Source organism: Streptomyces sp. NPDC018833, assembly GCF_044390825.1.
GTDB lineage: Bacteria > Actinomycetota > Actinomycetes > Streptomycetales > Streptomycetaceae > Streptomyces.
Genome location: NZ_JBIRZM010000015.1, coordinates 1 through 57671, shown reverse-complemented (window position 1 = coordinate 57671; position 57671 = coordinate 1). Strand labels below are relative to the sequence as shown.

Sequence of the window (57671 nt, the reverse complement as noted above, 5' to 3'; positions counted from 1 at the left end):
CCAAGAAGGACGGCATCGGCGGCCTCGCCCACCAGGGCAAGCACCCGTACTACATCAACGTCATGATCATGGACCTGATCGCCAAGACCGGCGGTCTGGACGCCATGAAGGCGATCGACAACCTCGACCCCAAGGCCTTCGTCGGCAGCGACGTCGCCAAGCAGTCCATCGAGGCCATCTACGAGATCGTCGACAAGGGCCTGCTCATGCCGGGCACCAACTCCCTGGACCACATCGAGTCCCAGACCGCGTGGAACGAGGGCAAGGCCGTCTTCATCCCCTCCGGTTCCTGGCTGGAGAACGAGCAGTTGAAGCAGACGCCGGCGGACTTCGACATGAAGTTCCTGCCGATGCCGCTGCTGCCGGACAGCAAGCTGCCCTTCGAGGCGATCCGGGCCGGCGCGGGTGAGCCGTACATCGTCCCGGAGAAGGCCAGGAACAAGGCGGGCGGCCTGGAGTTCCTTCGGATGATGCTGTCCAAGGAGTGGTCGACGAAGTTCGCCCAGGTGGCCAACTCACTGACCATCCTCCAGGACGGCGTCGACAAGGGCGTATCCCTGCGCCCCGGCACCAAGTCGGCCGTCGAGGCCGTCGACGCCTGCCCGGTCGAGCAGCGCTTCGACTACTTCTACACCACCTGGTACAGCGAGATGGACGAGTCCATCCGCACCGCGTCCGCCGAGCTGATGGCCAAGCGCATCCAGCCGAACGAATGGCTCAAGCGGGCGCAGGCCGCGGTCGACAAGGCGGCCAAGGACCCGGCGAGCAAGAACAACAAGCGTCAGTAGCCGAGGGCCGGAAACCAGGGACAGGGTGCCATGCAACAGGGAAAGTACCGGTTCGTCACCGGATTTCTGATCGCTCCGGTCGTGCTGTACGCGGTCTTCATGATCTGGCCGTATCTGCAGACCTTCGGATACTCCTTCACGAACTGGCAGGGCCAGTCGCAGGAGATGAGCTTCGTCGGACTCGACAACTACACCGCGCTGTTCTCCGACGAGGTGTTCCTGAAGGCCCTGTGGCACAACATCCTGCTCCTGATCTTCCTCCCCGTCGCGACCATCCTGCTCGCCCTCTTCTTCGCCTTCATGGTGAACGTGGGCGGGCGGGGTGGCTCCGGCGGCATCCGCGGGGTGAAGGGATCGGGCCTCTACAAGATCCTGTTCTTCGTCCCGCACGTACTCTCGATCGCCATCCTCGCCGTGCTCTGGCGGGCGATCTACCGCGGTGACGTCGCCGGCCTGATCAACGGCGTCTTCATCGAGCTGGGTCTCTCCGATCCCGCGCACCCGATCGAATGGCTCAACGAGCCCGATCTGGTGCTGTGGTGCGTGGCCTTCGTACTGCTGTGGTGGGGCGTCGGCTTCTATCTCGTGCTGTTCTCCGCCGCGATGCAGTCGGTGCCGAAGGAAATCTACGAGGCCGCTCTGCTGGACGGCGCCAGCAGGACCCAGTCCTTCTTCCGGGTCACGCTTCCGCTGCTGTGGGACACCGTGCAGACCGCCTGGGTCTATCTCGCGATCCTCGCCATGGACTGCTTCGCCCTCATCTCCGTCATGACGCCGGGCAACAGCTACGGCGGCGGTCCCGACCACAACAGCGAGGTCATGGCGACCTACCTCATGCGCAACTTCCTCTCCTTCGGAAAGAGCGGTTACGCCTGTGCCATGGGCGTCGTGATCCTGGTCCTCACGTTGATCCTGTCCCTCGTCACGCTGCGGGCCAGCCGCCGCGAGCGCATCGAATACTGAGCGGGGAACACGCCATGTCGAACACCCGGTTGATCACCGGCGTCGAGAAGGACGCCGTACCAGCCCCGCGCATCTCGAAGATCGGAACGGGCGGCCGCCCCGGCGCCGGTGGCGGCGACGGGGAGGGCAGGGTCCTCAACGTCTTCTCGCACGGCTTCCTCATCCTGTGGGCCGTGATGATCGTGCTGCCGCTCTGCTGGCTGCTGATCGGCTCCTTCAAGACCGACACGGAGATCGGTGCCAGCGCCTGGTCGTGGCCCTCGAACTGGAACTTCGACGCCTTCGGCCGCGCCTGGGAGAAGGGGATCGGCGACTACTTCGCCAACACCCTGATCGTGCTCGCCTTCTCCATCCCGCTGACGATGCTGCTCGGCGCGATGGCGGCGTACGTGCTGGCCCGCTACGAGTTCCCGGGCAACCGCTTCTTCTACTACTTCTTCGTCGCCGGCGCGATGTTCCCGGTCTATCTGGGCCTGGTGCCGTTGTACTTCCTCGTCGACATGCTCGGCATGCTCAACACGTACCAGGGACTGATCCTGGTCTACATCGCCTACTCGCTGCCGTTCACCGTCTTCTTCATGCACGCGTTCTTCCGGACGCTGCCGACGGCCATCCACGAGGCCGCGGTCATCGACGGCGCCTCCCACACCCGGATCTTCTTCCAGGTCATGGTCCCGATGGCCAAGCCGGGTCTGCTCAGCGTCGGCATCTTCAACGTGCTGGGCCAGTGGAACCAGTACATCCTTCCCATGACCCTGATGCAGCAGCAGAGCGGCTTCGACAAGGACCGCTCGGTGCTGACCCAGGGGCTCGTCCTGCTGAACCAGCAGCAGGGCTACGAGGGCGACCTGCCGGTGATCTTCGCCGGTATGACGATCGCCATGCTGCCGGTGATCGTCGTCTACCTGTCCTTCCAGCGGCAGGTCCAGTCCGGTCTCACCGCGGGCACGCTCAAGTAACGAATAAGGACATGCCGCCCATGGCGGCACCCCGCCCGGGCCCCGTACGACACCGCGTCGAACGGGGCCCGGGCCCTTTGTTCTCGCTCACGGCCGCCTTGCCGCCCTTGCTCAAGGTCTTGACGCGAAAGGCCCCCGAGAGTTGAGCTTAGGGTTCACAAGTTGGAGAGACGTCGGGGTTGCCGTTCGCGATGGCCCCGGCCGGGGGCGGTCGTCGTGCCGCCCGCCGGGGGCAGGAGTGGATGAGTCGATGGAGACTCCGGGATCGCAGACATCTCTGCACCGGGCCAACCTCGAGCGGGTCGTGCGCGCGGTGCGCATGGCCGGCTCGCTCACGCAGGCGGAGATCGCCAGGAGTACCGGCCTCTCCGCGGCCACGGTCTCCAACATCGTCCGTGAGCTGAAGGACGGCGGCACGGTCGAGGTGACGCCCACCTCCGCGGGCGGCAGGCGCGCCCGCAGCGTCTCTCTCAGCGGCGACGCGGGCATCGTGATCGGCGTGGACTTCGGCCACACCCACCTGCGCGTCGCCGTCGGCAACCTCGCCCACCAGGTGCTCGCCGAAGAGGCCGAGCCGCTGGACGTGGACGCCTCGTCGGCCGAGGGGTTCGACCGGGCGGAGACCCTGGTCAACCGCCTGGTCGCGGCCACCGGGATCGGTCCCGGAAAGATCATCGGCGTCGGGCTCGGCGTGCCCGGACCCATCGACGTGGAGTCGGGCACGCTCGGGTCCACCGCCATCCTGCCGGGCTGGACCGGCATCAACCCCAGCGACGAGCTCTCGGGGCGGCTGGGCGTCCCGGTGTACGTCGACAACGACGCCAACCTCGGCGCGCTCGGTGAGCTGGTGTGGGGCAGCGGCCGTGGGGTGAAGGACCTCGCGTACATCAAGGTCGCCAGCGGTGTGGGCGCCGGGCTCGTCATAGACGGCCAGATCTATCGCGGGCCCGGCGGCACCGCGGGCGAGATCGGGCACATCACGCTGGACGAGTCGGGCCCGGTGTGCCGCTGCGGCAACCGCGGCTGCCTGGAGACCTTCGCCGCCGCGCGGTACGTGCTGCCGCTGCTCCGGCCCAGCCACGGCGACGGGCTGACCATGGAGAAGGTCGTCCGGCTCGCCCGTGAGGGCGACCCGGGCTGCCGGCGGGTGGTGGCGGACGTCGGCCGTCACATCGGCAGCGGCGTGGCCAACCTCTGCAACCTGCTCAATCCCAGTCGGGTGGTGCTCGGCGGCGATCTGGCGGAGGCTGGAGAGTTGGTACTCGGACCCATCCGGGAGTCCGTCTCCCGCTATGCCATCCCCAGTGCGGCGAGGCAGCTCTCGGTGGCGCCCGGAGCCCTCGGCGGGCGCGCCGAGGTGCTGGGTGCCCTCGCGCTCGTGCTCAGCGAAATGGGTGATTCGACCATTCTTGGGAGCACGTCCCCCACCGGGGCGCCCGCCTTCACTTAGATAACGGATGGCACCGTTGTCATCTCGTTAAGGATTTACTCCTTGACGCTGGCGGCGGGGCCGAGTTGACTTCCAGCCACCTCGGCCGCAGCGACGCGGCCTCGTCAGGGAGGTTTACATCGTGAACGCACATCTGCGTCGTGCCGCTGTTGCTGTCGCCGCCACCACCATGGCCGTCTCGCTCGCGGCCTGTGGCCAGGCGGGGCAGTCGGGCGACGCCGCCGACGAGACGGCCGGCAAGAAGGGCGACGACATCACCATCGGTCTTCTCCTGCCGGAGAACCAGACGGCTCGTTACGAGAAGTTCGACAAGCCGCTCATCGAGAAGAAGATCAGCGAGCTCACGGGCGGCAAGGGCAAGGTCGTCTACGCCAACGCCAAGCAGGACGCCACGCTGCAGACGCAGCAGGTCGACACGATGATCACCAACAAGGTCGACGCCCTGATCGTGGACGCGGTCGACTCCAAGGCCATCGCCGGCGGCGTCAAGAAGGCGAAGGACGCCGGTATCCCCGTCGTCGCCTTCGACCGCCTCGCCGAGGGTCCGATCGACGCCTACACCTCCTTCGACAACGAAGAGGTCGGCCACGTCCAGGGCAAGGCCCTGCTCGAGGCTCTCGGCGACAAGGCCAAGGACGGCCAGATCGTCATGATGAACGGCGCCATCACGGACCCCAACGCCGCGCTGTTCAAGAAGGGCGCCCACGCCGAGCTCGACGGCAAGGTGAACATCGGCAAGGAGTACGACACCAAGGAGTGGAAGCCGGAGAACGCCAACGCCAACATGGAGGCCGCGATCTCGTCCCTCGGCAAGGACAAGATCATCGGCGTCTACTCCGCGAACGACGGCATGGCGGGCGGCATCATCACCGCCCTCAAGGCCGGCGGCTTCACCAAGCTTCCCCCGGTCACCGGCCAGGACGCCGAGCTCGCCGGTGTGCAGCGCATCGTCGCGGGTGAGCAGTTCATGAGCGTTTACAAGCCGTACGCGCCGGAGGCCGCTGCCGCCGCGGAGATGGCCGTGGCGCTCGCCAAGGGCGAGAAGCTCGACGCGATCGCCAAGGAGAAGGTCGACAGCCCCACCAACAAGGGCATCCCGTCGGTCCTGGTCCCGGTCGTCTCGCTGACCAAGGACAACATCAACGACACGGTGATCAAGGATGGTGTCTACACCGTCCAGGAGATCTGCACCCCGAAGTTCAAGGCCGCGTGTGATGAGCTGGGTCTGAAGTAAGGCCGCTCGCCGGAGCCCCGTGTCCCACGCGGCTCCGGTCCAGCCGGGACGGACCGTCCCGCAGAAACCTTCCGGTGCCCCCTCCCGCCAACCAGCCCCCGCTGCGGGAGGGGCACCGGTCGGAACACTCGCGCATTCCACTTTGCTCAGCCTCCGCGCCGCCTCCCCCGGCGCGGCATCCCCGCCGGTCAGGCGGCGAAGGAGATGGTTCACGTGTCCGCTACGCCCGTGTTGGCGTTGCGAGGGGTCTCCAAGCGGTTCGGTGCCGTCCAGGCGCTCACCGACGTAGAGCTTGAGGTCCACGCCGGTGAGGTGGTCGCCCTGGTCGGCGACAACGGCGCCGGAAAGTCCACGCTGGTCAAGACGATCGCCGGCGTGCATCCCATCGATGAAGGCGCCATCGAATGGGAGGGCAGGGGCGTGTCGATCAACCGACCGCACGACGCCCAGAGCCTCGGCATCGCGACGGTCTACCAGGACCTCGCGCTGTGCGACAACATCGACGTCGTCGGCAACCTCTACCTCGGCCGCGAGCTCCGCAAGCGCGGTGTGCTCGACGAGGTCGAGATGGAGCGACGCGCGCTCGAACTGCTGAAGACGCTGTCGATCCGCATCCCCAGCGTCCGCATCCCGATCGCCTCGCTCTCCGGCGGTCAGCGCCAGACCGTGGCCATCGCCCGTTCGATGCTCGGCGAGCCCCAGCTCGTCATCCTCGACGAGCCCACCGCCGCCCTCGGTGTCGAGCAGACCGCACAGGTGCTCGACCTCGTGGAGCGGCTGCGGGAGCGCGGCCACGCCGTGATCCTGATCAGCCACAACATGGCCGACGTCAAGGCCGTCGCCGACAAGGTCGCCGTGCTGCGGCTGGGCCGGAACAACGGCGTCTTCGAGGTCAAGTCGACCTCGCAGGAAGAGATCATCTCCGCCATCACCGGCGCCACGGACAACGCCGTGACCCGCCGTGCGGCGCGCAACGCGGAGGTTCAGAAGTGAGCACCGAGAAAACCTCCACCCACGTCGAGGCGCCCGTCGTCAACCCGGACGCCGCGCATGACGCGGTCACCGCGGTCGACCCCCGGCTGCTGGTTCGCGAGCAGGGTTTGAAGGGATACGTCTCCGAGTTCCGGCGCAAGATGCACGCCGGTGACCTCGGCTCGATCCCGGTCGTCCTCGGCCTGGTGATCATCGCGATCATCTTCCAGAGCCTGAACTCCGCCTTCCTCTCCGCGGAGAACCTCAACAACATCGCCGTCACGATGGTCGGCACGGGCATGATGGCCGTCGGCATCATCTTCGTGCTGCTGCTCGGCGAGATCGACCTGTCGGTCGGCTCGGTCAGCGGTGTCGCGGGTGCCATCGTCGCCGTCATGAGCGTCACCCACGGGATGAACGAGTGGGTCGCCGTCCTCGTCGCCCTCGTCGGCGGTGCCGCCATCGGCGCGCTGCACGGCTTCTTCTTCGCCCGGATCGGTGCCCCCGCGTTCGCCGTCACGCTGGCGGGCCTGCTCTTCTGGCTCGGCTTCATGCTCCAGCTCCTCGGCGACGCCGGAACGATCAACCTGGACTCCGACGGCGTCGTCGGCAAGATGACCACGTACTACTTCTCGGACGTCGCCGCCGCCTACGGCCTCGCCGCCGTCGCCGTGGCCGTGTTCTTCGTGACGACGTTCTTCGACAACCGCCGCCGGGAGGCCGCGGGCGTCCCGTCCAGGCCGCTGTCCGACATCGTGCTGCGCACGGGGCTCCTCGCGGTCGTCGCCTTCGCGGCGGCGATCATGTTCAACCAGTACAAGGGCCTGCCTCTCGCGCTGGTGCTGTTCCTCGCGGTCCTCGTGATCACGGACTTCGTGCTCCGCCGCACCGCGTACGGCCGCAAGATCTTCGCGCTGGGCGGCAGCGTCGAGGCATCCCGCCGTGCCGGCATCAACGTCACCGCGGTCCGGATCTCCGTCTTCGCCCTCGCCGGGTTCTTCGCGGCGGTCGGTGGACTGTTCTGGGCCTCCAAGATCGCCGCGGCCAACCAGAGTGCCGGTACCGGTGACCTGCTGATGAACGTCATTGCGGCGGCCGTCATCGGCGGCACCAGCCTGTTCGGTGGCCGCGGCCGCACCTGGAACGCCCTGCTGGGCGTCATGGTGATCGTCTCGATCCAGTACGGCCTCGCCCTGGAGGGCATCGCGACACCCGTGGTCTACATGATCACCGGCGGTGTGCTGCTCGCCACTGTCGTGATCGACTCCATCACCCGCAAGACGCAGAAGACCGCTGGTCGCGCCTGACACAGCCCCCAGTGCCCGGCACCGCGCGGCGGTGCCGGGCACTGCTGTGTGCGGCTGCCGGTCCAACGAGAAGGCATGGCCGCGCATCAAAGATCGGGACCGGAACATTAGACTCGGGCAATCGGCAAGGCTCGATCAGCTCGAACGCAGCTCGAAGCAAGGAGGCAGAGTGACGCAGCCGCGCGAAGCGCGCCCTACACGGGTGGTGGTGGGCGACGGGTGGGGTCTGCTTTCCCGTATCAAGGGACCGCGCGACCTGGACCGGCTCGGCCCGGAGCAGCTGGAGCAGTTGGCGGCAGAGATCCGGACCTTCCTGGTGGACGCCGTCTCCAAGACCGGCGGCCATCTCGGTCCCAACCTGGGCGTCGTCGAGCTCACCATCGCGCTCCACCGGGTTTTTGACTCCCCGAAGGACAAGGTCCTCTGGGACACCGGCCACCAGAGCTATGTGCACAAGCTGCTGACCGGCCGCCAGGACTTCTCGAAGCTGAAGATGAAGGGCGGCCTGTCCGGCTACCCTTCGCAGGCCGAGTCCGAGCACGACGTCATCGAGAACTCCCACGCCTCCACCGTCCTCGGCTGGGCGGACGGCCTCGCCAAGGCGAACGAGGTGCTGGGGAAGGACGACCACGTCGTCGCCGTCATCGGCGACGGAGCGCTGACCGGCGGCATGGCCTGGGAGGCGCTCAACAACATCGCCGCGGCCAAGGACCGCCCGCTCGTCATCGTCGTCAACGACAACGAGCGCTCCTACGCCCCCACGATCGGCGGGCTCGCCAACCACCTGGCCACCCTGCGCACCACCGACGGCTACGAGCGCTTCCTCGCCCGCGGCAAGGACATCCTGGAGCGCACCCCGGTCGTCGGGAAGCCGCTCTACGAAACCCTGCACGGCGCCAAGAAGGGCCTCAAGGACTTCATCGCCCCCCAGGGCATGTTCGAGGACCTCGGCCTGAAGTACGTCGGCCCCATCGACGGCCACGACATCGAAGCCCTGGAGTCCGCCCTCGCCCGCGCCAAGCGCTTCGGCGGGCCAGTGATCGTGCACTGCCTCACCGAGAAGGGGCGCGGCTACCAGCCCGCCCTGGCGGACGAGGCCGACCGCTTCCACGCCGTCGGCAAGATCCACCCCGACACCGGTCTGCCCATCTCCAGCTCCGGCCTCGACTGGACCTCCGTCTTCGGCGAGGAGATGGTCAAGCTCGGCAAGGAGCGTGAGGACATCGTCGCCATCACCGCGGCGATGCTCCAGCCCGTCGGCCTCGACAGGTTCGCCAAGGCCTTCCCCGACCGCGTCTACGACGTCGGCATCGCCGAGCAGCACGGCGCCGTGTCCGCGGCGGGCCTCGCCACCGGCGGTCTGCACCCCGTCTTCGCCGTCTACGCCACCTTCCTCAACCGCGCCTTCGACCAGGTCCTCATGGACGTCGCCCTGCACAGGTGCGGCGTGACCTTCGTGCTCGACCGGGCCGGCGTCACCGGCACCGACGGCGCCTCGCACAACGGCATGTGGGACATGTCGATCCTTCAGGTCGTCCCCGGCCTGCGGATCGCCGCCCCGCGCGACGCCGACCAGGTCCGCGCCCAGCTGCGCGAGGCCGTCGAGGTCGACGACGCGCCGACTGTGGTCCGTTTCTCCAAGGGTGCCGTGGGCCCGGCGGTGCAGGCCGTCGGCACCGCGGGCGGCATGGACGTCCTGCGGTACGCCGACAGCGCCCGGCCCGACGTGCTGCTCGTCTCCGTCGGCGCGCTGGCCCCGATGTGTCTGGAGATCGCCGACCTGCTCGACGCCCAGGGCATCTCCACCACGGTCGTCGATCCGCGGTGGGTCAAGCCCGTCGACGAGGCGCTCGCCCCGCTCGCCGAGCGGCATCGGGTCGTGGTCACCGTCGAGGACAACAGCCGCGTCGGCGGTGTCGGTTCCGCCGTCTCCCAGGCCCTGCGCGACGCCGGCGTGGACATGCCGCTGCGCGACTTCGGCATCCCGCCGCGCTTCCTGGACCACGCCTCCCGCAAGGAGGTCCTCGTGGAGATCGGGCTGACCGCGCCCGACATTGCCCGTCAGGTCACCGGCCTCGTCTCCAGGCTGGACGGCCGCATCGTCGACAGTGAGGCGGTCGAGCCCGCCCGCGACTGACGCGCGGTCGGCACGCCCTCGCGACCGACGTGGTCCCACGCGCGCGGTCGGCACGCCGCCCCTCGCCTGACGCGCCGCCACACACCCGGCCGGTGTGTGGACATATCGGACCGACCGTGTGCAGAACCTGCTGACCATGGGCCGGAAGGTCGCCCTGTAAGGGTGGTCCCTCCGGCCCATTCGGTTGAACCGGACCGTTGCGGCTGCCCGTGGACCACCCACTGTCCCGATCATGACGGAGACGACAAGCGTGGAGGTGCAGCGGTGAGCACAGAGACAGACCCCGCCGGCGGTGCCAGGGGCGTCTTCCGTACCAAGACGGTCGAGCAGTCGATCCGGGACACGGAGGAGCCGGAACACGCACTCAAGAAGTCCCTCTCCGCCATGGACCTCACGGTCTTCGGCGTGGGTGTCATCATCGGCACCGGCATCTTCGTGCTCACGGGCAAGGTGGCGAAGGAGTCGGCGGGCCCCGCGACAGCGCTGGCCTTCGTCGCCGCCGGCATCGTCTGCGCGCTGGCGGCCCTCTGTTACGCCGAGTTCGCCTCCACGGTCCCGGTGGCCGGCTCGGCCTACACCTTCTCCTACGCCTCGCTCGGCGAACTGCCCGCGTGGATCATCGGCTGGGACCTGGTGCTGGAGTTCGCCCTCGGTACCGCCGTCGTCGCGGTCGGCTGGTCGGGCTATGTCCGCTCCCTGATGGACAACGTGGGATGGAATCTGCCCGCCGCGCTGCAAGGGCCAGATGTGCCGGGCGGCGCCTTCGACCTCCTGGCCTTCCTACTGATCCTCGTGCTGACCGCGATCCTGGTGCTCGGTATGAAGCTGTCCGCCCGGATCACCGCGATCGTCGTCGCCATCAAGGTCACCGTCGTTCTCATCGTCATCTTCGCGGGCCTGTTCTTCGTCAAGGCCGCCAACTACGAGCCGTTCATCCCCGATGCGCGGGGCCAGATCGAAGGGTCCGGCTGGGACGCGCCGCTGGTGCAGCTCCTGTTCGGCTACGAGCCCACCAACTTCGGCGTCATGGGCATCTTCACGGCCGCCTCCATCGTCTTCTTCGCCTTCATCGGCTTCGACGTGGTGGCCACCGCCGCCGAGGAGACCAAGGTCCCGCAGCGCGACATGCCCCGAGGCATCCTCGGCTCGCTGTTCATCTGCACCGTGCTCTACGTCGCCGTTTCGCTCGTGGTCACCGGTATGCAGCACTACAGCCGACTGTCGGTCAGCGCCCCGCTCGCCGACGCCTTCAAGTCCGTCGGGCATCCCTTCTACGGCGGTGTCATCAGCTTCGGCGCGGCCGTCGGCCTGACCACCGTGTGCATGATCCTGCTGCTCGGTCAGACCCGGGTGTTCTTCGCCATGAGCCGCGACGGGCTGCTGCCCCGGTTCTTCTCCGTGACCCACCCGCGCTTCCGCACCCCGTACCGGCCGACGATCCTGCTGGGGGTGCTCATCGCCGTCATCGCCGGCTTCACCAGCATCAACGAGCTGGCGACGCTGGTGAACATCGGCACGCTCTTCGCGTTCGTCGTCGTCGCGATCGGCGTCATCGTCCTGCGCCGCACCCGGCCGGACCTGCCGCGCTCCTTCCGCACCCCGTGGGTCCCTCTCGTCCCGATCCTCTCCGTGGCCGCCTCGGTCTGGCTGATGCTCAACCTGCCGGCCGAGACGTGGTTCCGCTTCGCGGTGTGGATGGCGTTCGGCCTTGTCGTGTACGCCCTGTACGGCCGCAGGAACAGCCGCCTCGGGCGCGTCGGCCCGGACGCCGTCTACTAGTTCTTCCTGTGGCTCAGGCCGGATCAGTGAGTGGTGGGCCCCACCTCAAGGGGTTCAACACCACTGATCCGGCCTTGGAGTTCGGCCTTCCCGCCGCCCAGGCCTTCACCGGCTGGCGCGAGGGTCTGCCCGGCCGCGGGGCGTGCCTCGGGGAAGCGGTCCGGTCGCCCGTCACCGACGTGACAACCTCCGTTCGACTCGTCCGACCGGTCAGGCGGGCGCGCCGGCCAGGACTTCCACCTTGCCGGTGTCGAGCGAGTAGTAGGCGCCGACCACGGCAAGGGCGCCCTTTCCCACGAGTGGGGCCAGGTCCTGGTTGGAACGCAGATCGGCCGCGGTCAACTCGACCTGGGCGCGGGCCATGGTCTCGACCGGTTCGGCGCCACCCTCCCGGACTGCCTGCTCGTACGCCGGCCGCAGGGCCTTGACGATCGCCTGCAGGTTGCCGGGCAGCGGCTTGTCGTCACGAAGGGACTTGTACGCCGACTCGACGGCGCCGCAGCGCTGATGCCCGAGGACCACGATGAGGGGGGTGTCACTCGTCATGGGCCCGTACTCGACAGAACCAGTGACCACCGGGCCGACCGCCTCCCCACCCGTGCGCATCACGTAAAGGTCACCCAGGCCGGTGTCGAAGAGGAGTTCAGGCGGCACTCGGGAGTCGATACACGAGAGGATCGCCCCGAAAGGCTCCTGCTCCTGGGCCACGAGCTGACGCCGGTTCGGGTCCCGGTCGGGGTGCTGAAGGTCTCCGCTCACCCAGCGCTTGTTGCCTTCCATCAGCCTCGCGAATGCCGAGGCGGGGGTGGTGGGCCGGGCTTTTGGCGAAGGGCTGCCCGCCGAGGAGGCGGCCCTCGTCGATGAGCACCCGGCGAGCGCGAACATGGCGCCCACAAGTCCGCCGGCAAGCAGCGTTCTGCGATCCGGGAGCCCCGCTCTGTCCATCGGTCGTTCCCCTCGATTCCGCTCAGGCATGTCCCTGCGGTTGACCAGACCAATTGTTCAGCCTGGAGTGGGTCCCCCGGCAGCAGGCGCAAGCGGGCACGGGCTACATTGCCGCAGACGGCCCACAGAACCGGCTGGCGAAGCGCTGCTGCGCCAGCGTGAGGTGTTCTTCGCCTGGGCGGCCCGGCACGAAGAGCGCCTCGGTCTCGGTGCCGGCGTCGCCGAGGTACGAGATGCCTACGCGCGCACGCGCGGCCGGCTGGCCTCCCGCCCTCAAGACGGCTTCGGCGCGGCCGAGTTCGACCGTGCCGTCTACCGGGCCCTCGGCCGCACCGAGCGCTGGACGGGACTCGCGGACGGCATCCGCGCCTACCTGCGCGACGGCAGCACCGAGCTGCTTCGTCCCAAAGAGTCCTTCGACAGCCGGGGTTCCCGTACGTACGAGTCCGCCAACCGCACCGTGAAGTGCGCGGACGGGCCCGCTCCTTCGCCCGCCCGCGTGGTGACCGACCTACGGCGTGCTCGACGATCGGACCCGCGGCCCGTCCTCACCGGGATGGAAGCATCCGTCTGCGCCTACTGGCACCACCAGCCCGCCCTCCGCACCCGGCTGGGCAGCCCGAAAGCCCCACGCGTCCTGCTGGTCGCATCCGAGCACGACCCCGTCACACCGATCGAGGGTGCGCGGCAACTGACCCGTCGACTGCCGGGATCACGTCTCGTGACCCTGCACGACGACTACTCGCACGGCGTCTTCGCCAGTCGTGGCAACGCGTGCGTGGACGATGCGGCGTCCGCGTACCTGATCCACGGAACCGTTCCGGCGGCGGATGTGAACTGCGCCGGGCCCGGCCTGCCGACACCCTGACCGCTCTTCACTACAGGAGACCTCCTATGAGCCACCCCCCGCACCAGCGCTACAGCCTGCGCCCTGCCACCAGGGCCGACGTGGAAGGCACACGCCGACTCATGCTCGACACCTTCTACCGCGACTTCGGGTACGGCTACGTGCCGGCATGGCACCGCGACGTCATCGATATCGGGGCCACCTATCTCGACGACCCCCGCCACCTGCTGCTGGTCGCCGTGCACGACGGTGAAGTGGTGGCCACGACAGGCGTACGGTCGGCGGGACCGGCCCATCCGCCGCACCCCCGCTGGCTCGCCGAGCGCTACCCGTCGGGTACCACTGCCCAGCTCGTGCGGGTCTACGTACGGCCGGAGCACCGACGGCACGGTCTGGCGCGGACGCGGAGCGGCTGACGCGGAGTTCTGCGGCGACTTGCTGAGGGATCGCGCCGTCCTTGATCCGCTGTGCGGCTCCGGCGCGGGTGGACGCGTTGACTCGTTGGACGCCCGGTCGGTAGCCCGTGGGCTTGCTGGGCTGCGCGGGCGCCGACTCCGCGCTACAGCATGGAGGTCCGTTGCTTATGAACACCGTCGGGTCATGACCGCCCCGACCTCCCACCGTCATGTTCAGCGAGGACATAGCCGAGTTGACACCGACCGGCCCCGTCTGCGGACGGTCGGCGCCCAGGACCCGCTCGGTGTCGGTGAGGGTCTGCTCCAGCGGGAGGGACCGCCCGCCTCAGCTCCCCCGCCGACCGGTAGGCACCAGCGATCACGGCCTGAGGGGAGACCTTCACCGCTGAGAGTACGTCAACGCTCCCTTGTCCATTTTCGCGCCGGTCAGGTCCGCACCCCGCAAATCCGAGCGGGCCAGGTGCGCGCCCTGCAGGTAAGCGTGAGCCAGGTGCGCGCCCTGGAGGTCGGCGCCTGTCAGGTCGGCGCCTGTCAGATCGGCGCCGGTCAGGTCGGCGCGGGCCAAGTGCGCGCCCCGCAGGTCGGCGTGGGCCAGATAGGCCTTGGTCAAATCGGCGGATGTCTTGCTCTGTTCAGTGGACAGGACAGACAGAGCTGCGGCTATATCGGTTCCCAGGCGTGGCTTCGTGGAGGTGGGGGACCACCATGTGGCAAGTGTGGTGGAGCGGGTGCGTATGAATGCGGAGAGGGCACGAACCACCGTGCGTTCGTCTCGTGGGGAGTCCTCCAAGATGCGCTGGAGGCCGTAGATACTGCCGAGGCGTGTCTCGAGCGAGTCGGAGCCCAGGTTCTGCATGGCTGTGTTGTACCGGTCGGTGATCTGTCCGTCGCGGGTGATCTCTTGGTCGCTGTTGACCTGCTGGATGGATATCCATGCGAAGGTGGCAACGGCCAGTGTGGCCGTGCTCGCCAGCAGTCCCACAGCGCGTTCAATCCGCGCCCACCACGTAGCCTCGTCCACGGCCGACCCGCCGGCCTGCGGAGCGAGCGGCAGCATCGCGGCGAGCTCCCTGACGAGCTCCGGGTTCTGCGCCAGGATCCTGCGGACCTGTAGGCGCAGCGCCGCCACCGCGTCCGGGTCTTCCCCGCCTACGGCGAGGTCGGCCACCGCCGATTCCAGCCGCCCGCGCTCAGGGGCATGGTGTAAGAGCCGGGCCAGGATCCGCGGGCCCAGGTGCATCGTGGCGTCCGCAGGCGCGTCCTGCGCCCGGGTGAGCACCTCCGCCCCGTACGCCCCCACCGCCGCGCTGATCACCGGCACAACCTGGCCCACGATCACCTCCACCTCGGACACGACAACCCCCATACAGCAGCTGGCACAATGTCAGATACGCCTCAGCGTATCTACTCGCGCGTCGGCGGCGGCCCTGTCGTATCGACGGCTTACCGCCCTGGGAGAGGCGGCTCGACTACGGTGCCACGTGACGCGGGGTCAGCTCGTCGGTTCGTCAGGAGTTGCCTGTTCCGCCCAGATGATCTTGCCGGTCTTCGTGTAGCGAGTGCCCCATCGCCGGGCGAGCTGCGCGACAATCAGCAGTCCCCGGCCTCCCTCGTCCGTGGTCCGGGCGTGGCGCAGGCGGGGTGAGGTGCTGCTGGCGTCGGAGACCTCGCAGATCAGGGCGCGGTCCCGGATCAGGCGCAGCGAGATCGGTCCGGTCGCATGGCGGATGGCGTTGGTGACCAGTTCGCTGACGATCAGTTCCGTGGTGAACAGCAGATCGTCCATGCCCCACTCCGACAGCGTCCGACCGGCGAGGCTGCGGGCATTCGCGACGGCGGCGGGGTCGGAGGGCAGGTCCCAGGAGGCGACCCGGTCCGAGCCCAGGAGGTGCGTCCGGGCGAGGAGCAGGGCGACGTCGTCGGACGGCGGACCGGTCAGCAGGGCGTTGACGACGTTGTCCCCGATCTCCTCCAGCGTCGGCCGCGTCACCGCGAGGGCGTTGCTGAGCCGGGAGAGCCCGACGTCGATGTCGCGATCGCAGGTCTCGATGAGGCCGTCGGTGAAGAGCCCGATCAGGCTGCCTTCGGCCAGCTCCAGCGTGACGGATTCAAAGGGCAGGGAGCCGAGACCGAGCGGCGGTCCGGCGGGCAGGTCCAGGAAGTCGACAGAGCCCTCGGGGCCGACGACCACCGGCGGGAGGTGGCCGGCCCGAGCCAGCGTGCACTGTCTGCTGACCGGGTCGTACACGGCGTACAGGCAGGTGGCGCCCATCATCGCGGCGCCGACGCCCTGGTTCTCGGCCGCCGCCGACCCATCGCTGCCGCGCGCCTCCATGAGGCCGATGACCAGGTCGTCCAGGTGGGCCAGCAGTTCGTCGGGGGGCAGGTCCAGATTGGCGAGGGTGCGCACTGCCGTGCGGAGCCGCCCCATGGTTGCCGCGGAATTGATTCCATGTCCGACCACGTCCCCGACGACCAGTGCGACCCGGGTCCCGGAGAGGGGAATCACATCGAACCAGTCACCACCCACACCGCTCGGCGCATCCGCCGGGTAGTACCACGACGCCACGTCCAGGGCAGATCCGCCTGTCAGCTCCTGCGGCAGCAGATAGCGCTGCATCGAACGGGCCGCGGTGCGCTCCCGGGTGAAACGGCGTGCGTTGTCGACACACAGAGCCGCACGGGAGACCAGCTCCTCGGCGAGACGTACATCGTCTTCCTCGAAGGGGCCCAGACGCCCGGACCGGACAAACGTCGCCACGCCCAGGGTGACGCCGCGGGCCCGCAGCGGCACCACCATCACCGAGCGGAAATGGAACTCGCGGATGACGGCGCCAAGCGACGGGTCCATGGCCACCCACGAACCGGAGGAGGAATCCAGGTCCTCCACCAAGGTCCTGCTCTCCAGAAGGCAGCGGGCGACGGGCGAGGACGGGTCACGCTGGACCGCTTCCCCCACGGCCAGTCTCGCCTCCGGGCTGCCCTCACGCACCGACTTCTGCCCCGCGCGACGAATGACGGGGCCGGTGTCGACCGGCCCGGGGTCCGGTTCCTCGCCTCTGATGACAGAGTCCAGCAGATCGACGGCGACGAAGTCGGCGACCGACGGCACGGCGTTGTCGGCCAGTTCCTGCGCGGTCAGCGGCACATCCAGCGCGCTGCCGATACGGGCACTGGCGTCGTTGAGCAGGGCCAGGCGCTCCTGGGCCCGCCAGCGCTCGGTGACGCTGATGATCATGTACCAGACACCCACGGTCCGGCCGTGGCGGTCCTTCATCCCGAAGAAGGAGGCCGAGTACGCACGCTCCCGGTGGGGATCTGCGTAAGTGGGGCCGCGGAACTCGTAGTCCATCACCGGAGCCCCGGTCCGAAGGACCGACTGCATGTTCTTCTCGAACGCCTCCGCCTCCAGCCTGGGCAGCACCTCCTCCACCCGCCGCCCCAGGCGCTTTTCGAGTGGGATCAGGCGCGCCAGGATGTCGTTGACCCAGACGTAGCGCAGATCCGTGTCCAGGACGGCGACACCGACCGGTGCGTGTGCGAGAAACGGTTCGAGCCTCAGCTGGCTGACCCCGCCGCCCGGCATCCGCCAGAAGGCACGTTCCGGTGGCCGGCCGACGAACCTGCCGAAGGCCAGCGCGGCGACCGTGGCGACCAGCACGCCCGGAACCATTTCGTAGATGCCCGACTCGAACGGCCCGAGCAGCGGATTGATCTTCTTCCAGAGAAGCACCGTGGCCGCGCCCGACACGATTCCGGCCATGGCCCCCGCCCATGTCATACGCGGCCAGTACAGCGACAGGAGGACGACCGGCCCGAACGCCGCTCCGAAACCGGCCCAGGCATAGGCGACGATGTTCAGCACTCCGCCACCGTTGAGCGCGATCAGGCAGGCGACCAGAATCACCACCACCACGGTGCCGCGACCGACCCACACCAGCGACCTGTCCGAGGCCCGGCGACGGAGGAACGCCCGGTAGAAGTCCTCGGTGAGCGCGACCGACGACACGAGAAGCTGGCTGTCCGCGGTCGACATGATCGCGGCCAGTACGGCGACCAGCATGGCCCCGGCGACCCAGGGATTGAGCAGTGCCTGGCTCAGGGCGATGTAAACGGTCTCCGGGTTGTCCAGCGGTGTGCCGACTTGCCCGGCTCCCACCAGGCCGACGAGGATGGCGCCGGCGAGCACGACGAGCACCCAGCCCGTTCCGATACGCCGGGCCGCCGGGACGGCATGGGTGCTGCGGATGCCCATGAAGCGGGCCAGGATGTGCGGCTGACCGAAGTAGCCGAGGCCCCAGGCGAGCAGCGAAACGATGGCCACAGCGCCGAGGGAGCCGCCTGCCGTCCACTGACCATCGGCGAAGCGTGCCTCGGCCCCTACGTCCAGCAGGGCCGGCGTCTTGCTGTCGAGGGCGTCCTTCAGCGCCCCGAAGCCACCGAGCGTCCCGATACTGATCGCCGGGAGCACGATGAGGGCGAGGAACATCAGAATGCCCTGCATCACGTGGGTCAGGCTCACCGCGAGGAAGCCGCCGAGGCAGGAGTAGACCACGATCACCAGGGCGGTCAGGGACACCGCGAGTTCGAAGTCGACGTCGAAGACCTGCTCGAACAGCAGCCCACCGGCCACCAGACCACTGGCGACGTAGACGGTGAAGAACACGACGGTGACCGCCGCCGAGACCAGCCGGAGCATCCGGGTACGGTCTTCGAATCGCTCCTCCAGATAGGCCGACAGACTTACGGCGTTTCCGGCGCGCTCGGTGTAGGTGCGCAGTCTCGGCGCGACGAACAGCCAGTTGAGGTAGGTGCCCATCGCCAGGCCGACGGCGATCCAGCCGGCGCCGATGCCCGCCGCGTACACGGCCCCGGGGAGTGCCAGGAACAGCCACCCGGACATGTCGCTGGCACCTGCGGACAGGGCGGCGGCCAGCGGGCTGAGTCTGCGGCCGCCGAGGGCGAAGTCGGCGAACGTACGGGTGCGGGGGTATGCCCAGACGCCCACTGCGATCATGACAAGCACATAAACGATAAATGTGGCCAGGATCGGCGCGCTCAGGTCGGACATGTCTTCCTCGCCTGCGAGGCTGATGAGCACAAGCACGGCCAGTGGCAGGTCTGCACTTGCCCTGTCATACAAATCTACAGATTCTGCGCCGACAGGGACGGCCGACGTCCTCCTCGCGGGTGCCTTGACCACAGCTCCGGCCGGCCTCGCAGTGCGGCCGGCCGTGGAGGAGCCCGCCGGGCCGGCGGGCAAGACGTGGGTGAGCTCGTCCTACCGGGCCGCCCGGAGCCGGTCGGCACGTCGAGTTCGTTCTCGATCGCCGGTTCCGAGCGGTCCCCGGGCCGGGGCCTGGGAAGCATCCCTCCGCATGGCCACGGGACGGGCGCCGCCCGCCCACGCCCGTCGTCCGTACGTGGCGCACGGACAGCCCCAGCGACGCCGGGCACCCCACCGGGCCCGGCGTCCGCAAGCCGCACGGACAGCCCCAAGGCCCCCACCGAACCCGGCCTCCCCACGTGCTCACCGGCAGCCCCCAGCTCAGCGCAACCTCCCCCGTGGCTTCAGGGCCACCGGCGGCAATCCGGAAGCGGGCTTCCGGCCCCGTACGCACCGCCCGGGTGCGTACCGGGCGGACCTCGTCCGCGTCAGGCGGTGTCCATGCGCCGGCGCACCGAGCGCGGACCGGCGCACTGCGCTCCGTACCGCGTCACCCGCTCCCGCAACTCCCGGTCGGCGGTGACCACGACACAGGGCCGCCCGGCGCCCGTTGCCGCAGCGGCCAGCTCGGTGATCAGGTCGTCGCCGCTGCCGTACGCCGCCTCCACCCGCACCCCGGGCACCGAGGCGACGCCCCGCGCGGCCCCTTCGACGACAAGAACGATCTCCGCGGGACCTGTCGCCGCCGACTGCCCGCCGGGAGCCGCCAGCGAGTCCCGCAGCCGTGCGGCGGCGCCGTGGCGGTCCTGCCACCACCGGTCCGGCACCGAGCCGACCACATTGGCGCTGTCCACGATCACGACTGTGTCCACGGGACCAGCATCCCAGGGCCGCGGCGCAGCGGCCGGAGCCGGGCTGAGACAATGACCACGGTATGAACGACCCCGCACCCGATCTGTTTGGACGCACTGGACCTGCCATGACTGCTGTGCGTGCGACGACGCTCCGAGAGCCGGAGGGGACCGGCTCCGAACGACTCTCGGGCGACTGGCTGACCCGGGGCAGGGACGGACTGCTCACCGCCTGCGCGCCCGCAGAAGGCGCGGTACTGCGCTGGACACAGCAGGGAGCGGGCTGGATCGGCCCCGACCGGCTGCCCGCACCCGGCCTGCTGCCCCGGCTGACCGTCGCCCAGGGGGCGGACGGTTACATCCACCTGGTGGGCATGCGCCGGGTCGGCTCCGGCGACGGAGTCGAGCTGGTGCACGCAGTGCAGTTCCAGACCGGGCGGCCGCTGCTGGGCTGGGATGCGATCGGGCACCCCAACAAGGATCCGCGGTGGACGGGCGACCCGGCGGCCGTCGTCGACGGTGAAGGCCGCCTTTGCGTCGCTCTGCGCAACGGCGGTTCCGGCGTCAGCTGCCGGAGCCAGGCGACCCGCGGTGGCTGGGGGCGCTGGCAGGACCTCGGCGGCTTCGGAGTCCAGGAGTCCTTGGCCGCGGCCGTCGACGGTGCAGGGCTCGTCGAGCTCTTCGTGCCCGACCAGAAGACGATCGCGCGGTACACGCAGGAGAAGCCGGGCGCCCCCTTCGCCCTGGCGGACCGGCTGGGCGTGCATGCCGTGCCCGGCACGCTCTCGGCGCTGGCCACAGTGTCCGGCTCGGTCTCTCTGTTCTTCGTCGACGACGACGGAGTCGTCCAGGTCTGGGCCCCGCAGCGGGACCCGCAGCCCCGGCCGCTGATGAAGGCGGCCGGTACCGGTCCGCTCCACCTCGCGCCGGCGATGATCGAGGGCTACCCCTGCACCGTCCTCGCCCAGGAGACGGGCGAGGGGTCCGAGGTCGCGTTCGCGGCGTACCCGGCGGAGAACGAGGAAGCGGGCGCTTGGTGGACCCCTACCTCCACCGGCACCGCCACCGGCACGGAGGGCCCGATGCCGATCGCCCTGCAGGAGCACGGTGACGGCGGGCTGATCGCCGTGGCCCTCACCGGCGACGGCGTACCGATGGCCACGCGTCAGAAGACGGCGGCCGGCGGATTCGCGCTGGGCCGCTGGAAGCCGCTGGTGTGAACGGGCGGCAGCGACGGGCCGGATGACGCGTACGCAGTCTGCGGTGGACCGTCACTCCGCACCGCGGTGCGCCGACCGGGCGTCCGTCACGGTGACCAGTACGCCGGCCGCCTCCGCCGACGCCTCGGAACTCATCCGCACCCTATGGCTGAACTCGACGGGGTCGAACGGGACTTCGGCCTCGGCCGCGCTGCGAACGTGCCCGCGCGGTCGACTGCTCCGGCTTCATGCGGCTGGTGTGGGGCTGTCGCGCCCGCTACCCGCTCGCCGCTTCCGACCGGGTGGGGCGACGGCCTGCGGCGCACCGCCGACGCCATGGCCCGCTCCGACATCGGCGCCGAGGTCCCCGCCCAAGGGCCTGGACGCCTCCGACCGGCTCACCGCACCGGGCGTGCTACAGCCGGGCGACCTGGTCTTCTTCGACCTGGACGCGCGTACCAAGAAGCGCCTCGACCACGTCGGCATCCACCTCGGCCACGACACCGACGGCCACATGATGCTCGTCTCCTGCCGCGAGGAAGCGAACGGTCCGACGATCGGCGACAAGAGCGGCACGTCCCGCCTCGACGGCAACGGCTACTACGCGACGACCTTGGGCAGCGCCAAGCGCCTCTGACCGGCGCCGGACACGCGGAACGGGCCGTACGGGATCTCTCCCGTACGGCCCGCTCGCCGTTCCGACGGGTCTTACGCGGGGACGCTGGCCACGCCCGGCGCCAGGAACCGCTTGCCGTTCACACGCTCCGAGACACCCTCACGGTCCAGGTACGGCGTGATGCCGCCCAGGTGGAAGGGCCAGCCGGCGCCCGTGATCAGGCACAGGTCGATGTCCTGGGCCTCGGCCACGACACCCTCGTCCAGCATCAGGCCGATCTCCTGCGCGACCGCGTCCAGGACGCGGTCGCGCACCTGCTGCTCCGTCAGGACGGTGTCGCCCTGCTTCAGAAGGGCGGCGACCTCCGGGTCCAGCTCCGGCTTGCCGGAGTCGTACACGTAGAAGCCGCGCTTGCCCGCCTCGACGACCGCCTTCAGGTTCGGGGAGACCGTGAAGCGGTCCGGGAACGCCTTGTTCAGGGTCTCCGAGACGTGCAGACCGATGGCCGGACCGACCAGCTCCAGCAGCACCAGCGGCGACATCGGCAGACCGAGCGGCTCGATGGCCTTCTCGGCGGTGGCGACCGGGGTGCCCTCGTCGATGACGTTCTGGATCTCGCCCATGAAGCGGGTCAGGATGCGGTTCACGACGAACGCCGGGGCGTCCTTGGTGAGGACCGCGGTCTTCTTCAGCTTCTTGGCGACACCGAACGCGGTGGCGAGCGAGGCGTCGTCCGTCTTCTCACCACGCACGATCTCCAGCAGCGGGAGGACGGCGACCGGGTTGAAGAAGTGGAAGCCGACCACGCGCTCCGGGTGCTTGAGCTTGGCGGCCATCTCCGAGACCGACAGCGAGGAGGTGTTGGTGGCGAGGATCGCGTGCGCCGGGGCGACCGCCTCGACCTCCGCGAACACCGTCTGCTTGACACCCATCTCCTCGAACACGGCCTCGATGATGAAGTCCGCGTCCGCGAAGCCCTCGGCCTTGTCCAGCACACCGGTCACCAGGGCCTTGAGGCGGTTGGCCTTGTCCTGGTTGATCCGGCCCTTGCCGAGCAGCTTTTCGATCTCGGCGTGGACGTAGCCCACACCCTTGTCGACGCGCTCCTGGTCGATGTCGGTCAGCACGACCGGCACCTCCAGGCGGCGCAGGAACAGCAGCGCCAGCTGAGAGGCCATCAGACCGGCGCCGACGACGCCCACCTTGGTGACCGGGCGGGCCAGGCTCTTGTCGGGCGCGCCGGCGGGGCGCTTGCCGCGCTTCTGCACCAGGTTGAAGGCGTAGATCCCCGAGCGCAGTTCGCCGCCCATGATGAGGTCCGCGAGGGCGGCGTCCTCGGCGTCGAAGCCCTTCTGCAGGTCGCCGTCCTTGGCGGCCTCGATGATGTCGAGGGCGCGGTAGGCGGCGGGGGCGGCACCGTGCACCTTGGAGTCCGCGATGAAGCGGCCACGGGCGACGGCCTGGTCCCAGGCCTCGCCGCGGTCGACGTCGGGGCGCTCGACGGCGATCTCACCGGTGAGGACCTTGGCGGTCCACAGCAGGGACTGCTCCAGGAAGTCGGCGCCCTCGAAGAGGGCGTCGGCGATGCCGAGCTCGAAGACCTGCTTGCCCTTGAGCTGCTTGTTCTGGTTGAGCGAGTTCTCGATGACGACCGAGACCGCGCGGTCGGCGCCGATCAGGTTCGGCAGGATGGTGCAGCCGCCCCAGCCCGGGACGAGACCGAGGAAGACCTCGGGCAGCGAGAAGGCCGGGATCGCCCGGGAGACGGTGCGGTACGAGCAGTGCAGACCGACCTCGACACCGCCGCCCATGGCAGCGCCGTTGTAGTACGCGAAGGTCGGGACCGCGAGGCCCGCGAGGCGCTTGAAGACGTCGTGCCCGCCCTTGCCGATGGCGAGCGCGTCCTCCTGGCGCTTCAGCAGCTCGACGCCCTTGAGGTCGGCGCCGACGGCGAAGATGAACGGCTTGCCGGTGACACCGGCACCGACGATCGTGCCCTCGGCGGCCTCCTTCTCCACCTGGTCGATCGCGGTGCTCAGGTTCGCGAGCGACTGCGGTCCGAAGGTCGTCGGCTTGGTGTGGTCCAGGCCGTTGTCCAGCGTGATGAGCGCGAAGCGCCCGGCGCCGGCGGGGAGGTCGAGGTGGCGCACGTGCGCCTGCGTGACGACCTCGTCGGGGAAGAGCTCCGCGGCGCCCTTCAACAGCTCAGCGGTGGTGCTCACTTGCCCTCCCAGTGGGGGTTTTCCCAGATGACCGTGGCGCCCATGCCGAAGCCGACGCACATGGTGGTGAGGCCGTAACGGACCTCGGGCTGCTCCTCGAACTGCCGCGCGAGCTGCGTCATCAGACGCACGCCGGAAGAGGCCAGCGGGTGGCCGAACGCGATGGCGCCACCGTACTGGTTGACGCGCGCGTCGTCGTCGGCGATGCCGTAGTGGTCCAGGAAGGCCAGGACCTGGACGGCGAACGCCTCGTTGATCTCGAAGAGGTTGATGTCCTCGATGGACAGGCCGGCCTTGGCGAGGGCCTTCTCGGTCGCCGGGATCGGTCCGTAGCCCATGACCTCCGGCTCGACGCCGGCGAAGGCGTACGAGACGAGGCGCATCTTGACCGGGAGGTTGTTCTCGCGGGCGAAGTCCTCGGAGGCGATGATCGAGGCGGTGGCACCGTCGTTGAGCCCCGCGGCGTTACCGGCGGTGACGCGGCCGTGGACGCGGAACGGCGTCTTCAGACCAGCCAGGCTGTCCAGGGTCGTTCCCGGGCGCATGGGCTCGTCGGCGGTGACCAGACCCCAGCCGGTCTCGCCGACTTCGGGATTGGTGCGGCGCACGGAGACCGGCACCAGGTCCTGCTGGATCTTGCCGTCGGCGTACGCCTTGGCGGCCTTCTCCTGCGAACGCACGGCGTACTCGTCGGCGCGCTGCTTGGTGATGTGCGGGTACCGGTCGTGCAGGTTCTCCGCGGTCATGCCCATGAACAGGGCCGACTCGTCGACGAGCTTCTCGCTGACGAAGCGCGGGTTTGGGTCGACGCCCTCGCCCATGGGGTGGCGGCCCATGTGCTCGACACCGCCGGCGATGACGGCGTCGTACGCGCCGAAGGCGATGGAGCCGGCGACGCTCGTGACGGCGGTGAGGGCACCGGCGCACATGCGGTCGATGGAGTAGCCCGGTACGGACTGCGGCAGCCCGGCGAGGATGCCGGCGGTACGGCCGAGGGTGAGGCCCTGGTCGCCGATCTGCGTGGTCGCGGCGATGGCGACCTCGTCGATCTTCTTCGGGTCGAGAGCCGGGTTGCGCCGCAGCAGCTCCCGGATGGCCTTCACGACGAGATCGTCGGCGCGGGTCTCGTGGTAGATGCCCTTCGGGCCCGCCTTGCCGAACGGGGTGCGGACGCCGTCGACGAAGACGACATCCCTGACGGTACGAGGCACGATGGCTCTCCTCCAGGGTGCGGGGTTGCACTGCTGCGGCGCGCAACGCCTGAGCGTGCGCTTGCTTCCCCCATGCTACTTACGGGTAACCATGCTGCCCAGCCCCCTGGAGGCGGGGCGGTGAAGGTCACACGTTCGGGGTGCCGGCGCGGGTGCTCCGCAGGGCCTCTCCGGGCCGGGGCGAGGCCGGGGCCCGGGCATGCGCGGACGGCTCGGGAGGCGGAACGCCGGCACAGCCGGGGATGGCGGAGCAGGCAACGCTTCGGCGCGGTACGACGTCCTGGGCGGAGGACCCGGAGGACAGGGGCCTGGTCGGGCCGGTCAACGGTCCCCATCGCCGTGGCCGGCCCCGCGCGAGGGGCGCTGTGGTTGTGCCGGTCAGCAGTGTCAGCGGGTGCTCTTCCGGAGCGGCGCAACACCACCGAGCGTCGTGCCCGGCGGCGGCGCCTGGTTGGGGTCACCTGCCGAGGACAGGTTTCATGCCGCGGGCGCGGCGTCGGCAGGGCTCCCGATCGCCGTGGCCCCGCGCGGACGGCGCCTGGTGGTGCCGGTCAGCTGTGCCGGCGTGCTCGGCCGGGGCGGGCACAGCGGCATCGAGCGTCGTGCGCCCGCGGGCGGCGCCTGGTTGGGGTCATCTGCCCGAGGGCCGCGACAGCCCCCGCCGGGACGGCACCCGGCAGGGGCCGCGTTCGGGTGAGCCACCGGTCGACCGTCGCCGGGAAGGGCACACGGGCCGAAGGCCTGCGAGGCGCGTCAGCGGAGCACCTGGCGCCCGGCGGGGGGGCCTACGCCGAGGCCGCCACCAGTGCGCCCACCAGCAGCGGAGCGACCAGCAGGATCTGCCACTTCCTCGCGCCCAGCGAGGTCAGCAGATGTGTCACCGACTCCGGCGTCACCGGTGACGGCGGCTCCCAGCAGATCCGGCGCACCGTGTCGGGCGTGATCAGGTTCTCCTGGGGCACGTTCAGTTCCTCGGCCAGCGCCGACACCGCCGTACGCGCAGCCGACAGACGCGCGGCCGCCGCCGGATCCTTGTCGGCCCAGGCGCGGGGCGGCGGCGGACCGGCCACCTGCTGGCCCGGCTGCGGGAGTTCGGCGTCCGGCAGGGCCTTGGCCCGGTCGATGGCGGCCTGCCACTGCTCCAGCTGACGCCTTCCCATCCGGTGCCCGAAACCGGGCAGGGCCGTCAGGGCGTGAACGTTCGCCGGCAGCGCGAGCGCCGCTTCGATGATCGCGGTGTCGCCGAGCACCTTGCCAGGCGACACGTCGCGCCGCTGCGCGACCCTGTCGCGGGCCGTCCACAGCTCCCGTACGGCCGCCATCTGACGGCGCCGGCGCACCTTGTGCATGCCCGACGTACGCCGCCAGGGGTCCTTCCGCGGGGGCGCCGGCGGGGCCGAGGCGATCGCGGCGAACTCCTGGACCGCCCAGTCCAGCTTCCCCTGCCGCTCCAACTCCTTCTCCAGCGCGTCCCGCAGGTCGACCAGGAGCTCGACGTCGAGGGCGGCGTACCGCAGCCATGGCTCGGGCAGCGGACGGGTGGACCAGTCGACTGCGGAGTGGCCCTTCTCCAGGGCGTAGCCGAGAACGCCCTCGACCATCGCGCCGAGCCCGACGCGCGGGAAGCCCGCGAGGCGGCCGGCCAGCTCGGTGTCGAACAGCCGTGTCGGCACCATGCCTATTTCGCGCAGGCAGGGCAGGTCCTGGGTGGCGGCGTGCAGGATCCACTCGGTGTCGGCGAGGGCCTCGCCGAGTCCGGACAGATCGGGGCAGCCCACCGGGTCGACGAGCGCGGTGCCCGCGCCTTCGCGGCGCAGCTGCACCAGGTAGGCGCGCTGGCCGTAACGGTAGCCGGAGGCACGTTCGGCGTCGACGGCGACGGGGCCGGTGCCCGCGGCGAAGGCCGCGATCACCTCGGCGAGCGAGTCCTGGTCGGCGACCACCGGCGGGATGCCGTCACGGGGCTCCAGCAGGGGGATCGGCAGCCCGTCGGAGGGTACGCCGTCGTCCGGAGGAGCGCCCCCGGTGGTTCGCAGTGATGTCTGCGCTGCGGTCTCTTGGGCGTCGGTCACGAGTCAAGGGTATCCGCCCGCCCGGCCGTCTGACCTGCACCTTCGGTCAGGGGCCACGCTGACCTGCGAAAACGCGTCTCAGTGGTTCTCATCGTTTCACTGCGATTGCTGCTACCGAGTGCCCCGGACGTGCGCTCGGCGGTCACTCGCACGCCGGTTCCTGCACTTCGAAGGCCGTGATCTGCATGCCGGGAGCGTTGTGTGCCGGCGGGCACGATCAGTCCCGGGCGCGAGGCTCCTGGAGTTTCGGACGTCCTGCCCGCCCGGCCGTCTCACCGGCACGCAACCGGCGTCCGCCTCGGCTGATGGGGCCACCGCCCGGTGCGGGACGCTACGCGGATGTCGAACAACTCAAGGGTGCGAACGGAATGCGCCCGTCGACGGAACGTTCCGTCGACGGGCACCGAGATGTGTCGGGCGTTTCAGTGGATGATGCCGGTACGCAGAGCCACCGCCACCATTCCGGCCCGGTCACCCGTGCCCAGCTTGCGCGCGATACGGGCGAGGTGACTCTTGACCGTCAGTGCGGACAGGCCCATCGAGACGCCGATCGCCTTGTTCGACTGGCCCTCCGCCACCAGACGAAGCACCTCGACCTCACGGCCGGACAGCTCGCGGTAGCCGCCCGGGTGGCTCGGGACACCCGGGGGGCGGCGGTGCATGCGGCCTGCCGCGGAGCCGAGGGGAGCGACGCCGGGGCGGGTGGGGTGGCCGATGTTGGTACGGGTGCCGGTGACGACGTAGCCCTTGACCCCGCCGGCGAGGGCGTTGCGCACGGCGCCGATGTCGTCGGCGGCGGACAGCGCGAGCCCGTTGGGCCAGCCCGCGGCGCGCGTCTCGGACAGGAGGGTCAGCCCGGAACCGTCGGGCAGGTGGACGTCGGCCACGCAGATGTCGCGCGGGTTGCCGACGCGGGGACGGGCCTCCGCGATGGACGATGCCTCGATCACGTCGCGGACCCCGAGTGCCCACAGGTGGCGGGTGACGGTGGAACGGACGCGCGGGTCGGCCACGACGACCATGGCCGTCGGCTTGTTCGGGCGGTAGGCGACCAGGCTTGCGGGCTGCTCGAGAAGAACGGACACCAGGCCTCCTGGAAAGGTGCGGGACGGGGCCGGCTCGGGGGTGAAGCCGGGGCGAACCGTGCAGTTAGGTCATTGACCTCTTCGGCACCAAACCCGCCCGCCTTTAGAGAATGATCACGATTCAGTGAGTAACAATCGGGGCAATTCGGACAGGCTATCGATCATCCTACGAGCGAGCAGCGCCGCAGCTGCCTGCCCGCGAGCGGGCGGGGCGCGTGGTGGCACGGCCCGTGCCAGTGTCCCGGGGAGTACGCGGCACCGACGTTCAGGGCTGCTGCGGCCCGCGGCGCTGGGGAAGGCTCACCACACCCGTCGTGCCGTCCGCGGCACCGGCCGGCGACGGGGGCAGCCCGGCGACCTGGCAGAGCAGATCGCACCAGGCAGCGAGGTGTGCGGCCGTGTCCGGGACGCCCTCCGCGTCCTCCCGCGGCGTCCATGACGCACGGATCTCGATCTGGGTCGCCGGGCGGCGGTCGGACAGTCCACCGAAATAGTGAGAACCCGCTCGGGTGACGGTGCCGCTCGCCTCCCCGTACGCCAGCCCGCGCGCCTCCAGCGCGCCCGTCAGCCAGGACCAGCAGACCTCCGGCAGCAGCGGGTCGGCCGCCATCTCCGGCTCCAGCTCCGCCCGCACCAGCGTCACCAGACGAAAGGTGCCCTGCCAGGCGTCGTGGCCCGCGGGGTCGTGGAGCAGGACGAGCCGGCCGTCGGCGAGATCGTCCTCGCCGTCGACGACCGCGGCCTCCAGGGCGTACGCGTACGGGGCGAGCTTCTGCGGCGGCCGGGTCGGATCGATCTCGATCTCCGCTCGCAGTCGGGCGGACCGCAAGGTGTCGACCGCCTGGCGGAACGCGCTCGGCACCCCGCCCTGCTCCGTGTTTTCCGGCGCATCGTTGCCGTTGGAATGATCGGAAAAATGTCCCTGAGCCGCAGCCATGCGGGGAAGAGTAAGGGGAACGGGGCCGTCGCGCAGGGAGGGACACCCTGCCCGGGGCGGCCACTTCTTCCGCACGTGCGAAGATTCTGGACGTGAGCGCCAACGACCTTCCCCTGACTCGAGGCTCCGCCCGAGCGGGGGACACCCCGACCCGGGACCGGCAGAAGATGACGTACGACTCAGCGTTCCTGAAGGCGTGCCGGCGTGAACCCGTGCCGCACACGCCGGTCTGGTTCATGCGGCAGGCCGGGCGCTCGCTTCCCGAGTACCTGAAGGTGCGCGAGGGCATCCCGATGCTCGACTCCTGCATGCGGCCCGACCTCGTCACCGAGATCACGCTGCAGCCGGTACGGCGGCACAAGGTCGACGCGGCGATCTTCTTCAGCGACATCGTGGTTCCGCTCAAGGCCATCGGTGTCGACCTCGACATCAAGCCGGGCGTCGGCCCGGTCGTCGCCGAACCGATCCGCACCCGCGCCGATCTGGCACGTCTGCGGGACCTGACGCCGGACGACGTCCCCTACGTCACCGAGGCGATCAGGGCGCTCACCGGAGAGCTCGGCACGACCCCGCTGATCGGCTTCGCGGGCGCGCCGTTCACCCTCGCGAGCTACCTCGTGGAGGGCGGGCCCTCCCGCAACCACGAGAACACCAAGGCCATGATGTACGGCGACCCGCAGCTGTGGGCCGACCTGCTGGACCGCCTCGCGGAGATCACCTCCGCCTTCCTCAAGGTCCAGATCGAGGCCGGCGCGTCCGCCGTCCAGCTCTTCGACTCCTGGGTGGGTGCGCTCGCGCCCGCCGACTACCGGCGTTCGGTGATGCCCGCCTCCGCGAAGGTCTTCGATTCGGTCGCCTCCTACGGCGTCCCGCGCATCCACTTCGGCGTCGGCACGGGAGAGCTCCTCGGCCTCATGGGCGAAGCGGGCGCGGACGTCGTCGGTGTCGACTGGCGCGTCCCCCTCGACGAGGCCGCCCGCCGGGTGAGCCCGGGCAGGGCGCTCCAGGGGAACCTGGACCCGGCCGTGCTGTTCTCGTCCCCGGAGGCGGTGCGCACCAAGGCACGCGAGGTGCTGGACGCGGCGGCGGGCCTGGAGGGCCATGTGTTCAATCTCGGACACGGTGTGCTGCCGACGACGGACCCGGACGCGCTGACGCGGCTGGTGGAGTACGTGCACGAGTCGACGGCGCGCTGAGAACACCCGGACACGCCGTTCGCCGCGGGCCGACCGGCCCGCGGCGAACGGGTCCGTTTCTCAGAGTGGGTACTCGAAGCCGACCGGGCCGTTGCCGGAGGCGACCCGGCAGTAGTCGGAGCTGTCGCCTCCGTTGACGAGGCCGTTGTTCACGCCGACGAGCAGGAAGTCGTTCCCGGCGCCGCCCAGAATGTCGCCGCTGGACGTGACGACGCCCGCCACCGTGATGTGGTCGTCCCCGTCCCCGCCGTCCCCGTCCCCGCCGTCGCCGACGACGACGCCGCTGACCGAGCCGGACGCGAAGACCGACAGGTGGTCCATTCCGGCTCCGGCGCTGACGGTGCCGTTGACCGAGCCCGCGACAGCGATGGTGTCGTCCCCGCCGAGGCCGTCGACCGTGGCGTCGGCGTCGACCGTGGCGCAGAGGATCACGTCGTTGCCGTCGGGCCGTTCACGGAGGTGCCCGGGACAGTCGTGCCGTTGACCGTGCACGACGTCACGGCGTGGGCGGGGAGCTCGGCGCGAGTGGTGCTAGGGCTGGCGATCGATCTGTCACAATTCGTCACTCAGGGGTCGACTCGGCCGTCCGGCCGCACGAGCGGAACACCCCCGTCCCGACGGTCTATTCTCCGGCCCGCACCGCTGCCGATGCCTTGCGGGCCGCGACCAGGACCGGGTCCCACACCGGTGAGAACGGCGGCGCGTAACCGAGGTCCAGCGCCGTCATCTGCTCCACGGTCATCCGCGCCGTCAGGGCGACCGCCGCGACGTCCACCCGCTTTCCGGCGCCCTCACGCCCCACGATCTGGACTCCCAGCAGCCGGCCCGTACGGCGTTCCGCGATCATCTTGACCGTCATCGGGGCCGCGCCGGGGTAGTACCCCGCGCGGCTCGTCGACTCGATCATCGTCGTCACGTACTGCAGACCCACCTCCCGCGCGTCCTTCTCCCGCAGGCCCGTTCGGGCGATCTCCAGATCGCAGACCTTGCTCACCGCGGTGCCCACCACGCCCGGGAACGTCCCGTAGCCGCCGCCGGCGTTCGCGCCGATGACCTGGCCGTGCTTGTTCGCGTGCGTGCCGAGCGGGACATGGCGTTCGCGGCCCGAGACCAGGTCCAGCACCTCGACGCAGTCGCCGCCCGCCCAGATGTTCTCCTGGCCGCGCACCCGCATCGACAGGTCCGTGAGCAGGCCGCCGTACCGGCCGAGCGGCAGACCGGCGGCACCGGCGAGCGCCGTCTCCGGCTCGACTCCTATGCCGAGCACCACCACGTCCGCCGGGTACTCGGCGTCGTCGGTGGCCACCGCGCGGACCCGCCCGTCGTCACCGGCCAGGATCTTGGTGACGGCCGACCCCGTCACCGTCGTGATGCCCAGCCCGTCCATCGCCCGGTGGACCAAGGCACCCATGTCGGGATCCAGCGTGGCCATCGGCTGCCGGCCGCGCGTCACCACGATCACTTCGTAGCCGCGCTTGAGCAGGGCCTCCGCCATCTCCACACCGATGTACCCGGCCCCGACGACCACCGCGCGCCGGCCTTCCGTGTGCGTGAGGGTGTCCAGCAGCGCCTGGCCGTCGTCGAGGGTCTGCACACCGTGCACCCCGGCCGCGTCGATCCCGGGCAGCGCCGGCCGCACCGGGCGGGCGCCGGTCGCGATCACCAGCTTGTCGTAGCCCGTCCACGCCTCGGTGCCCGTTTCCAGGTCGCGGGCGCGCACCCGGCCGCCCGCCACGTCGATCTCCGTCACCTCGGTGCGCATGCGCAGATCGATCCCGCGGGCGCGGTGCTCCTCGGGCGAACGTGCGATCAGCTCGTCCCGTTCGGACACGTCGCCGCTCACCCAGTACGGGATCCCGCACGCCGAGAACGAGCTGAAGTGCCCGCGCTCGAACGCCACGATCTCCAGCTCGTCCGGGCCCTTCGTCCTGCGCGCCTGCGATGCGGCGGACATGCCCGCCGCGTCGCCGCCCACGACCACCAGTCGCTCCGTTGTCATGGGAACACGCTACGGCCGAGGGCCCGTTCAGTCCTCCGCCGCGGGAGGAGATGTCACCTCCGCCCCCTGCACCCGAGGGCGCGTCACCAACCGCAGCCGAGCTCGCACCAGCCACCGCCACCCCGCGTACAGCAGGCCCAGCAGCGCGGCGAAAGGTGCGACCGCGCCGATCGCCACCGTGATCCACCGCAGCGTCGCCACCAGCGCGTCCCAGCCGCCGCCCAGCGCGTCCAGGAAACCTGGGGCGTCGTCCTCCCGCACGTCCTCCGTCTCCGCTTCGCTCAGTGTCAGGGTGATCGTCGCCAGCGTCGTGCGGTCCTTCAGCGACGCCTGCCGTGCCAGCAGCGACTCCAGCTCCGCCTGACGCGTACTCAGCTGTCCTTCCAGCGTGACCACATCGGACAGCTTCGTCGCCCGCTCCATCAGCTCCCGTACCCGCGCCACACTCGCCCGCTGCGTCGCGATCCGGCTCTCCACGTCCACCACCTGGTCGGTGACGTCTTTGGCGTCGGCCTTGCGGGAGAGCAGCTTTCCGGCGCCGGCGAGTTCGGCGAGGACCGCCCCGTACTCCTCCTGCGGGACGCGCAGGACGACATGCGAGGTCACATGGGTCTCGTCGAGGCGTTCCGTGGTCTCGTTCTCGACCCGTCCGCCGGCCTTCTCGACCACCGCGCGCGCGTTCGCGAGCGCCTTGGCGGCGTCCTTCACCTCCACGCCCAGCTCAGCGGTCCGGATGATGTGCTCCGTCGGCGGCGCGGACGGTCCGGTGGCCTCCTCGCGTGCCGCGCCGCCAACCGGTTCACCATCCGGCCTGTCGGCCGCATAGCCGGATCCGGCCGCCTTTTCGCCCTCGCGAAGGGCGGGCTTGGAGTCGGCCTGCGCGGTGTCGGCGGACGACGAGTCGTTCGCGCCGCAGCCGACGAGGCCCAGCGAGGCGGACAGCAGAAGTACCGCGCATGTCCGTCGTACAGCCAGTCGTGCGGCCAGTCGTGCACCCATGAGACCCCCCGGGCGATATGTGGTGAGCGGTTGCCGGTTCGACGTCCCGCATCCGCCGCGGGTTGCCCGATTCCGGTTCCGAACCGGTCACGGTCGGGACTCGGTACGGGGGTTGGCCGGGCGTTTGAGAGAGTTGCCTCATGAACGTGGACACAGCTGCGCGTCATGTCGTCGTCATCGGAGGCGGCATCGCCGGTCTGGCCGCCGCCCACCGGCTCGTCACGGCCGGTGCGCGCGTCACCCTCGTCGAGGCGACCGACCGCCTCGGCGGCAAGCTCCAGGGGGGCGAGGTCGCGGGCGTGCCGGTGGACCTGGGCGCCGAGTCGATGCTCGCGCGCCGGACCGAGGGCACCGATCTGGCCCGCGCGGTCGGCCTCGGCGACCGGCTCCAGCCGCCCGCCGTCGCCGCCTCCGCGGTTTGGACCCGAGGCGCCCTGCGGCCCATGCCCAAGGGCCATGTCATGGGTGTGCCCGGCACCCGGGACGCGCTCGCCGGGCTGATCTCGCCCGAGGGGATCGAGCGCATCGGGTGTGAGAGCGAACTGCCGCCCGCGGCCGTCGGTGACGACGTGGCCGTCGGCGCGTACGTCGCCGAGCGCATCGGCCGCGAGGTCGTCGACCGGCTCGTCGAGCCGCTGCTCGGCGGGGTGTACGCGGGCGACGCCTACCGCATCTCGATGCGCGCCGCGGTCCCCGGGCTCTTCGAGGCCCTGCGGCACCACGACACGCTGCTCGACGCCGTACGCGAGGTCCAGGCCAAGGGCGCGGCGCAGCAGGGTGCCGGCCCCGTCTTCATGGGCCTCGCCGGCGGCATGGGCACGCTGCCCGCCGCCGTCGTCGCGTCCGTACGCGCCCTCGGCGGCGACATCCGTACGTCGACCGCGGTCCTCGGGCTGACCCGAACCGGCTCCGGCTGGCACATCCGCACCGACCGAGAGCCGCTGACCGCCGACGCGGTCGTCCTCGCCACCCCCGCTTGGTCCGCGTCCGTGCTGCTCGCCGCCGAGTCCCCGGCCGCGGCCGCCGAACTCGGCCGCGTCGAGTACGCCTCCATGGCCCTGATCACCCTCGCCTTCCGGCGGGCCGACCTCGGCTCGCCGCCGCCGGGCAGCGGCTTCCTCGTCCCACCCGTGGACGGCCGGGCGATCAAGGCGTCCACCTTCTCCTCCAACAAGTGGAGCTGGGTGGCCGAGGGGGCGGGTGACCTGTTCGTCCTGCGCACCTCCGTCGGCCGCTACGGCGAGGAGCAGGCGCTGGAACGCGAGGACCCCGAACTCGTCGACGCGTCCCTCACCGACCTCGCCGAGGCGATCGGCCTCACGGCCGAACCCGTGGCGTCGGAGGTCACCCGCTGGACCGGCGGCCTGCCCCAGTACCCCGTCGGGCACCTCGCCCGGGTCGCCCGCATCCGTGACGAGGTGGCGAAGCTGCCCGGACTGAGGGTCTGCGGAGCGGTGTACGACGGTGTGGGCATCCCCGCCTGCATCGGCAGCGGACAGCGCGCGGCGGACGAGATCCTCGCCACGCCGACCCTGGCGCAGGGCACTGATCGGGACGCGGGACAATAGCCGTATGAGTGCGCCCGAAAAGATCCCGAACGCAGGCAAGAAGGCCAAGGACCTCAACGAGGTCATCCGGTACACGCTGTGGTCCGTCTTCAAGCTGCGCGATGCACTGCCCGAGAACCGCTCCGGCTACGCCGAAGAGGTTCAGGAGCTGATCGACCAGCTCGCCGCCAAGGACGTCACCGTGCGCGGCACGTACGACGTCTCCGGCCTGCGCGCCGACGCCGACGTGATGATCTGGTGGCACGCGGAGACCTCGGACGAGCTCCAGGACGCGTACAACCGCTTCCGACGCACCCGTCTCGGCCGCGCACTCGAGCCGGTCTGGTCGAACATGGCGCTGCACCGACCCGCCGAGTTCAACAAGTCGCACATCCCGGCCTTCCTGGCCGACGAGACGCCGCGCAACTACGTCAGCGTCTACCCCTTCGTGCGCTCCTACGACTGGTACCTGCTGCCCGACGAGGACCGCCGCCGCATGCTCGCCGACCACGGCAAGATGGCCCGCGGCTACCCGGACGTGCGCGCCAACACGGTCGCGTCGTTCTCGCTCGGCGACTACGAGTGGATCCTGGCCTTCGAGGCGGACGAGCTGTACCGGATCGTCGACCTGATGCGCCACCTGCGCGCGTCGGAGGCCCGTATGCATGTGCGCGAGGAGGTCCCGTTCTACACGGGCCGCCGCAAGAGCGTGGCGGATCTGGTGGCGGGGCTCGCGTAGTCCGCACCGTTTCGACGGCGAGGTTTCACCGCGTCCCGCGCGGAAACCCAGCCGTCCACGACCGGGCCCGTCGGGCCCGGTCGCCTTGGCCGGGCCCGTGGGATCCGGCCACCGGCTGGAACCGTCAGTGGCTCGTGTCGTGGTCCGGCCACGGGCCTGGCTGCCTCGGCCGGGCCCGTGGGATCCGGCCACCGGCTGGAACCGTCAGCGGCCCCTGCCCTGGTCCAGCCACGGGCGTGGCTGCCTCGGCCGGGCCCGTGGGATCCGGCCACCGGCTGGAACCGTCAGCGGCCCCTGCCCTGGTCCAGCCACGGGCGTGGCTGCGCGCTGACCCGGAAGATCAGACGGCGTGCGGCAGCTTGCGCTGCTCCGCGCGTCGGTCCAGCGACACCGGGTCCGGCTCCGGGTGCGGCGCGCATGATGCGCGCCGCACCGGCGTCTGCCCGTGCAGCAGGTAGTCCTCCACGTACGCGTTGACGCACGCGTTGCCACCGCCGCCGATGCCGTGCGTGCCCGCTTCCTCCTCCGTGATCAGCACTGAGCCCCCCAGCCGCCGCTGCAACTCGTGCGCACCCTCGATCGGCGTGGCCGCGTCCCGTTCCGCCGCCAGGATCAGTGTCGTGGGCAGCTCGCCCGGCTGCGTACGCACGTCCACGGGTTGCTGCCGGGGCGCCGTCCAGAACGCGCACGGCAGATTCATCCACGCGTTGTCCCACGTCTCGAACGGCGCGACCCGCGCGAGCAGGGTGTTGTCGTGATCCCAGGTCTGCCAGTCCTCGGGCCACGGGGCGTCGTTGCACTCCACCGCCGTGTACACGGCGTTGGAGTTCTCCGTCTCCTTCGCCGTGTCCGGCCGCGGGGCGGTCTGCGCGATCAGCGGCTGCGGATCGCCCTTCAGGTACGCCGACAACGCGTGCGCACGCAGCGGCCAGTAGTCGTCGTGGTAGCCCACGCTCAGCATCGCCGCGTGCAGCTGTCCCGGGCCGACCTTCCCACCGGCCGGCTTGAGCGCCAGCTCGGCGCGCACCCGCTCGTAACTGCGGGCCACTTCCTTCGGGGTGGCGCCCAGCTTGTACGTCGCGTCGTGCTTGGCCACCCAGGCACGGAAGTCGGCCCAGCGGGTCTCGAACGCCGCCGACTGGGCGAGGTTGTTGCGGTACCAGATCCGGCTCGGGTCGGGGTTGACCGCCGAATCGAACACCATGCGGCGCACATGGCTGGGGAACAGCGTGGTGTACAGCGCGCCGAAGTACGTGCCGTACGACGCGCCCATGAACGTCAGCTTCTTCTCGCCGAGCGCCGCGCGCAGCACATCGAGGTCACGGGCGTTGTTGAGCGACGTGTAATGACGCAGCGCCGCACCGGCCTTGCGCGCACACCCCCGCGCGTACGCCTTCGCCTGCGCGATCCGCTCCTGTTTGTACGAGGGGGACGGGTGCGTCGGGGCCGGGGTGGGCGCCTTGATGAAGTCCGCCGGGTCCTGGCAGGACAGCGGCGCCGAGCGGGCCACGCCCCTGGGCGCGTAGCCGACGAAGTCGTAGGCCCGTGCGATCGTCTTCCACTCGGGCAGCTCGGCCGCCATGGGGAAGTACATGCCGGAGGCGCCCGGGCCGCCGGGGTTGTACACGAGCGCACCCTGACGCTTCGCCGACGGGCCGCTCGCCCGCACGCGGCTGACGGTCAGGGTGATCTGACGGCCCGACGGTTTCGCGTAGTCCAGCGGGACCCGGACCGTGCCGCAGGTGACCGGCTTCGGCAGGCCCTCCTCCTCCGGGCAGGCGCCGAAGGCGATGCCGGTGGCCGCCGCGCGTGTGGCGGCCACCGCGGTGCCGTGGGCCTCGGCGATCGCGCTCGTCAAGCCGTCGGCCGGGTGGGCGGCGCCGGCCGGAGGGACGGTGAGTGTCGTGAGGACCAAGGAAACGAGGCCCGCTACGGCCCCGAACTTCGCAACTGCTCTCATCGCGTTCCCTTCGTGCACGTGCGGCAGCCCGAGGGCCAGGGGACGAAAAGGATCCTTGGTGGGGCGATTGATGTTGTAAAGCACCGAATGTGCGTGTCGCGTGTCGGCACCGACCGCCAGGTCAGCGGATCCGGTCGGCCGCCCGGCCGCATCCGAAGGCGGCCCGCAGCTGCGGATCGTCGAGTGCGTGGACCCCGTGGACGGCGACCTGGGTGAGCCGAGCGCGTTCACCCGCGCCGGAGGGGCCGGTTGCCTGCTCGATGAGCGAGTCGAGCAGGCGGTTGCCCAGCGGCGAGGCCCAGCCGGTGTAGGCGTGCACCTCGAAACGGGCTATGGCCAGGCAGCCCAGCGTCAGGACGAGCGGCAGCGCGAACCAGGCCATGACCGCACCCGGCCGCTGGTCCTGAGGGAGCGTCAGCAGTGTCCCGGCCGCCAGGACCACGGTGAGCACGGTCGACCCGCGGACGGCCCGGAGTGCGGAGACGACCGGATTCCTGACGGCGTCGGGGACGGCGAGGCCCGCGCGGACCAGCCGGTCGGCGAGGGACCCGACGGATGCGGCGGCGGACACGGCGGCCCGCACCGCCGCGGTGGGCGCCTGGCCCGAGGGGCCGATCGCGCCGATGACCGCACGCTCCAGGTCGTTCTCGCCGTCCGGGTCCACGACCGTCGCCCACCCCGTGTGCGCCAGCAGCAGTCGGCGCCCGCGGTGCATCGACACGAGCGTCAGCTCGGTGACGCGCTGGGGGCCGCCGGCCAGGAACGCGGCCTCGGGGAGCGTGAGCTCGTACGACGCGCGCATGTCGTCGTGGGTCTCCTCGGCCCCCTCGTCCAGGTGACGGGGTGCGTCGGCGGCAGCCAGGCACAGCCGCAGGCAGCTGACCGCCGCGACGGCCCACGCCAGGAGGACGAGGATGAGCCAGAGCATGGGCGAGTTCTACGCGAGGAGTGCGCGTCGCGCCACAGGTTGTTCGCCATGTGGACGTGTGCCGGGGAGGTGTGTCACGAGCTGCTGGACGAGCCGCAGCTGGAGCCGGAGGAACTTCCGCAGCTGGAGCCGGACGAGCTTCCGCAGCTGGAGCCGGATGAGCCGCCGCAGCTCGAACCGCCGCCGGACCCGCCGCAGCCCGCCCCGCCACCGCCGGACCCGCAGCCCGAGCCCGGGCCCGGGCCCGCGCACCAGAGGGGCTCCGAGGCCGAGGCGTCGTACATGCTGTACGCGTACGGCGTATGCGAGACCGTGGAGCGGGATCCGGCGCCGTGCCGCGCGGCCGCGGTCAACTGGCTCCACAGGTCCCGGTCGTGAAGTGCGCGCACCCCGCGCAGAGCGACGGCCGCGACGACTCCCGGGGCGGTGTGGGCGTACGCCGCACCGTAGTGGCGCAGGGCGCGGCGGCCGTCGGGGGTGACGCGACGGCTCACGCGGTTGGCCCGGTTGAAACCGATCACCATGCCGGGGATCAGGGCGGGCAGCGCTGTCACGACGAACGGCAGTCCGGTCGGCTGGTGGCCGGTGCCCATGAACTGCACGACCGTCACGACGAACGAGACCGGCAGGCCGATGAGGCACAGGATGCCCTGCGTCAGGCCCCAGGCCGCGAGGCCGCTGTGCTGCCGCGGCGGCGTCATGAGGCCGCGGGCGGCCAGGGCGTGGCCGATCTCCTGCACGGCGGGGCCGCGCATGACCTCGCGCCGCAGGACGTGGAGCGCGCAGCCGGGGGCGACGGCCAGCGCCTGGAACACCTGGCGCTCCACGGGGTCGTGCGCGACCTGACGCAGGGCGGTGACCACACCGGGGCCGCCGATGACGATACGGCCTTCCGTGTGCAGCACGGCGAGCGCGGCATCGGTGACGCGGGCCGGACCGCCGGCGAGGAAGGCGGCCTCGTACGCGTCGTGGATGCGCGGCTCACCCTGCGAGGCGCTGCGCAGCGCGGCGGAGACCTTGACGATCAGCAGCGTGGAGGAGAGGCCGACGGCGAGGTAGAGGGCGAGTGCGGCGAAGGACATGACGTTCACCTGCCGATGCCGGCGAGTGCGGCGCGTGCGGCATGCGCGATCCGTGCGGCCCGCCCCGGGGGCCGGGGCGCGGCCCGCTCCTGCCACCAGAGCGTGAGCCGGCGGCGGGCGGCGGCGTCCTCGGGGCGGCCGGTGGCGAGCAGATGCCCGGCGAAGTCGAGCGCGTCGCCACGGTAACCCGCCTGCAGGGGGCGGCCCTTGGCGTACGAGAAGAACGCGGGGCGGTAGGCGTGGCCGAGGATCCCGGGCAGCTCGGGCGCCACCTTCGCGACGATGTCGGCCCGCTTGGCCATGAGCGCTCTGCTCTGCACCCGCAGCCGCCGCGGGTCGAACCCCTCGGGCGCGGGCGTCCCCGCGACAAGAGCGGAGACCAGCGCGGCCTGCCCCAGCCCCAGCCGCTCCCGCGCGGCGGTGACACAGGCGGGCGTGGCCCGCGCCGTCGCGGCGGCCGGATGGCCGGCGCGACCATCGACGGGTGCGGCGTCGGTGCGTTCGGCCCCGGCCGCGGTCGGTGGCCGCGCGGTGGAGGACGTTGGGCCGGTGGTGGCTGCTGCCGCGATCGGGCGCGTGGCGCCGACTGGCGCGGCACCCTCCCGCGTGCCCGCGGGCTCGGCCCGCACGGCGGGCGTGGGCCGTTCCGCCGCGACCCGGAGTGTTTCGCGGATGCTCGACAGTTCCGACGCCAGGACGTCGTGCGGCGGGAAGTCGTCGTCCCGCTCCAGCAGCACCCCCGGCGGGCGCACCCTTGTGCGGAGGTCCGCGAGCACGTCCAGGACCGGCCGGGTCACCGGGTGGGCGTGGGTGTCGTGCCAGACGCCGTCCCGTTCGACGCCGCCCGCCACATGCACGTACGCGATCGCCTCCACCGGGAGCGCGTTCAGCGCCGCCGACGGGTCCTCACCGCGGTTCACATGGTTCGTGTGCAGGTTCGCCACGTCGATCAGGAGCCGTACGCCCGTCCGCTCGACCAGCTCCGCGAGGAACTGGCCCTCCGTGAGCTCCTCGTCCGGCCACGAGATCAGCGCCGCGATGTTCTCCAGCGCCAGCGGCACCGGCAGCGCGTCCTGGGCGATGCGTACGTTCTCGCACAGCACGGCCAGCGCGTCCCAGGTGCGTGGTACCGGCAGCAGATGGCCCGCTTCCAGCACCGGGGACGCGGTGAGCGCGCCCCCGGCCCGTACGAACGCGATGTGCTCGCTCACCAGCGGCGCGTCCAGCGCCTCGGCCCGCTCCGCGAGGTCCGCGAGGCGGCGCGGCGACGGGCGGTCCGCGCCGCCGAGGCCGAGGGAGACGCCGTGCGGGACGATCCGGGTGCCGCGCTCCCGTAGCCGGGTCAGCGACGCCGGCAGATGCCCCGGGCAGAGGTTCTCCGCGACGACCTCGACCCAGTCGACGCCGGGCAGGCGCTCCACCGTCTCCGCGATCTCCGGCCGCCAGCCGATTCCGATGCCGAGTTGCATGACGTCCCCCTCGTCTGCCCGACAGGCCTGTGTCCGGCATGTGATGTGCAGAGGTCATGGCCCGGCCGGGAGCGGGTGAATCCGCAGAAGGGGACGTTCAGAGCTTCATTTGAGGTTCCCGGGCCAGGTGCTCCCACCGGAGCTTGGTTCCTGCCGGGTGAGGTTTCCCGGCGGGTGGGGTTCCTGCCGGGTGAGGTTTCCCCCGGCGGGTGAGGTTTCCCCCGGCGGGTGGGGTTCCTGCCGGGGTGAGGCTCCCCGCCGGGGACGAGATCCCCGGCGGGTGGGCGGTCACCCGGCGGGCGGCACCTCGGGACGGTTCGTGTTCACCGTGCCCGGAGCACCGGGCGAGGGCTGGGAGGTGAAGGACTGCTCACCGGTGGGCTCCGCCGGCTGCGGTGCCGGCGGCAGGTTCCCGTCCGGCGGCGGAGGGCCGGAGGGACTGGCCGTCGCCGCGCCCGCCGCCTCGTTCGCGATCGCGTCGAAGTCGACCATCCCGGTCGCCTCCAGCATCGTGATGTGGTCGAGCACCGTCTGGTTGGCGTCGCTGGCGAGCTGGCGTATCAGCGCGTTGCGGGTCGTGTGCCGGACCTGCGCGATCGCTGAGAAGACCTTGCCGTGCGCGTTGCGCAGCAGGTTGGCGAACTTGCGCTCGTACTCCTGCCCGCTCGCCGCGGACAGTTCCCGCAGCCAGCCCTGCTGTTCCTCCGTGGGCTGGTTGGGGAGTTCGACGCCCAGCTTCGCCGCCACGTCCCGCGCCCGCCGGTCCAGGTCGGTGTGGCCCACGATGAGGTGGTCGCCCGCGTCCTTGATCGCCTTGCTCGGCGCGCGTTCGATGGCCTGCTGGCCCGCGGGCAGCTCCCACAGCCCGGCCAGCCGCACCTTCACCAGCAGATCGCGGTCGGCGGCCGAGAGGGGACCCCACTGGGTCGCGACGGTCGAGGCGTTGAGGTTCGCCTGCCCTGTACCGGAGCGGTCGGCGTAGGACCAGACGGGAAACGCCAGCGCGCCGACCGTGACGACGAGAGCCGCGATGATGAGTGCTGTCCCATTGATGCGCCGCAACAATGTGCCTCCAGAGCCGATGCGTGAAACGGCAGCCGAAACCGCCCCCCTACTGACTGGCCGGTCAGTCCCGCCGGCCGTCCCGCCGGTCGAACCTAGCCGGTCAACCTACGTGGCGGTACTGGAGAGTACGCATCCGGGGCCCGCGATGTTCAGCCGCGCAGCGACGGATGATCGGCGACCACCGTGCACGAGCCCGGAGCGATCTCCGTGAAGCCCGCGTCGCGCACCACCGGCAGTCCGCTGTCCGTGAGTGCGCGCCAGCGTGCCGGATCGGCGGTGCGCACCGACAGACGGTACCCGGCCGTCCGCCATGCCTTCCGTTCGGTCTCCGACAGCTCCCACCAGGCGAGTTGGGCGCCGTGGCCTGCCTGGGCCATCGCCTTGCCCGCCGACATGTCCAGCTCCGGGCTCAGCCAGAGCACCGGTGTCTCGGGGGCGGGGGCCGCGGGCGGCTCCGGGTCGTCGAGATCGGTGCCGGACACCTGGAGCTTGGCGAGTTCCTTCGGCCATCCGTCGAGCGGTACGGGCGGGAAGACCCGGACCTCGGCCCGCTCGCCGGTCACGGTGATGCCCGGCAGCGCGGACGCCCGGCGCCACTCCGCACCGCGCGCCCGGCGCACCACCTTGCGGATCCGGGCGTCCTGCCAGTCCCGCATCGCCCGGGCCCACTCGCCCTCACCCGTGGACCGCTCGTCATCGAGGATCTCCAGGACGGCACGGGCCGCGGTCTCCAGCGCGTCGGTGCGGGCGGGCGGTTCGGCCTTCTCGATCCGTACGACCAGCGGTAGGACGAACTGCGGTGCCTCGTCACGCAGGCGGTTCTCGTGCCGGAAGGGACTGTCCGTGGGCCGGGCGGATTCGGTGCCGGGGTCTTCACTGCTCACCCGATCAGTGTGCCAGCCGCCACGACTGGGCATTCGGGGCAGTTGGCGGAACGAGTGCCTCCGGGTGACGATGCCTCCCATGAAGAGCGATCTGTTCCGCAGCGAGAACATGGCGCAGCAGGCGACGGTGCCGGGGATGACCCTCCAGAACGCCAAGTCGGTGAAGTACGCGGTCAACGGAGAGATGCACGCGCGCCAGGGCTCGATGATCGCCTTCCGGGGCAATCTCCAGTTCGAGCGCAAGGGCCAGGGAATCGGCGGCATGCTCAAGCGCGCCGTGACCGGCGAGGGCCTGCCGCTCATGGCGGTGCGCGGCCAGGGCGAGGCGTGGTTCGCACACGAGGCGGCCAACTGCTTCATCGTGGACATCGAGCAGGGCGACGCGCTGACCATCAACGGCCGCAACGTGCTGTGCTTCGACGCGACCCTGTCGTACGAGATAAAGACGGTGAAGGGCGCCGGCATGACCGGTGGCGGCCTCTTCAACAGCGTCTTCACCGGCTACGGGAAGCTCGCGGTCATCTGCGAGGGCAATCCGATCGTGATCCCCGTCTCCCACCAGCAGCCGGTGTACGCCGACACGGACGCGGTCGTCGGCTGGAGTGCCCATCTGAACACCTCGCTGCACCGCTCGCAGTCCGTCGGGTCGGTGATCCGCGGCGGTTCGGGCGAGGCGGTCCAACTGAAGCTGGAGGGCGAGGGCTTCGTGATCGTCCGGCCCAGCGAGGTCACTCCGCAGAAGTCGGCCCAGAGCTGAGGCTGCAAGGAGTCGGCCGCCGTTACGGCCTCGGGGGTCCGTGGGTGCTGCGCGACGTCGACCTCGACGTCGCCCCGCGCACTTTGGTCCGCGTCGAAGGCGCCAACGGCAGCGGCAAGTCGACACTGCTCAGGCTGCTCGCCGGCATCGACGCACCGACCGAGGGCCGCGTCACGGGCCGGCCGCGCGCCGCGTACGTGCCCGAACGGTTCCCGGCCGCGCTGCCGTTCACCGCGCACGGATACCTGGTCCACCTCGGACGGATCCACGGCCTCGGCCGGCGGGCCGCTTCCGCTGCCGCCGCGGAGTGGCTGGAGCGCTTCGGGGCCGCAGGCCATGCCCGTACGCCGCTCGGCACGTTGTCCAAGGGCACCAGCCAGAAGGTCGCCGTCGCCCAGGCGTTCCTCGCCGGGCCGGAGCTGCTGGTCCTCGACGAGGCGTGGACCGGACTGGACGCGGCGGCGCGCGAGGAGTTCGACCGGGCCGTCGCCGAACATGTGGCGGCGGGAGCGGCCGTCGTGTTCGTCGACCACGATCCGCACCGACTGGCGGGCGCGGTCGATGCCGTGCACGGGCTATCAGGCCGCTCTCCTGCTGCGCTCCCAGCGCTGGCTGCCGCCCGTACTGCTCTACACCGTCACCCTGGCCGTCGGCGTGCAGACGGGCCGTCCGGTGCTGGACGCCCTCGGCTGGACGGCCGCCGCGCTCCTGCCGGTCACCGCCTGGCTGGTGCGCGTCTGCGCCACCCAGGAGCCGCCCGCCGCGCGCGCCGTCACGGCCGCGGCCGCGGGTCCGCCTCGGGTACACCTGTCGGCCCTGCTCGCCGCCGTGGCCTGCGCCGGGGCGGTCGGCGCCGTGGCGACCGGGTTCGTCACCCTGATCAGCGACGCGAAGAGCGCCGACCACAAGGTCGTGGTCCCCCTGCTGCCGGCCGTGGCCGCCGGGCTGCTCGCGTGCGCGGTGAGCGTCCTGGTCGGCGCGGCGGTGGGCGCGCTGTGCACCCGCCCCCTGCTGCACGCACGCGGCTGGTCGCTGCTGGCCACCGCGACGGCGGCGCTGCTGGCCCTGGTGACCGCCGGCTCACCGGCGAAGCACGCGGTGAGCAGCCTGGTCACCGGCTCGCGGACCGGGACGGTCCAGCTGCCGGTGCCCGCCCTGGCGGCCGCCGCCCTGTTCGCGGCCGTTGCGGCCGCGATCACCTGCCTGCTGTGCTCCCTGCGGGGCGCGGACGGGGGAGGGGCGTCGGCTTAGGGGAGGAACCGCGTCGCCTCCGGCCGCGGACTACAGTCGTACGTATGGACGAGCACGAGCCGTACTGCGAGACCTCGACCGACTCCGGCACCGGTGCCGGACCGGCCGCGGAGGCAGGCCCCGGCGAGGCGTTCGCCGAGTGCGTGCTGTGCCGCGAGCCGACCGAGTACCCGGCGTCCGTCAAGGGCGCTCCGCTGTGCCCGGTCTGCGAATGGCGGGAGGCCGAGAGGTCGGCCTGCTCCGGCTGACCGGCGGCGGGCGGACGCGAGCCGGTCGGTCCCGCACCACCTCGCCCTCGACTTCGCCCTCGCGCGGCAGCGCGGCGAAGCGGCCCGGATCGCGCCGACCGCGGCACCAAGGGCCGACCGCGCCGCTAAGGAGCGTGCGGGGCGCGCATCAGGTCGGAGACCTTCACGAAGCGGTACCCCCGGCGGCGCAGCTCCGGGACGATCCGGCGAACCGCCTTCTCGGTGACCGGGGCCGCGCTGTGCGTGCAGTGCATGACCACCAGCGAGCCCGGTCGCACGCCCGCGAGGACCTCCTCGGCGACGGCGCCCGCGTCGGTCGCGAAGGCGTCTTGGCTGACGACGTCCCACTGCACCGCGGTGACCCCGGTGGGTGCGAGGGCGCGCAGCGCGGCGTCGTCGTAACAGCCGCCGGGGAAGCGGAAGTACGGCACGACATTGCGCGCCCCGGCTTTCTCGAACGACCTGAAGGCGCGGTCCACGTCCGCCCGCATGTCCTTCGCGGCGACGACGGGCAGCCCGTAGCAGCCGGACGTGAAGGCGTAGTGGCTGTAGGAGTGGTTGGCGATCTCGAAGAGCGGGTCCGAGCCGATGGCCTTCGCCTGCGCCGGGTACTCCTCGGCCCAGCGGCCGGTCATGAAGACGGTGGAGGGCACCTTCAGCGCGCGCAGCGCCGCGATGAGACCGGGGTTGTCGAAGCGCTCCCCTTGTGCGGCGCGTGGACCCTGGTCGGCGGTCATGTCGGCGTCGAAGGTGAGCGCGACGGTCCTGGGCGCGGTGGCGGAAGGGGCCGCGGCGCGCCGGAAGACGGGGGTCAGCCCGTGCGGGCCGGGAGCGAGGCTCGGCGCCTTCGGCCGCTGCGGCGCTTGCCGTTCCAGGGGCTTGCCGGGCTGCGGTGATGCGGCGGCCCCGCCCGTCGCGGTGGGGGAGGAGGACGGCTTGAGCGCGGCGGCACCCGGATCGGTACCGCGATCGGCTCCGGCGTCGGTGCCGCACCCGACAAGTACGGCAGCCAGGGCGGCCATCACCGCAGATCTTCTTACGCGAGTGGTCACTGACGGAAAATATACGATCATCGCACCGATGGACCGTCAGGGGCGCTCCTGCATCAGGGTTGCCTTTCGCGGCGTAGTGGTCGGCCCCGTCCCTTGCACCGTGCAATGATGCCCCCCTGTTTCACGGTCCGCTGCGCGGACCTCGCGTACAGGAGGAACGGGATGGCCCTGCCCCCCATGGCCGGTGTGCTCGCCACGATGGAGGACGTGCTCGCCGTGCCGGAGGATCGGGGTGGCGCCGTGTGGCGACTGGATCCCGCCGCGCGCCAGCTGGACGCGAACGTCATCCGTGTCGCGCCCGGCGACCGCGTCGATCGCCATGTCGAGCCCGACCTGGACGTCCTGCTGTGTGTGCTCACCGGCAGCGGCGAGCTCACCGTCGGCGGCGAGACCCAGCGCCTGGAGCGCGGCTGTGTGGCCTGGCTGCCGCACGGCACCGAGCGCGCCCTCGCCGCCGGGCCGGACGGGCTCGTCTACGTCACGGCCCACCGTCGCCGACCGGGCCTGTCCATCAGGTCCGCCGCCCCCTCCGCCCCTGCCCGCGCTGCCGCGGAGGGTGGCGAGTCCGCCTGTCTGCTCCACCGGATCTGTCCCGGCTGCGACCGTCCCGCCGAGGACGCCGGCGCACGGTACTGCAGCCGCTGCGGCACCGAACTACCCCAGTAGAACGGTCTCCTGACGCCTCGTCGGTGACATGGGATTCGCCATCGCGACGGTCATCGGTGAGCACAACGCACGCCTGATGCGTATCAAGGGTCGGACGCGTCCCCCCGGTTCCCGTCGGCAACCGGATTCCGTACCCCCCGCAGGAGGCAGCGAGTTGAGTCACAGGCGAATACCCAAGCGAAAGGCCGTGCTTGCAGGAGCCGGGGCGGTGGGCATCGCCGCGGCGGCCATCCTGCTGCCACAGGCCAATGCGTCACAGTCGGATTCCGGCAGCGACGCGGCCCCCAGGACCATGGGCGCCGCTTCCGCCCAGGATCTGCTGTCGCGGCTGGGCCCCGAACTGGGCGACGCGTACGCAGGCGCGTACTACGACGCGGACCGGCAGCGGCTCGTCGTCAACGTCGCCGGGGACGACGACGAGGCGGTCGACCAGGTCAACGAGGCCGGTGCCGTGGCCAGAAACGTCGAGAACAGCATGGGCGAGCTGAAGTCGGCGGCGAACACCCTGACCGCGAAGGCCACCATCCCCGGCACGGCCTGGGCCGTCGACCCGCGGACCAACCAGATCCTCGTCACCGCGGACCGCACCGTGCAGGGCGCACGCTGGGACAAACTGGAGTCGGCCGTCAAGTCGCTGGGCTCCGGCACGGCCCGTATCGCCAAGTCCGCGGGCGAGTTCAGGACCTTCCTGGAAGGCGGCGACGCCATATTCGGCGGTGGCGCCCGCTGTTCCCTCGGCTTCAACGTGACCACGCAGGACGGCGCGCCCGGCTTCCTCACCGCGGGCCACTGCGGTGTGGCCGCCGACAAGTGGTCCGAGGAGGCCAACGGCGCGCCCATCGGCACGGTCCAGGCTGCGACCTTCCCCGGTGCCGGCGACTTCGCCCTGGTCACCTACGACGACCCGGCGACACAGGCCCCGAGCACCGTCGACCTCGGGGACGGCGGAACGCTGGACATCGTGGGCGCGGACGACGCTGCGGTCGGCCAGCAGGTGATCCGTATGGGCAGCACCACCGGCCTCGACGACGGGCAGGTCACCGGTCTGAATGCGACCGTGAACTACCCCGAGGGCACCGTCACCGGCCTGATCCAGACCGACGTCTGCGCGGAGCCCGGCGACAGCGGTGGAGCACTGTTCACCCGCGAGGGCACCGCGATCGGTCTGACGTCGGGCGGCAGCGGCGACTGCACATCGGGCGGCGAGACGTTCTTCCAGCCGGTGACGACGGCGCTGGCCGCGGTCGGTGCCGAGATCGGCACGGGCGCGGGCAACGGCGCCGGTGACGGTAATGGCAACGACGCCGGCGGCGCGGGTGCCGGTCAGCAGGACGGCTCGGGGCAGCAGGACGGCATCGGTCAGCAGGACGGCTCGGGGCAGCAGGACGGCATCGGTCAGCAGGACGGCTCAGGGCAGTAGAACGGCGCGGCCGGCAGGACCGCGTCGGCGAGGCCGACGGCAGCGGCTTCGACCAGCCGCGCGGCTGAGTCGGTCCGTGTCACGGGGGGCGGCGGGGACCGGGGCCTGACGGCCCCGGGCCCCGCCGTTCTGTGCGGCCTGTGCCCGGCCTCACCCCTCGTCCGGACCTCCCGCCGCGCAGTCGCCGGCCCCCGCGCCGCTCCCCGCCGTGTCGAGCGTCGCGGTCAGCGCGTCCAGCTCGGCGCGCAGGGCACGGATGCGGTCCAGCGGCAGGCCCGTGGCCTCCGCGATCCTGCGCGGCACACCCAGCGCCCGGGCCCGCAGGGCCGCACCCTCCGGGGTGGGCCGGATCGTCACCGAGCGCTCGTCCGCCGCACTGCGCCTGCGCTCCACGTACCCCGCCGCCTCCAGGCGTTTGAGCAGCGGGGAGAGCGTGCCGGACTCCAGGCGGAGATGCTCGCCGATCTGCTTGACCGGCAGTTCGCCGCGCTCCCACAGCACCAGCATCACCAGGTATTGGGGATAGGTGAGGCCCAGGTCCTTCAGCGCCGAGCGGTAGACGCCGTTGAACGCGCGCGACGCCGCGTGGAGCGAGAAGCAGATCTGGTGGTCGAGGCGCAGGAAGTCCTCGTCCGCCACATCGTGCAGCGTCTGGTTCTCCGTAGGTGCGTCCATGCCTTCAGAGTACCAAGCTGCGCGCGATTAAGTTGCACACAACTTAATTGTGTGCTTTATTTGGGTGGTCGATCCGCCCCGGCGGACCACCGCAGGCACTACCGGACGAAAAGGGATGTACTCATGGACGCGCTCTACACCGCTGTCGCCACCGCGAACGGCCGCGAAGGCCGTGCCGTCAGCTCGGACGGCCAGATAGACCTGCCGCTCGCGTTCCCGGCCGCCCTCGGCGGCAACGGACAGGGCACCAACCCGGAGCAGCTGTTCGCCGCCGGCTACGCCGCCTGCTTCGCCAGTGCGATGGGCATCATCGCCCGTCAGGAGAAGATCGACGTCAAGGACGCCTCCGTCACCGCCGAGGTGTCCATCGGCAAGGACACCGACGGTGGCTTCGCCCTCTCGGTGATCATGCGCGTGGAGTTCCCCGACCACCTCCAGGGCGAGCCCGGCCGTGAGCTGCTGGAGAAGACGCACGCGTACTGCCCGTACTCCAAGGCGACCCGCGGCAACCTGCCGATCGAGCTCGTCGTCGAGTAAACCGGGCACCACCGCCCGGCCCGTGGTCATGCGCCGTCGGGGACATCAGACGCCTGTGGGCGCGGGACCGCACTGCGCGGTGCCGCGCCCACAGGCGTCAGGCCGGACCGGTCAGTGCCAGGGGCCCATGATCGCGAACGTCGTGCCCGGCGTGTAGCAGTTCACGTACATCGTGCCGCCGTCCGGTGAGAACGCGACGCCCGCGAACTCGCCCCACTCGGGCTCCTCAGGGGTACCGATGTTCTGCGCGTTCCGCGCCATCGGGTACACCCGACCGCGCTTGGTGAGCCCGTACACGTGCTGCGCGCCGTTCCCGTCCTCGCACACCATCAGGCCGCCGCTCGGCGCGAGGCAGATGTTGTCGGGAGACTCGCCCGGCAGCTGGACGTCCGAGTCGGGGCCGAAGACGATCACCAGGGTGAGGCGCCGCCGCCCGGGCTCGTACTTCCACACCTGCCCGTAGTGGTCCGCAGCCGATCCCTCCGCACTGCGCGCGAAGCTGGACACGAAGTAGACCGCGCCGCCGCCCCAGTAGCAGCCCTCAAGCTTCTGGGCGTGGGTGATGCCCTTGGGACCGAAGTCCTGGAGCCTGATGGGCGTCTGCTTCGCCTGGCCGTCCGGTACGGGCACCCACTCGATCCGCTCGAAGCGTGCCCCGGTCTCCTGGATCTCCGACAGGTCCGGCACGCCCGGCACCCGCATCGCCTGCAGCTCCCCGCCCGCGCGCAGGGAACCGGTCCCGCCCATCGGCCTCTCGGGCAGGAAGCGGTAGAAGAGGCCGAACGGACGCTGGAAGGCGTCCTCCGTCTCGTAGACGATTCCGCTCGACGGGTCGATGGCGATCGCCTCGTGCTGGAAGCGGCCCATCGCGGTGAGCGGCACGGCCCCGGTGCGGCGTGGATCGGCGCCGTCGACCTCGAAGACGAAGCCGTGGTCCTTGGTGTAGCCGTTGGTGCCGGCCCTGTCCTCGGTCTCCTCGCACGTCAGCCAGGTGCCCCAAGGGGTGGGACCTCCCGCGCAGTTGACCGCGGTACCGGCGATGGCGACCTGCTGCGACAGCACGTTGTCGCGGCCGTCCAGCTCCAGCGCCGTGCACCCACCCTTGCCCATCGGGTCGTAGGTCAGGCCCTCGACGGCCGGTACGCCGATTCTGGCGTTGCGCCTGTTCTCGTGGTTGCGGACCAGGTGGACCCGGCCTCGGCGGCCGGCGAAGGCCGCCATGCCGTCATGGTTGCTCGGTACCGGGCCCTGCCCGAGGCTCAGTTGGTCGCCTTCCCTGGACAGGACCTTGTAGCGGAAGCCCTTCGGCAGATCGAGCAGGCCGTCGGGATCGGGCACCAGCGGGCCGTACCCGCCGTGGCCGCGGGCGGCGGCCGTGCCCGCGAAGAGTTCGGAGAACGCACCGGTGAACGCGATCCCCGCACCCACCGCACCGGCCTGGGCCAGGACTTGACGTCGTGTAGCGGTCATGAGGCACCAACTCCCTGTGGGGGCACCCCCATGCCGGAGGCCATGGGGGAGGACAGGAATGTGACCCGCATGTGTGTATCACGCAGACGGCATCTGCGTAACCATGCGGGCCACTGTGGCCCATGGTGCGCTCCGCTCAGCCCAGCGTGGCGGTGAGGGTGATCGGCGTGGCCCTCAGGGCCTGGCTCACCGGGCAGTTCACCTTGGCGTCCTCGGCGGCCTTGGCGAAGGCGGCCTCGTCCAGACCGGGGACCGTGCCCACGACGGTCAGGTGGATGCCGGTGATGCCCTCGCCCGGCTGGAAGGTCACCTCGGCCTTGGTCTCCAGGCGGGCCGGCGGCGTGCCGGCACCCGCCAGGGCGTGTGAGAAGGCCATGTTGAAGCAGCTGGAGTGGGCCGCTGCGATCAGCTCCTCGGGGCTGGTGCGGCCGCTCTCGGCGGGCTCGGTCCGGGCCGCCCAGGAGACGGGGTACTCGCCGATGCCGGAGGAGTCGAGAGAGACGACGCCCTTGCCTTCGAGCAGGCTGCCTTCCCAGACGTTGTGGGCCTGACGCGTGGTGGCCATGATGGTTCCCTTCAGATCGGGTCTACTGCCCCAACCTACTGCGCCACCAAGGCCTTCGCGTCCCGCGCCAGCGCGGTGAGCCGGGAGATCGCCCGGAAGTACTTCTTGCGGTAGCCGCCGTTCAGCATCTCGTCACTGAACAGCCGGTCGAACGGCAGGCCGGAGGCGAGCACCGGAACCTCCCGGTCGTACAGCCGGTCGGCGAGGACGACGAGCCGCAGCGCGGTTGACTGGTCGGGCACCGGCTGGACATCGGTGAGGCACACGGCCCGTACCTCGTCGGTCAGCGCGCCGTAGCGGCTCGGGTGGACCCTGGCCAGGTGCTCCAGCAGGTGCGGGAAGTCGTCCAGGGATGCGCCCTCGGTCGCGTACGCGGCCTTGGTGACCTGCTCGTCGGAGTACGGGGGAGGGGCCTCGGGCAGGCCGCGGTGGCGGTAGTCCTCGCCGTCGATCCGCAGCGGGCGGAAGTGGGCGGACAGGCCCTGGATCTCGCGCAGGAAGTCGGCGGCGGCGAAGCGGCCCTCCCCCAGCTTGCCGGGCAGTGTGTTCGAGGTGGCGGCGAGCGCCACACCCGCGTCGACCAGCTTGCCGAGCAGGGTGGAGACCAGGACGGTGTCACCCGGGTCGTCGAGCTCGAATTCGTCGATGCACAGCAGACGGTGCCCGCTGAGCGTCCGGACGGTCTGCTGGAAGCCGAGCGCGCCGACCAGGTTCGTCAGCTCCACGAACGTGCCGAAGGCCTTCAGCGAGGGCTCGGCCGGGGTGGCGTGCCACAGCGAGGCGAGGAGGTGGGTCTTGCCGACGCCGTAGCCGCCGTCGAGGTAGACGCCGCGCGGCGCGGCGGGCGCCGTGTTCCTGGGGGCCCTCGAGAACCAGCGCCGCTTGCCGCCACCCGGGGCGTGCCCGTCGCCGAGGCCGGACGCGAAGTCGCTCAGCACCTTGACGGCCTCGATCTGGCTCGGCTGCTGCGGATCGGGGACGTAGGTGTCGAAGCGCACCGCGTCGAAACGCGGCGGCGGCACCATCTCGGCGACCAGACGGTCGGCGGGAACGTGCGGCTCGCGGGCGCACAGCGACAGAGGCGCGGCTTCGGCTATCGGGCTGGTCGGCACAGTACTCAACTGTAAGGGGCGTGTAAGACTGCACGACATGCGACGCCTGTTCCCTGTGACCGACCAGACACCGCCCGCCGACGTCCGGGAAGACCGGGAGTGGTCGCTGGACGAGCTGGCCGACGCCTATGCCTACCCCGCCGCCGTGCCTCAAGAGGGCGGCGCCGACCGCCCGCATGCCTGGCTGCGGGCCAACATGGTCTCCTCGCTCGACGGCGCGGCCCAGCACGACGGCCGCTCGCAGCCCATCTCCTCCGACACGGACATGCGGATCTTCGGCACGCTGCGCGGCCTCGCCGACGCCGTGGTGGTCGGCGCCGAGACCGTACGGCTGGAGGGCTACCGGCCCGCCCGGGCGCGGGCGGCCTTCGGGGAGCGCAGGGCTGCTGCCGGGCAGGGGCCCGCGCCCGCGATCGCCGTGGTCAGCGCCTCGCTCGACCTCGACTTCTCGTTGCCGCTGTTCACCCAACCGCTGGTGCCCACGCTGGTGCTCACCGGAGCCGCCGCGGCCCCCGACCGCATCAGGGAGGCGGAGAAGGCGGGGGCCGAGGTCGTCGTGGCCGGTGACGGGCCGGGTGTGGAGCCCGCGCGGGCCGTACGGGCGCTCGCCGAGCGCGGCCTTGTGCGCCTGCTGACCGAGGGCGGCCCGCGGATGCTGGGTCAGTTCGCGGCTGCCGGGGTACTGGACGAGCTGTGCCTGACGGTGTCGCCGATGATGACGGTCGGGGACGCGCAGCGCATCGCGGGCGGACCGGTGCTGGCCGATCCGGCACGGTTCGCACTGGCGTCGGTGCTGGAGGAGGGGGGCTTCCTCTTCACCCGGTACCGCCGGGTGTGAGGCGTGCCGGACACGCCGCGCGTGGTGCGAGGGCCGGTGGCCACAGCGGCCGGTGGCCGTCGCGCGTCAGTGGCGCGCTAGCCGGAGACAATCGCGGAACTTATCGTTCCGCTTAGCTTCGGAGGGGCACACTTATCTCGCAGACCCCGTGTTGTCACGGGGGACGGATGGTTTCCGCAGAAGGGCTCCTGAACGTGTTCACAAGCGTACTGATGATCGAGAAGCCCCTGACCTCCGAGGACGTGGAGTTCGTCACCACCCTGCACGGGGACGAGGCCGTCGCTTTCATCGTGCTGATGCAGCCGCGTGGTGACCAGGCCGACGTGCTGCTGCGTGCCATCGACGACGTGGCGCTCGGAGAACTGAAGGAGGCCGTCCGGGAGGCCGAGGAGCCGGCGGGCGAGGAGGCCAAGGCCCCTGCCCAGCGCGCCCTCGAACGCTCCCTGGCCGCCCTGCGTGCCCGCGGCTGCGATGCCGTCGGCCAGGTCATCGAGTCCCACCCGCTGGACAAGCTCCAGGCCGTCGTCGACGGGGAAGCCGCGGACGAGGTGATCGTGCTGACCGAGCCGCACTACGTGGAGGAGTTCTTCCACCGCGACTGGGCGTCGCGGGCCCGGCACAAGGTCGGCGTACCGGTGCTGAAGCTCTTCGCGCACAGCGAGTAGCGGACCCGGGGGCGCGTCCGCAGGCAGGAGCAGGCAATAGGGTGGGCCCCTGCACGTGTACGCACACTCCGGGAGACAGACACATGGCACCCGCCGTTCCCAGCGCCATGGAGCGCCCGCACTTCATCGGCATCGGCGGAGCCGGCATGTCGGGTATCGCGAAGATCCTCGCCCAGCGCGGCGCGAAGGTCGCGGGCAGCGACGCCAGGGAGTCCGCGACCGCCGAGTCCCTGCGGGCGCTGGGCGCGACCGTGCACATCGGGCACGCCGCCGAGCACCTGGCCGCCGACGCCAGCTGCGTCGTCGTCTCCAGCGCCATCCGTGCCGACAACCCGGAGCTCGCCCGCGCCGCCGAGCTGTCCGTTCCGGTCGTCCACCGCTCCGACGCGCTCGCCTCGCTGATGACCGGACTGCGCTCGATCGCCGTCGCGGGCACGCACGGCAAGACCACCACCACGTCCATGCTGGCCGTGGCCCTGACCGAGCTTGGCCTGGACCCCTCGTACGCCATCGGCGGCGACCTCGAGGGCCCGGGCACCAACGCACGGCACGGCGAGGGCGAGATCTTCGTCGCCGAGGCCGACGAGAGCGACCGCAGCTTCCAGAAGTACGACCCCGAGGTCGCGATCGTCCTCAACGTCGAGCTCGACCACCACGCCAACTACGCCTCGATGGACGAGATCTACGAGTCCTTCGAGACGTTCGTCGGCAAGGTCGTCCCCGGCGGCACGCTGGTCATCGCGGCCGACCAGCCCGGCGCCGTGGAGCTGGCCTCCCGCGTCCGCGACCGGTCGTCCCTGAAGGTCGTCACCTACGGGGAGTCCGAGGGTGCGGACGTCCGCATCCACAAGGTCACCCCGCGCGGTCTGACCAGCGAGGTCACGGTCCTGCTCGGGTCCCCCATGCCGGAGGCCGGGGGAGGCCGCCTCCTCACGTTCACCGTCTCCGTCCCCGGCCGCCACTACGCCCACAACGCGGTGGCCGCGCTCGCCGCCGGCGTCGCCCTCGGCATCCCGGCGCACAACCTGGCCTCCGCCCTCGGCACGTACACCGGCGTCAAGCGCCGCCTCCAGCTCAAGGGCGAGGCCGCGGGCGTCCAGGTCATCGACTCCTACGCCCACCACCCGACCGAGATGACCGCCGACCTGGAGGCCATGCGCGGCGCGGCCGCCGACTCGCGGCTGCTCGTCGTCTTCCAGCCGCACCTCTTCTCCCGCACCCAGGAACTGGGCGCGGAGATGGGTCAGGCGCTGGCGCTGGCCGATGCCTCGGTGGTCCTCGACATCTACCCGGCCCGCGAGGACCCGATCCCCGGCATCACCAGCGAGCTGATCGTCGACGCGGCGCGCACCGCGGGCGCCGAGGTCACCGCCGTCCACGACAAGGCGGCCGTCCCCGAGGTGATCGCGGGAATGGCACGGCCTGGCGATCTCGTTCTCACGATGGGCGCGGGCGATGTGACGGACCTCGGTCCGAAGATCCTGGCCCGCCTGTCGAACTGAGGGAGCGGTTGATGTCGTACGAGGTCGAGAAGCCGGACGAGCAGTGGCGGGCGGAGCTGAGCCCCGCGGAGTACGCGGTCCTGCGCCAGGCCGGGACCGAGCCCGCGTTCGTCGGTGAGTACACGGACACCAAGACGGCCGGCACCTACTCCTGCCGTGCCTGCGGGGCGGAGCTGTTCCGCTCGGACACGAAATTCGAGTCGCACTGCGGCTGGCCGTCGTTCTACGACCCCAGGGACACCGACGCGGTCGAGCTGATCGAGGACCGCTCCCACGGCATGGTCCGCACCGAGGTCCGCTGCGCACGCTGCGGCTCCCACCTGGGCCATGTCTTCGAGGGCGAGGGCTACCCCACGCCGACGGACCAGCGGTACTGCATCAACTCGATCTCGCTGCGCCTGGAACCGGACGCGAACTAGGGTCCGTTCACATCGTTCTCGCGTGTCGCGGCCTGCGGTGGCCGGAGGTTGCGCATGCAGGCGTAGCCCCGCGGCACCGCAGCGTCGCTGTCCTCGTCGGACGAGGGGCGCGGGGTGCGCGTGCTCCCTCATGGAAGTGCTCTGCTGGCGATGGGCGCGGAACCGGCCTCGTGTTGTCAAAGGACTTGGCGGTCCGGGCATACGCAAAGAATCGGCCCGCGCTACGAAGGGCCAGCTCCAGCCCGCCCTGAACACCTGTCAAACCGGTGCGGAACAGGGCACGCGTTCCGTCCTTCACGTTCCAGGAGCACGTGCGGACTTCTGCGGTCACCGGGTCGTCATGAGATCGATCGACGAGCGTGACCGCGGACATCGGCCCGGCGTCGCGCGAGGCAGAGGAAGGCCTGCGTGTGGGTCGGCGCCGACTGAAAGAAACTGCCTAGCTGTCAGCTCATTGGTGAAGAGGTTTGGCTCTCCAGCATCGTGTGCACCGTCAGGGTTCCTGCTGTCGTGCCGGTCAGCCACTCGGTGAGGGTGATGCCCTGGGGCCAGTGCTCTCCCTCGTGATTGCACCACATGGCGCCCGCGGGCTCGCGGAAGTCGACCAGCGACCAGATGGTGCCACCCCAGTCGTAGATCAGCACAAGGCCGGCGGGGATGCGGCCGGACGGATCTGGGCCGTCCTCGTACAACTCCGCGATGTCCCAGAAATTCCCCTGCGCGCGGCCCCCGCTTACGCCCAGGATGCCTTCGTCCGGGCCGAACCCGCCGTTGGCGACTTCGAGGTACAAACGTCGCAGCAGCGGGGGCAGTGGGAACCCGATGGTTTGTTCTGCCTCGGCGATGGCCTCCGGTGCTGCGGGCGGAGGCATAGCCCGCGTTCGTGCCACGGCGCGCAACGCTTCGACAACCTCGTCATCGGTCAAGGGCTCAGCCTGTCAATTCGAGCAGTGAGGGCCATCCCGGGCCTGGACTCGCACGAGAGCAATGCTCAGATTCTGTGGATCTGCCCGGGAGGACGTACCTTCCCGGGTGATTGATCGATAGGTCACCGAGCAAGACCGACGTTCGCGGCGTCGGTCGGGAAGACACATCCATGCTCACCGTAGTCAACGAAGACGGCGCCACGCGAGTTGGGTCGTCGCTGCTGGACGAGATCGTCCGGGAGGGCGCCCGCAGGCCCAGGCCCGCTGGCGGGCTGTGAACGCACCCCACCCCGTCGCTCTGGTCCGTGCCGGGGCCCGCTGCGAACGCGGCCACCTCGTCGAACGCCCCGAGACCCTCTCGGCGTGAGCAGCCTCAGCCGGATCCGCAGAAGCCGGGAGGATCTCAGGCACTCGTGCGCCGTATGTGCAGGTGGCCATCGCGGGGGGAGGGTGCCTCTATGTCCTGCGTCAAGGCGCCCCTGTCGGGTTTGGGGCGGTTCGGGCTCGCTGGGGTTATGCGGCGAGCTCGACGTCCTTGGGGGT

At 70.8% G+C, this 57671-nt stretch carries 48 protein-coding genes and 3 pseudogenes (1 of these 51 running past the window's edge); 27 read left to right on the top strand and 24 right to left on the bottom strand.

Translation table 11 applies throughout. The features are described 5' to 3' along the window. The 9 genes from ngcE to ACH5AF_RS26595 form a co-directional block, all read left to right on the top strand. Positions 1-788, top strand: the 3' portion of a protein-coding gene (gene ngcE, locus ACH5AF_RS26635) for an N-acetylglucosamine/diacetylchitobiose ABC transporter substrate-binding protein (protein WP_398904903.1). It extends 655 nt beyond the left edge of the window; only the last 788 of its 1443 coding nucleotides appear in the window; its start codon lies off the left edge, out of view; its stop codon occupies positions 786-788. A gap of 30 nt (positions 789-818) precedes the next feature. After that, positions 819-1751, top strand: coding sequence for a carbohydrate ABC transporter permease (locus ACH5AF_RS26630; RefSeq protein ID WP_398904902.1), 933 nt, complete (start codon positions 819-821; stop codon positions 1749-1751). Between the two features lie 14 nt (positions 1752-1765). Beyond that, positions 1766-2710, top strand: coding sequence for a carbohydrate ABC transporter permease (locus ACH5AF_RS26625; protein WP_398904901.1), 945 nt, complete (start codon positions 1766-1768; stop codon positions 2708-2710). Positions 2711-2960: 250 nt separating this feature from the next. Continuing rightward, on the top strand, positions 2961-4160 hold the full coding sequence (locus ACH5AF_RS26620; RefSeq protein ID WP_398904899.1) for an ROK family protein: 1200 nt from the start codon (positions 2961-2963) through the stop codon (positions 4158-4160). Positions 4161-4329: 169 nt separating this feature from the next. Continuing rightward, positions 4330-5394 (top strand): sugar ABC transporter substrate-binding protein, encoded by a 1065-nt coding sequence (locus ACH5AF_RS26615; protein WP_398905093.1) that lies wholly within the window; start codon positions 4330-4332, stop codon positions 5392-5394. Positions 5395-5598: 204 nt separating this feature from the next. Beyond that, positions 5599-6387: an ATP-binding cassette domain-containing protein gene (locus ACH5AF_RS26610; RefSeq protein WP_398904897.1), complete on the top strand. Its 789-nt coding sequence runs from the start codon at positions 5599-5601 to the stop codon at positions 6385-6387. Continuing rightward, positions 6384-7673, top strand: coding sequence for a sugar ABC transporter permease (locus tag ACH5AF_RS26605; protein WP_398904895.1), 1290 nt, complete (start codon positions 6384-6386; stop codon positions 7671-7673). Before ACH5AF_RS26610 ends, ACH5AF_RS26605 begins: the two co-directional genes overlap by 4 nt. A gap of 226 nt (positions 7674-7899) precedes the next feature. Then, positions 7900-9810, top strand: coding sequence for a 1-deoxy-D-xylulose-5-phosphate synthase (gene dxs, locus ACH5AF_RS26600; RefSeq protein WP_398905090.1), 1911 nt, complete (start codon positions 7900-7902; stop codon positions 9808-9810). Between the two features lie 264 nt (positions 9811-10074). Continuing rightward, complete coding sequence (locus tag ACH5AF_RS26595) at positions 10075-11589, top strand: amino acid permease (RefSeq protein WP_398904893.1); 1515 nt, start codon at positions 10075-10077, stop codon at positions 11587-11589. 210 nt (positions 11590-11799) lie between these two features. Here the strand turns inward: ACH5AF_RS26595 and ACH5AF_RS26590 are convergent, their stop codons facing one another. Next, the gene (locus ACH5AF_RS26590; RefSeq protein WP_398904891.1) at positions 11800-12369 is read right to left on the bottom strand and encodes a carbonic anhydrase; all 570 of its coding nucleotides are present in this window, start codon (positions 12367-12369) and stop codon (positions 11800-11802) included. 328 nt (positions 12370-12697) lie between these two features. On the opposite strand from ACH5AF_RS26590, the gene ACH5AF_RS26585 reads away from it, so the two are divergent. Further along, complete coding sequence (locus tag ACH5AF_RS26585) at positions 12698-13402, top strand: alpha/beta hydrolase (RefSeq protein ID WP_398904890.1); 705 nt, start codon at positions 12698-12700, stop codon at positions 13400-13402. Positions 13403-13428: 26 nt separating this feature from the next. Then, positions 13429-13782, top strand: a pseudogene (locus ACH5AF_RS26580) (GNAT family N-acetyltransferase); the annotation flags it as partial. Positions 13783-14176: 394 nt separating this feature from the next. Here the strand turns inward: ACH5AF_RS26580 and ACH5AF_RS26575 are convergent. From ACH5AF_RS26575 to ACH5AF_RS26565, 3 genes are all read right to left on the bottom strand, one after another. Next, positions 14177-15151, bottom strand: coding sequence for a pentapeptide repeat-containing protein (locus ACH5AF_RS26575; RefSeq protein WP_398904889.1), 975 nt, complete (start codon positions 15149-15151; stop codon positions 14177-14179). 138 nt (positions 15152-15289) lie between these two features. Next, the gene (putP, locus tag ACH5AF_RS26570; RefSeq protein WP_398904887.1) at positions 15290-18868 is read right to left on the bottom strand and encodes a sodium/proline symporter PutP; all 3579 of its coding nucleotides are present in this window, start codon (positions 18866-18868) and stop codon (positions 15290-15292) included. Between the two features lie 584 nt (positions 18869-19452). Then, complete coding sequence (locus ACH5AF_RS26565; RefSeq protein ID WP_398904885.1) at positions 19453-19836, bottom strand: NTP pyrophosphohydrolase; 384 nt, start codon at positions 19834-19836, stop codon at positions 19453-19455. Positions 19837-19943: 107 nt separating this feature from the next. Between ACH5AF_RS26565 and ACH5AF_RS26560 the strand changes: the two genes are divergently transcribed. Together ACH5AF_RS26560 and ACH5AF_RS26555 are read left to right on the top strand one after the other, a co-directional pair. Next, positions 19944-21035, top strand: a complete 1092-nt coding sequence (locus tag ACH5AF_RS26560; RefSeq protein ID WP_398904884.1) for a hypothetical protein — start codon at positions 19944-19946, stop codon at positions 21033-21035. Positions 21036-21226: 191 nt separating this feature from the next. Next, positions 21227-21651, top strand: a pseudogene (locus ACH5AF_RS26555) (NlpC/P60 family protein); the annotation flags it as partial. Positions 21652-21722: 71 nt separating this feature from the next. On the opposite strand, the gene ACH5AF_RS26550 reads toward ACH5AF_RS26555, so the two are convergent. The 5 genes from ACH5AF_RS26550 to ACH5AF_RS26530 all read right to left on the bottom strand — a co-directional run bounded on the left by ACH5AF_RS26550 (position 21723) and on the right by ACH5AF_RS26530 (position 29157). Further along, positions 21723-23852: a 3-hydroxyacyl-CoA dehydrogenase NAD-binding domain-containing protein gene (locus ACH5AF_RS26550; RefSeq protein ID WP_398904882.1), complete on the bottom strand. Its 2130-nt coding sequence runs from the start codon at positions 23850-23852 to the stop codon at positions 21723-21725. Then, complete coding sequence (locus ACH5AF_RS26545) at positions 23849-25063, bottom strand: thiolase family protein (protein WP_398904881.1); 1215 nt, start codon at positions 25061-25063, stop codon at positions 23849-23851. The genes ACH5AF_RS26550 and ACH5AF_RS26545 overlap by 4 nt, the downstream gene beginning before the upstream one ends. A gap of 785 nt (positions 25064-25848) precedes the next feature. After that, entirely contained in the window at positions 25849-27135 is a 1287-nt protein-coding gene (locus ACH5AF_RS26540) for an HRDC domain-containing protein (protein ID WP_398904879.1), read from the bottom strand. Positions 27136-27557: 422 nt separating this feature from the next. Next, positions 27558-28220 (bottom strand): response regulator transcription factor, encoded by a 663-nt coding sequence (locus ACH5AF_RS26535; protein ID WP_215176464.1) that lies wholly within the window; start codon positions 28218-28220, stop codon positions 27558-27560. A 265-nt stretch (positions 28221-28485) separates the two neighbouring features. Further along, entirely contained in the window at positions 28486-29157 is a 672-nt protein-coding gene (locus ACH5AF_RS26530) for a DUF3000 domain-containing protein (RefSeq protein ID WP_398904877.1), read from the bottom strand. A gap of 167 nt (positions 29158-29324) precedes the next feature. On the opposite strand from ACH5AF_RS26530, the gene hemE reads away from it, so the two are divergent. Beyond that, a complete protein-coding gene (hemE, locus tag ACH5AF_RS26525; RefSeq protein ID WP_398905089.1) occupies positions 29325-30353 on the top strand; it encodes a uroporphyrinogen decarboxylase in 1029 nt (342 codons plus the stop codon). Between the two features lie 60 nt (positions 30354-30413). On the opposite strand, the gene ACH5AF_RS26520 is transcribed toward hemE, so the two are convergent. From ACH5AF_RS26520 to ACH5AF_RS26510, 3 genes are all read right to left on the bottom strand, one after another. Continuing rightward, positions 30414-30845, bottom strand: coding sequence for a hypothetical protein (locus ACH5AF_RS26520; protein WP_398904875.1), 432 nt, complete (start codon positions 30843-30845; stop codon positions 30414-30416). Positions 30846-30975: 130 nt separating this feature from the next. Further along, complete coding sequence (locus ACH5AF_RS26515; RefSeq protein WP_398904873.1) at positions 30976-32352, bottom strand: FAD-dependent oxidoreductase; 1377 nt, start codon at positions 32350-32352, stop codon at positions 30976-30978. A gap of 27 nt (positions 32353-32379) precedes the next feature. Then, complete coding sequence (locus tag ACH5AF_RS26510; RefSeq protein WP_398904871.1) at positions 32380-33351, bottom strand: DUF4349 domain-containing protein; 972 nt, start codon at positions 33349-33351, stop codon at positions 32380-32382. A 140-nt stretch (positions 33352-33491) separates the two neighbouring features. Here ACH5AF_RS26510 and hemG point away from each other — a divergent pair, with 140 nt between their 5' ends. Beyond that, positions 33492-34919, top strand: a complete 1428-nt coding sequence (hemG, locus tag ACH5AF_RS26505; RefSeq protein WP_398904869.1) for a protoporphyrinogen oxidase — start codon at positions 33492-33494, stop codon at positions 34917-34919. Between the two features lie 4 nt (positions 34920-34923). Next, positions 34924-35637, top strand: coding sequence for a hydrogen peroxide-dependent heme synthase (hemQ, locus tag ACH5AF_RS26500; protein WP_398904867.1), 714 nt, complete (start codon positions 34924-34926; stop codon positions 35635-35637). A 340-nt stretch (positions 35638-35977) separates the two neighbouring features. Here hemQ and ACH5AF_RS26495 read toward each other — a convergent pair whose 3' ends face one another. The 6 genes from ACH5AF_RS26495 to ACH5AF_RS26470 form a co-directional block, all read right to left on the bottom strand. Continuing rightward, positions 35978-37597 (bottom strand): alpha/beta hydrolase, encoded by a 1620-nt coding sequence (locus ACH5AF_RS26495; RefSeq protein WP_398904866.1) that lies wholly within the window; start codon positions 37595-37597, stop codon positions 35978-35980. A gap of 121 nt (positions 37598-37718) precedes the next feature. Beyond that, positions 37719-38525: a TIGR04222 domain-containing membrane protein gene (locus tag ACH5AF_RS26490; RefSeq protein ID WP_398904864.1), complete on the bottom strand. Its 807-nt coding sequence runs from the start codon at positions 38523-38525 to the stop codon at positions 37719-37721. Positions 38526-38599: 74 nt separating this feature from the next. Continuing rightward, positions 38600-39607, bottom strand: coding sequence for a TIGR04222 domain-containing membrane protein (locus ACH5AF_RS26485; RefSeq protein WP_398904861.1), 1008 nt, complete (start codon positions 39605-39607; stop codon positions 38600-38602). Positions 39608-39612: 5 nt separating this feature from the next. Next, complete coding sequence (locus tag ACH5AF_RS26480) at positions 39613-41076, bottom strand: DUF692 domain-containing protein (protein ID WP_398904859.1); 1464 nt, start codon at positions 41074-41076, stop codon at positions 39613-39615. Positions 41077-41364: 288 nt separating this feature from the next. After that, positions 41365-42138 carry a DUF4142 domain-containing protein gene (locus ACH5AF_RS26475; RefSeq protein WP_398904858.1) on the bottom strand — a complete coding sequence of 258 codons (774 nt, stop codon included), beginning with the start codon at positions 42136-42138 and terminating at the stop codon, positions 41365-41367. Positions 42139-42290: 152 nt separating this feature from the next. Next, positions 42291-43058, bottom strand: a complete 768-nt coding sequence (locus ACH5AF_RS26470; RefSeq protein WP_398904856.1) for a peptidyl-tRNA hydrolase — start codon at positions 43056-43058, stop codon at positions 42291-42293. 46 nt (positions 43059-43104) lie between these two features. On the opposite strand from ACH5AF_RS26470, the gene ACH5AF_RS26465 reads away from it, so the two are divergent. From ACH5AF_RS26465 to ACH5AF_RS26450, 4 genes and pseudogenes are all read left to right on the top strand, one after another. After that, a complete protein-coding gene (locus tag ACH5AF_RS26465; RefSeq protein WP_398904854.1) occupies positions 43105-43782 on the top strand; it encodes an AIM24 family protein in 678 nt (225 codons plus the stop codon). Beyond that, positions 43779-44354: pseudogene (locus ACH5AF_RS26460) on the top strand (ATP-binding cassette domain-containing protein); the annotation flags it as partial. The gene ACH5AF_RS26465 and the pseudogene ACH5AF_RS26460, both read left to right, overlap by 4 nt. Further along, positions 44344-45033: an ABC transporter gene (locus ACH5AF_RS26455; RefSeq protein WP_398904852.1), complete on the top strand. Its 690-nt coding sequence runs from the start codon at positions 44344-44346 to the stop codon at positions 45031-45033. The pseudogene ACH5AF_RS26460 and the gene ACH5AF_RS26455, both read left to right, overlap by 11 nt. A 44-nt stretch (positions 45034-45077) precedes the next feature. Continuing rightward, positions 45078-45281: a hypothetical protein gene (locus ACH5AF_RS26450; RefSeq protein ID WP_398905102.1), complete on the top strand. Its 204-nt coding sequence runs from the start codon at positions 45078-45080 to the stop codon at positions 45279-45281. 125 nt (positions 45282-45406) lie between these two features. On the opposite strand, the gene ACH5AF_RS26445 is transcribed toward ACH5AF_RS26450, so the two are convergent. Continuing rightward, positions 45407-46303: a polysaccharide deacetylase family protein gene (locus ACH5AF_RS26445; protein ID WP_398905088.1), complete on the bottom strand. Its 897-nt coding sequence runs from the start codon at positions 46301-46303 to the stop codon at positions 45407-45409. Positions 46304-46495: 192 nt separating this feature from the next. Between ACH5AF_RS26445 and ACH5AF_RS26440 the strand changes: the two genes are divergently transcribed. Together ACH5AF_RS26440 and ACH5AF_RS26435 are read left to right on the top strand one after the other, a co-directional pair. Further along, a complete protein-coding gene (locus ACH5AF_RS26440; RefSeq protein ID WP_398904850.1) occupies positions 46496-46999 on the top strand; it encodes a cupin domain-containing protein in 504 nt (167 codons plus the stop codon). A gap of 154 nt (positions 47000-47153) precedes the next feature. Further along, positions 47154-48419, top strand: coding sequence for a S1 family peptidase (locus tag ACH5AF_RS26435; protein WP_398904848.1), 1266 nt, complete (start codon positions 47154-47156; stop codon positions 48417-48419). Positions 48420-48569: 150 nt separating this feature from the next. On the opposite strand, the gene ACH5AF_RS26430 is transcribed toward ACH5AF_RS26435, so the two are convergent. Next, positions 48570-49094, bottom strand: a complete 525-nt coding sequence (locus ACH5AF_RS26430) for a MarR family winged helix-turn-helix transcriptional regulator (RefSeq protein WP_398904846.1) — start codon at positions 49092-49094, stop codon at positions 48570-48572. A gap of 123 nt (positions 49095-49217) precedes the next feature. On the opposite strand from ACH5AF_RS26430, the gene ACH5AF_RS26425 reads away from it, so the two are divergent. Further along, positions 49218-49631, top strand: a complete 414-nt coding sequence (locus ACH5AF_RS26425; protein WP_398904845.1) for an organic hydroperoxide resistance protein — start codon at positions 49218-49220, stop codon at positions 49629-49631. Between the two features lie 111 nt (positions 49632-49742). On the opposite strand, the gene ACH5AF_RS26420 is transcribed toward ACH5AF_RS26425, so the two are convergent. From ACH5AF_RS26420 to zapE, 3 genes are all read right to left on the bottom strand, one after another. After that, entirely contained in the window at positions 49743-51101 is a 1359-nt protein-coding gene (locus ACH5AF_RS26420) for an alkaline phosphatase PhoX (RefSeq protein WP_398904843.1), read from the bottom strand. A 136-nt stretch (positions 51102-51237) separates the two neighbouring features. Beyond that, positions 51238-51666 (bottom strand): OsmC family peroxiredoxin, encoded by a 429-nt coding sequence (locus ACH5AF_RS26415; protein WP_398904842.1) that lies wholly within the window; start codon positions 51664-51666, stop codon positions 51238-51240. A gap of 35 nt (positions 51667-51701) precedes the next feature. Continuing rightward, positions 51702-52817 carry a cell division protein ZapE gene (gene zapE / locus ACH5AF_RS26410; RefSeq protein ID WP_398904841.1) on the bottom strand — a complete coding sequence of 372 codons (1116 nt, stop codon included), beginning with the start codon at positions 52815-52817 and terminating at the stop codon, positions 51702-51704. Between zapE and ACH5AF_RS26405 the strand changes: the two genes are divergently transcribed. The 4 genes from ACH5AF_RS26405 to msrB all read left to right on the top strand — a co-directional run bounded on the left by ACH5AF_RS26405 (position 52816) and on the right by msrB (position 56202). Then, positions 52816-53616 (top strand): pyrimidine reductase family protein, encoded by an 801-nt coding sequence (locus tag ACH5AF_RS26405; RefSeq protein WP_398904839.1) that lies wholly within the window; start codon positions 52816-52818, stop codon positions 53614-53616. The genes zapE and ACH5AF_RS26405 overlap by 2 nt on opposite strands. 194 nt (positions 53617-53810) lie before the next feature. Further along, complete coding sequence (locus ACH5AF_RS26400; protein WP_398904836.1) at positions 53811-54281, top strand: indole-3-glycerol phosphate synthase; 471 nt, start codon at positions 53811-53813, stop codon at positions 54279-54281. Positions 54282-54364: 83 nt separating this feature from the next. Beyond that, entirely contained in the window at positions 54365-55783 is a 1419-nt protein-coding gene (gene murC / locus ACH5AF_RS26395; RefSeq protein WP_398904835.1) for a UDP-N-acetylmuramate--L-alanine ligase, read from the top strand. 11 nt (positions 55784-55794) lie between these two features. Next, complete coding sequence (gene msrB / locus ACH5AF_RS26390; protein WP_398904833.1) at positions 55795-56202, top strand: peptide-methionine (R)-S-oxide reductase MsrB; 408 nt, start codon at positions 55795-55797, stop codon at positions 56200-56202. 446 nt (positions 56203-56648) lie between these two features. On the opposite strand, the gene ACH5AF_RS26385 is transcribed toward msrB, so the two are convergent. Then, on the bottom strand, positions 56649-57128 hold the full coding sequence (locus ACH5AF_RS26385; RefSeq protein WP_398904832.1) for an SMI1/KNR4 family protein: 480 nt from the start codon (positions 57126-57128) through the stop codon (positions 56649-56651). Positions 57129-57671: the final 543 nt, after the last annotated feature.

Excerpts from the sequence above, each read along its gene's own strand:
- ACH5AF_RS26630 (WP_398904902.1), top strand. The coding sequence starts at position 819 with ATGCAACAGGGAAAGTACCGGTTCGTCACCGGATTTCTGATCGCTCCG.
- ACH5AF_RS26625 (WP_398904901.1), top strand. The coding sequence starts at position 1,766 with ATGTCGAACACCCGGTTGATCACCGGCGTCGAGAAGGACGCCGTACCA.
- ACH5AF_RS26620 (WP_398904899.1), top strand. The coding sequence starts at position 2,961 with ATGGAGACTCCGGGATCGCAGACATCTCTGCACCGGGCCAACCTCGAG.
- ACH5AF_RS26615 (WP_398905093.1), top strand. The coding sequence starts at position 4,330 with ATGGCCGTCTCGCTCGCGGCCTGTGGCCAGGCGGGGCAGTCGGGCGAC.
- ACH5AF_RS26610 (WP_398904897.1), top strand. The coding sequence starts at position 5,599 with ATGGTTCACGTGTCCGCTACGCCCGTGTTGGCGTTGCGAGGGGTCTCC.
- ACH5AF_RS26590 (WP_398904891.1), bottom strand. The coding sequence starts at position 12,369 with ATGGAAGGCAACAAGCGCTGGGTGAGCGGAGACCTTCAGCACCCCGAC.
- putP (WP_398904887.1), bottom strand. The coding sequence starts at position 18,868 with ATGTCCGACCTGAGCGCGCCGATCCTGGCCACATTTATCGTTTATGTG.
- ACH5AF_RS26560 (WP_398904884.1), top strand. The coding sequence starts at position 19,944 with ATGACTGCTGTGCGTGCGACGACGCTCCGAGAGCCGGAGGGGACCGGC.
- ACH5AF_RS26530 (WP_398904877.1), bottom strand. The coding sequence starts at position 29,157 with ATGGCTGCGGCTCAGGGACATTTTTCCGATCATTCCAACGGCAACGAT.
- hemE (WP_398905089.1), top strand. The coding sequence starts at position 29,325 with ATGACGTACGACTCAGCGTTCCTGAAGGCGTGCCGGCGTGAACCCGTG.
- ACH5AF_RS26515 (WP_398904873.1), bottom strand. The coding sequence starts at position 32,352 with ATGACAACGGAGCGACTGGTGGTCGTGGGCGGCGACGCGGCGGGCATG.
- ACH5AF_RS26510 (WP_398904871.1), bottom strand. The coding sequence starts at position 33,351 with ATGGGTGCACGACTGGCCGCACGACTGGCTGTACGACGGACATGCGCG.
- hemG (WP_398904869.1), top strand. The coding sequence starts at position 33,492 with ATGAACGTGGACACAGCTGCGCGTCATGTCGTCGTCATCGGAGGCGGC.
- hemQ (WP_398904867.1), top strand. The coding sequence starts at position 34,924 with ATGAGTGCGCCCGAAAAGATCCCGAACGCAGGCAAGAAGGCCAAGGAC.
- ACH5AF_RS26495 (WP_398904866.1), bottom strand. The coding sequence starts at position 37,597 with ATGAGAGCAGTTGCGAAGTTCGGGGCCGTAGCGGGCCTCGTTTCCTTG.
- ACH5AF_RS26490 (WP_398904864.1), bottom strand. The coding sequence starts at position 38,525 with ATGCTCTGGCTCATCCTCGTCCTCCTGGCGTGGGCCGTCGCGGCGGTC.
- ACH5AF_RS26485 (WP_398904861.1), bottom strand. The coding sequence starts at position 39,607 with ATGTCCTTCGCCGCACTCGCCCTCTACCTCGCCGTCGGCCTCTCCTCC.
- ACH5AF_RS26480 (WP_398904859.1), bottom strand. The coding sequence starts at position 41,076 with ATGCAACTCGGCATCGGAATCGGCTGGCGGCCGGAGATCGCGGAGACG.
- ACH5AF_RS26470 (WP_398904856.1), bottom strand. The coding sequence starts at position 43,058 with ATGCCCAGTCGTGGCGGCTGGCACACTGATCGGGTGAGCAGTGAAGAC.
- ACH5AF_RS26465 (WP_398904854.1), top strand. The coding sequence starts at position 43,105 with ATGAAGAGCGATCTGTTCCGCAGCGAGAACATGGCGCAGCAGGCGACG.
- ACH5AF_RS26455 (WP_398904852.1), top strand. The coding sequence starts at position 44,344 with ATGCCGTGCACGGGCTATCAGGCCGCTCTCCTGCTGCGCTCCCAGCGC.
- ACH5AF_RS26450 (WP_398905102.1), top strand. The coding sequence starts at position 45,078 with ATGGACGAGCACGAGCCGTACTGCGAGACCTCGACCGACTCCGGCACC.
- ACH5AF_RS26445 (WP_398905088.1), bottom strand. The coding sequence starts at position 46,303 with ATGGCCGCCCTGGCTGCCGTACTTGTCGGGTGCGGCACCGACGCCGGA.
- ACH5AF_RS26440 (WP_398904850.1), top strand. The coding sequence starts at position 46,496 with ATGGCCCTGCCCCCCATGGCCGGTGTGCTCGCCACGATGGAGGACGTG.
- ACH5AF_RS26430 (WP_398904846.1), bottom strand. The coding sequence starts at position 49,094 with ATGGACGCACCTACGGAGAACCAGACGCTGCACGATGTGGCGGACGAG.
- ACH5AF_RS26425 (WP_398904845.1), top strand. The coding sequence starts at position 49,218 with ATGGACGCGCTCTACACCGCTGTCGCCACCGCGAACGGCCGCGAAGGC.
- ACH5AF_RS26420 (WP_398904843.1), bottom strand. The coding sequence starts at position 51,101 with ATGACCGCTACACGACGTCAAGTCCTGGCCCAGGCCGGTGCGGTGGGT.
- ACH5AF_RS26415 (WP_398904842.1), bottom strand. The coding sequence starts at position 51,666 with ATGGCCACCACGCGTCAGGCCCACAACGTCTGGGAAGGCAGCCTGCTC.
- ACH5AF_RS26405 (WP_398904839.1), top strand. The coding sequence starts at position 52,816 with ATGCGACGCCTGTTCCCTGTGACCGACCAGACACCGCCCGCCGACGTC.
- zapE (WP_398904841.1), bottom strand. The coding sequence starts at position 52,817 with ATGTCGTGCAGTCTTACACGCCCCTTACAGTTGAGTACTGTGCCGACC.
- murC (WP_398904835.1), top strand. The coding sequence starts at position 54,365 with ATGGCACCCGCCGTTCCCAGCGCCATGGAGCGCCCGCACTTCATCGGC.
- msrB (WP_398904833.1), top strand. The coding sequence starts at position 55,795 with ATGTCGTACGAGGTCGAGAAGCCGGACGAGCAGTGGCGGGCGGAGCTG.